This is a genomic window from Mesosutterella multiformis (genome assembly GCF_003402575.1).
Lineage (GTDB): Bacteria > Pseudomonadota > Gammaproteobacteria > Burkholderiales > Burkholderiaceae_F > Mesosutterella > Mesosutterella multiformis.
This window is the reverse complement of the sequence record NZ_BGZJ01000002.1, coordinates 345,629-403,299: the sequence shown is the minus strand read 5'-3', so window position 1 is coordinate 403,299 and position 57,671 is coordinate 345,629. Positions and strand designations below refer to the sequence as shown.

General features: G+C 52.5%; 48 protein-coding genes and 2 pseudogenes (2 of these 50 running past the window's edge). 23 read left to right on the top strand and 27 right to left on the bottom strand.

Translation table 11 applies throughout. The features are described from left to right. A protein-coding gene (locus M4NBBH2_RS10415) for an MFS transporter (RefSeq protein ID WP_170135158.1) crosses the window boundary here: on the top strand, positions 1-770 show its 3' portion. Its footprint begins 40 nt before the window's first position; the window shows 770 of its 810 coding nt (coding positions 41-810); the start codon falls outside the window, past its left edge; it ends in the stop codon at positions 768-770. 117 nt (positions 771-887) lie between these two features. Here M4NBBH2_RS10415 and M4NBBH2_RS10410 read toward each other — a convergent pair whose 3' ends face one another. Both M4NBBH2_RS10410 and M4NBBH2_RS10405 read right to left on the bottom strand, forming a co-directional pair. Further along, on the bottom strand, positions 888-1,967 hold the full coding sequence (locus tag M4NBBH2_RS10410) for a hypothetical protein (RefSeq protein WP_116270905.1): 1,080 nt from the start codon (positions 1,965-1,967) through the stop codon (positions 888-890). 512 nt (positions 1,968-2,479) lie between these two features. Then, complete coding sequence (locus M4NBBH2_RS10405) at positions 2,480-4,018, bottom strand: flavocytochrome c (protein ID WP_116270904.1); 1,539 nt, start codon at positions 4,016-4,018, stop codon at positions 2,480-2,482. 152 nt (positions 4,019-4,170) lie between these two features. Here M4NBBH2_RS10405 and M4NBBH2_RS10400 point away from each other — a divergent pair, with 152 nt between their 5' ends. The 4 genes from M4NBBH2_RS10400 (at position 4,171) to modA (M4NBBH2_RS10385) (ending at position 8,265) form a co-directional block, all read left to right on the top strand. After that, on the top strand, positions 4,171-5,121 hold the full coding sequence (locus M4NBBH2_RS10400) for a LysR family transcriptional regulator (RefSeq protein ID WP_116270903.1): 951 nt from the start codon (positions 4,171-4,173) through the stop codon (positions 5,119-5,121). 221 nt (positions 5,122-5,342) lie between these two features. Beyond that, positions 5,343-6,098 (top strand): molybdate ABC transporter substrate-binding protein, encoded by a 756-nt coding sequence (gene modA / locus M4NBBH2_RS10395; RefSeq protein ID WP_116270902.1) that lies wholly within the window; start codon positions 5,343-5,345, stop codon positions 6,096-6,098. Between the two features lie 91 nt (positions 6,099-6,189). Continuing rightward, positions 6,190-7,026, top strand: a complete 837-nt coding sequence (gene modD, locus M4NBBH2_RS10390; RefSeq protein WP_116270901.1) for a ModD protein — start codon at positions 6,190-6,192, stop codon at positions 7,024-7,026. Positions 7,027-7,503: 477 nt separating this feature from the next. Beyond that, on the top strand, positions 7,504-8,265 hold the full coding sequence (gene modA, locus M4NBBH2_RS10385; RefSeq protein ID WP_116270900.1) for a molybdate ABC transporter substrate-binding protein: 762 nt from the start codon (positions 7,504-7,506) through the stop codon (positions 8,263-8,265). Between the two features lie 101 nt (positions 8,266-8,366). Here modA (M4NBBH2_RS10385) and M4NBBH2_RS12235 read toward each other — a convergent pair whose 3' ends face one another. Then, the gene (locus tag M4NBBH2_RS12235) at positions 8,367-8,498 is read right to left on the bottom strand and encodes a hypothetical protein (RefSeq protein WP_269148220.1); all 132 of its coding nucleotides are present in this window, start codon (positions 8,496-8,498) and stop codon (positions 8,367-8,369) included. A gap of 54 nt (positions 8,499-8,552) precedes the next feature. Here M4NBBH2_RS12235 and M4NBBH2_RS10380 point away from each other — a divergent pair, with 54 nt between their 5' ends. The 4 genes from M4NBBH2_RS10380 to M4NBBH2_RS10365 all read left to right on the top strand — a co-directional run bounded on the left by M4NBBH2_RS10380 (position 8,553) and on the right by M4NBBH2_RS10365 (position 11,891). Then, entirely contained in the window at positions 8,553-9,245 is a 693-nt protein-coding gene (locus tag M4NBBH2_RS10380) for an ATP-binding cassette domain-containing protein (protein ID WP_170135157.1), read from the top strand. Then, positions 9,238-9,945 carry a molybdate ABC transporter permease subunit gene (locus M4NBBH2_RS10375; RefSeq protein WP_116270898.1) on the top strand — a complete coding sequence of 236 codons (708 nt, stop codon included), beginning with the start codon at positions 9,238-9,240 and terminating at the stop codon, positions 9,943-9,945. The genes M4NBBH2_RS10380 and M4NBBH2_RS10375 overlap by 8 nt, the downstream gene beginning before the upstream one ends. A 64-nt stretch (positions 9,946-10,009) precedes the next feature. Beyond that, complete coding sequence (locus M4NBBH2_RS10370; RefSeq protein WP_116270897.1) at positions 10,010-10,354, top strand: nitroreductase family protein; 345 nt, start codon at positions 10,010-10,012, stop codon at positions 10,352-10,354. A 163-nt stretch (positions 10,355-10,517) separates the two neighbouring features. Beyond that, positions 10,518-11,891 (top strand): hypothetical protein, encoded by a 1,374-nt coding sequence (locus tag M4NBBH2_RS10365; RefSeq protein ID WP_116270896.1) that lies wholly within the window; start codon positions 10,518-10,520, stop codon positions 11,889-11,891. Between the two features lie 834 nt (positions 11,892-12,725). On the opposite strand, the gene M4NBBH2_RS10360 is transcribed toward M4NBBH2_RS10365, so the two are convergent. Next, on the bottom strand, positions 12,726-13,697 hold the full coding sequence (locus tag M4NBBH2_RS10360; protein ID WP_116270895.1) for a tyrosine-type recombinase/integrase: 972 nt from the start codon (positions 13,695-13,697) through the stop codon (positions 12,726-12,728). Positions 13,698-14,602: 905 nt separating this feature from the next. Here M4NBBH2_RS10360 and M4NBBH2_RS10355 point away from each other — a divergent pair. After that, positions 14,603-15,058: a hypothetical protein gene (locus M4NBBH2_RS10355; RefSeq protein WP_116270894.1), complete on the top strand. Its 456-nt coding sequence runs from the start codon at positions 14,603-14,605 to the stop codon at positions 15,056-15,058. 214 nt (positions 15,059-15,272) lie between these two features. Here M4NBBH2_RS10355 and M4NBBH2_RS10350 read toward each other — a convergent pair whose 3' ends face one another. Next, positions 15,273-15,617, bottom strand: a complete 345-nt coding sequence (locus M4NBBH2_RS10350; protein ID WP_116270893.1) for a nucleotide pyrophosphohydrolase — start codon at positions 15,615-15,617, stop codon at positions 15,273-15,275. Between the two features lie 257 nt (positions 15,618-15,874). Between M4NBBH2_RS10350 and M4NBBH2_RS11715 the strand changes: the two genes are divergently transcribed. Both M4NBBH2_RS11715 and M4NBBH2_RS10345 read left to right on the top strand, forming a co-directional pair. Then, positions 15,875-16,465 carry a restriction endonuclease subunit S domain-containing protein gene (locus tag M4NBBH2_RS11715; protein ID WP_170135156.1) on the top strand — a complete coding sequence of 197 codons (591 nt, stop codon included), beginning with the start codon at positions 15,875-15,877 and terminating at the stop codon, positions 16,463-16,465. Then, complete coding sequence (locus M4NBBH2_RS10345) at positions 16,369-17,298, top strand: site-specific integrase (RefSeq protein WP_116270892.1); 930 nt, start codon at positions 16,369-16,371, stop codon at positions 17,296-17,298. The genes M4NBBH2_RS11715 and M4NBBH2_RS10345 overlap by 97 nt, the downstream gene beginning before the upstream one ends. Positions 17,299-17,361: 63 nt before the next feature. Here M4NBBH2_RS10345 and M4NBBH2_RS10340 read toward each other — a convergent pair whose 3' ends face one another. Genes M4NBBH2_RS10340 through M4NBBH2_RS11830 form a run of 3 tightly spaced genes read right to left on the bottom strand, consistent with a single transcriptional unit; the run spans position 17,362 to position 21,653 of the window. Next, positions 17,362-20,373 (bottom strand): type I restriction endonuclease subunit R, encoded by a 3,012-nt coding sequence (locus M4NBBH2_RS10340; RefSeq protein WP_202973753.1) that lies wholly within the window; start codon positions 20,371-20,373, stop codon positions 17,362-17,364. Between the two features lie 50 nt (positions 20,374-20,423). Further along, positions 20,424-21,425 (bottom strand): IS30 family transposase, encoded by a 1,002-nt coding sequence (locus M4NBBH2_RS10335; RefSeq protein ID WP_116269326.1) that lies wholly within the window; start codon positions 21,423-21,425, stop codon positions 20,424-20,426. Positions 21,426-21,479: 54 nt separating this feature from the next. Continuing rightward, positions 21,480-21,653: a hypothetical protein gene (locus tag M4NBBH2_RS11830; RefSeq protein ID WP_170135155.1), complete on the bottom strand. Its 174-nt coding sequence runs from the start codon at positions 21,651-21,653 to the stop codon at positions 21,480-21,482. Between the two features lie 355 nt (positions 21,654-22,008). Between M4NBBH2_RS11830 and M4NBBH2_RS10325 the strand changes: the two genes are divergently transcribed. The 3 genes from M4NBBH2_RS10325 (at position 22,009) to M4NBBH2_RS10310 (ending at position 24,774) form a co-directional block, all read left to right on the top strand. Then, positions 22,009-23,010, top strand: a complete 1,002-nt coding sequence (locus M4NBBH2_RS10325; protein WP_116269340.1) for an IS30 family transposase — start codon at positions 22,009-22,011, stop codon at positions 23,008-23,010. A 172-nt stretch (positions 23,011-23,182) separates the two neighbouring features. After that, complete coding sequence (locus M4NBBH2_RS10315) at positions 23,183-23,704, top strand: hypothetical protein (RefSeq protein ID WP_116269329.1); 522 nt, start codon at positions 23,183-23,185, stop codon at positions 23,702-23,704. Further along, positions 23,683-24,774 carry an IS3 family transposase gene (locus M4NBBH2_RS10310; RefSeq protein WP_116269330.1) on the top strand — a complete coding sequence of 364 codons (1,092 nt, stop codon included), beginning with the start codon at positions 23,683-23,685 and terminating at the stop codon, positions 24,772-24,774. Before M4NBBH2_RS10315 ends, M4NBBH2_RS10310 begins: the two co-directional genes overlap by 22 nt. Before the next feature lie 45 nt (positions 24,775-24,819). Here M4NBBH2_RS10310 and M4NBBH2_RS10305 read toward each other — a convergent pair whose 3' ends face one another. The 4 genes from M4NBBH2_RS10305 to M4NBBH2_RS10285 all read right to left on the bottom strand — a co-directional run bounded on the left by M4NBBH2_RS10305 (position 24,820) and on the right by M4NBBH2_RS10285 (position 29,929). After that, positions 24,820-25,512 carry a restriction endonuclease subunit S gene (locus M4NBBH2_RS10305; protein ID WP_116270889.1) on the bottom strand — a complete coding sequence of 231 codons (693 nt, stop codon included), beginning with the start codon at positions 25,510-25,512 and terminating at the stop codon, positions 24,820-24,822. Positions 25,513-25,589: 77 nt separating this feature from the next. Continuing rightward, positions 25,590-26,660 (bottom strand): IS3 family transposase, encoded by a 1,071-nt coding sequence (locus M4NBBH2_RS10300; protein WP_238691418.1) that lies wholly within the window; start codon positions 26,658-26,660, stop codon positions 25,590-25,592. Further along, positions 26,660-27,181: a hypothetical protein gene (locus M4NBBH2_RS10295; protein ID WP_116269329.1), complete on the bottom strand. Its 522-nt coding sequence runs from the start codon at positions 27,179-27,181 to the stop codon at positions 26,660-26,662. The genes M4NBBH2_RS10300 and M4NBBH2_RS10295 overlap by 1 nt, the downstream gene beginning before the upstream one ends. A 192-nt stretch (positions 27,182-27,373) precedes the next feature. Beyond that, positions 27,374-29,929, bottom strand: a complete 2,556-nt coding sequence (locus tag M4NBBH2_RS10285; RefSeq protein WP_116270886.1) for a type I restriction-modification system subunit M — start codon at positions 29,927-29,929, stop codon at positions 27,374-27,376. Positions 29,930-30,544: 615 nt separating this feature from the next. On the opposite strand from M4NBBH2_RS10285, the gene M4NBBH2_RS10280 reads away from it, so the two are divergent. Continuing rightward, the gene (locus M4NBBH2_RS10280) at positions 30,545-31,546 is read left to right on the top strand and encodes an IS30 family transposase (protein WP_116269340.1); all 1,002 of its coding nucleotides are present in this window, start codon (positions 30,545-30,547) and stop codon (positions 31,544-31,546) included. Positions 31,547-31,550: 4 nt separating this feature from the next. On the opposite strand, the gene M4NBBH2_RS10275 is transcribed toward M4NBBH2_RS10280, so the two are convergent. Together M4NBBH2_RS10275 and M4NBBH2_RS10270 are read right to left on the bottom strand one after the other, a co-directional pair. Beyond that, positions 31,551-32,105, bottom strand: coding sequence for a restriction endonuclease subunit S (locus tag M4NBBH2_RS10275; protein WP_116270885.1), 555 nt, complete (start codon positions 32,103-32,105; stop codon positions 31,551-31,553). A gap of 2 nt (positions 32,106-32,107) precedes the next feature. Then, positions 32,108-34,657 (bottom strand): type I restriction-modification system subunit M, encoded by a 2,550-nt coding sequence (locus M4NBBH2_RS10270; protein ID WP_116270884.1) that lies wholly within the window; start codon positions 34,655-34,657, stop codon positions 32,108-32,110. A 435-nt stretch (positions 34,658-35,092) separates the two neighbouring features. Here M4NBBH2_RS10270 and M4NBBH2_RS10265 point away from each other — a divergent pair, with 435 nt between their 5' ends. The 3 genes from M4NBBH2_RS10265 (at position 35,093) to M4NBBH2_RS11825 (ending at position 37,967) form a co-directional block, all read left to right on the top strand. Then, entirely contained in the window at positions 35,093-36,745 is a 1,653-nt protein-coding gene (locus M4NBBH2_RS10265; RefSeq protein WP_116270883.1) for an IS1634 family transposase, read from the top strand. Positions 36,746-36,982: 237 nt separating this feature from the next. Continuing rightward, entirely contained in the window at positions 36,983-37,531 is a 549-nt protein-coding gene (locus M4NBBH2_RS10260) for a restriction endonuclease subunit S (RefSeq protein ID WP_116270882.1), read from the top strand. A 259-nt stretch (positions 37,532-37,790) separates the two neighbouring features. Continuing rightward, positions 37,791-37,967, top strand: a complete 177-nt coding sequence (locus tag M4NBBH2_RS11825; protein ID WP_160117780.1) for a hypothetical protein — start codon at positions 37,791-37,793, stop codon at positions 37,965-37,967. A gap of 414 nt (positions 37,968-38,381) precedes the next feature. On the opposite strand, the gene recD2 is transcribed toward M4NBBH2_RS11825, so the two are convergent. From recD2 to M4NBBH2_RS10225, 6 genes are all read right to left on the bottom strand, one after another. Next, on the bottom strand, positions 38,382-40,583 hold the full coding sequence (gene recD2 / locus M4NBBH2_RS10250) for an SF1B family DNA helicase RecD2 (protein ID WP_116270880.1): 2,202 nt from the start codon (positions 40,581-40,583) through the stop codon (positions 38,382-38,384). A 174-nt stretch (positions 40,584-40,757) separates the two neighbouring features. Then, the gene (locus M4NBBH2_RS10245) at positions 40,758-43,418 is read right to left on the bottom strand and encodes a hypothetical protein (protein WP_116270879.1); all 2,661 of its coding nucleotides are present in this window, start codon (positions 43,416-43,418) and stop codon (positions 40,758-40,760) included. 25 nt (positions 43,419-43,443) lie between these two features. Further along, entirely contained in the window at positions 43,444-43,986 is a 543-nt protein-coding gene (locus M4NBBH2_RS10240; RefSeq protein ID WP_116270878.1) for a hypothetical protein, read from the bottom strand. A 46-nt stretch (positions 43,987-44,032) separates the two neighbouring features. After that, complete coding sequence (locus tag M4NBBH2_RS10235; RefSeq protein ID WP_116270877.1) at positions 44,033-44,515, bottom strand: hypothetical protein; 483 nt, start codon at positions 44,513-44,515, stop codon at positions 44,033-44,035. A gap of 402 nt (positions 44,516-44,917) precedes the next feature. Further along, positions 44,918-46,198: an RNA-guided endonuclease InsQ/TnpB family protein gene (locus tag M4NBBH2_RS10230; RefSeq protein WP_269148225.1), complete on the bottom strand. Its 1,281-nt coding sequence runs from the start codon at positions 46,196-46,198 to the stop codon at positions 44,918-44,920. Positions 46,199-46,223: 25 nt separating this feature from the next. Next, a complete protein-coding gene (locus M4NBBH2_RS10225) occupies positions 46,224-47,225 on the bottom strand; it encodes an IS30 family transposase (protein WP_116270875.1) in 1,002 nt (333 codons plus the stop codon). Between the two features lie 177 nt (positions 47,226-47,402). Here M4NBBH2_RS10225 and M4NBBH2_RS10220 point away from each other — a divergent pair, with 177 nt between their 5' ends. Both M4NBBH2_RS10220 and M4NBBH2_RS10215 read left to right on the top strand, forming a co-directional pair. Further along, on the top strand, positions 47,403-47,924 hold the full coding sequence (locus tag M4NBBH2_RS10220; RefSeq protein WP_116269329.1) for a hypothetical protein: 522 nt from the start codon (positions 47,403-47,405) through the stop codon (positions 47,922-47,924). Then, positions 47,903-48,994 (top strand): IS3 family transposase, encoded by a 1,092-nt coding sequence (locus M4NBBH2_RS10215; protein ID WP_116269330.1) that lies wholly within the window; start codon positions 47,903-47,905, stop codon positions 48,992-48,994. Before M4NBBH2_RS10220 ends, M4NBBH2_RS10215 begins: the two co-directional genes overlap by 22 nt. 22 nt (positions 48,995-49,016) lie before the next feature. Here the strand turns inward: M4NBBH2_RS10215 and M4NBBH2_RS12395 are convergent, their stop codons facing one another. Next, positions 49,017-49,226, bottom strand: a complete 210-nt coding sequence (locus M4NBBH2_RS12395; protein ID WP_116270874.1) for a helix-turn-helix domain-containing protein — start codon at positions 49,224-49,226, stop codon at positions 49,017-49,019. A 103-nt stretch (positions 49,227-49,329) separates the two neighbouring features. Further along, positions 49,330-49,647: pseudogene (locus M4NBBH2_RS12390) on the bottom strand (recombinase family protein); the annotation flags it as partial. Positions 49,648-49,667: 20 nt separating this feature from the next. On the opposite strand from M4NBBH2_RS12390, the pseudogene M4NBBH2_RS10200 reads away from it, so the two are divergent. Continuing rightward, positions 49,668-50,087: pseudogene (locus M4NBBH2_RS10200) on the top strand (transposase); the annotation flags it as partial. A 25-nt stretch (positions 50,088-50,112) separates the two neighbouring features. Here M4NBBH2_RS10200 and M4NBBH2_RS10195 read toward each other — a convergent pair. The 3 genes from M4NBBH2_RS10195 to M4NBBH2_RS10185 form a co-directional block, all read right to left on the bottom strand. Further along, entirely contained in the window at positions 50,113-51,360 is a 1,248-nt protein-coding gene (locus M4NBBH2_RS10195; RefSeq protein WP_116269216.1) for an IS256 family transposase, read from the bottom strand. Positions 51,361-51,922: 562 nt separating this feature from the next. Then, a complete protein-coding gene (locus tag M4NBBH2_RS10190; protein ID WP_116270871.1) occupies positions 51,923-53,041 on the bottom strand; it encodes a porin in 1,119 nt (372 codons plus the stop codon). 106 nt (positions 53,042-53,147) lie between these two features. Then, a complete protein-coding gene (locus M4NBBH2_RS10185; protein ID WP_116270870.1) occupies positions 53,148-55,106 on the bottom strand; it encodes an FAD-binding protein in 1,959 nt (652 codons plus the stop codon). 470 nt (positions 55,107-55,576) lie between these two features. On the opposite strand from M4NBBH2_RS10185, the gene M4NBBH2_RS10180 reads away from it, so the two are divergent. Next, complete coding sequence (locus M4NBBH2_RS10180) at positions 55,577-56,398, top strand: MerR family transcriptional regulator (RefSeq protein WP_116270869.1); 822 nt, start codon at positions 55,577-55,579, stop codon at positions 56,396-56,398. A 229-nt stretch (positions 56,399-56,627) separates the two neighbouring features. Here M4NBBH2_RS10180 and M4NBBH2_RS10175 read toward each other — a convergent pair whose 3' ends face one another. Together M4NBBH2_RS10175 and M4NBBH2_RS10170 are read right to left on the bottom strand one after the other, a co-directional pair. Then, a complete protein-coding gene (locus tag M4NBBH2_RS10175; RefSeq protein ID WP_116270868.1) occupies positions 56,628-57,185 on the bottom strand; it encodes a cyclase family protein in 558 nt (185 codons plus the stop codon). Positions 57,186-57,561: 376 nt separating this feature from the next. Continuing rightward, a protein-coding gene (locus tag M4NBBH2_RS10170) for a porin (protein WP_170135154.1) crosses the window boundary here: on the bottom strand, positions 57,562-57,671 show its 3' portion. It continues 1,000 nt past the right edge of the window; the window shows 110 of its 1,110 coding nt (coding positions 1,001-1,110); its start codon lies off the right edge, out of view — the gene reads right to left on this strand; its stop codon occupies positions 57,562-57,564.

Here is a 57,671-nt window from a genome sequence, read left to right as displayed (position 1 = left end):
TCACACTCGGGCTCATCGGCTCAAGCTACATTTCGTTTGGCCTCGACCTCGGCTGGCGCGTGACGTTTCTCTTCTACGCCATTCCGACCATCATCGTCGGCATTCTGATTTATCTCTTCGTGAAGACCGGGACGCACGCGAAGAAGGTGGAGCACGCGAAGACAAAAGCCGGGTCTGTCGCGAGTATCGGGGAGATCCTCGGGAACCGGCAGCTCGCGACGATCTTCTTTATCGCGTTCTGCAATGTCTACGGGTTCTTTGTGATGGTGACCTGGCTCCCGCTGTATCTCGCGGACGTGCGGCACATACCGCTCTCGGAAACCGGCATGATCGCGTCGCTTGTGGCGTGGACGAGTGTCCCGGCCGCGCTCCTGATCGGCAGGCTCTCAGACAAAATCGGAAAGCGGAAGCCCTTCCTCCTCATCCTCATCCCGGTCGCGATCGCGTCGATTGTCTCGCTCGTTCACGTCCAGGAATGGGATCTCCTGATCGCGGCGCTCGTCGCCTACGGGCTCTTCGGGAAACTCGCCTGCGACCCGATTATCCTGACATTGATTTCCGACGCGGCCCCGAAGGACAAACTCTCTTCGGTCTACGGTATCTATAACTGCATCGAGATGCTGGGTGCGATTCTTTCGCCCTATATCACCGGGTGGCTGCGGGACAGCACGAACACCTGGAACAGCGGCTTCTATTTCGCCGCTGGGATGCTCGCCGTAGGGTGGCTCGCCGCCTGGACCCTCAGGAAGGAAACTCCGGTACCAGCGTAAAGCGTTTTACGAGATTCCGGAAACACCAAGGGCCGCGGGGGAATGTCTCCGGCGGCCCTTGTGATTGGCTTGATCGGTAAGGAGGGAACTCAGCGGTCCGCCTCCTTTTTTTAAGCGTCAGTTCTGCGCGTGCGAGTTCAGATGCACCGGAGCCGCAACGGTCTGCGTGCGGGTGGTAGACGCGACCTGCGGAGTATCGGCTTTGAGTGACGCGCGGATAGACGCCCGGGCGCTCTTTGAGACCGGGACGTAACGGGTCGGTTTCAGACCGAGCGCCGTTTCCATCATCGCGACCTCATTCTGCGGCATCTGGAAGTTAGAGGCCTTGACGCGGGCAGCCGCGCGGCGCACAAACCAAGCGGCCGTTGACTGCGGCGCGGTCCTCATGAACGACTGATAGGACGCGAGGTACTGATTCCGGAGCGTCGGATTCTGCTGCATCCGGGGGTCATGCAGATAGAAGTGGAGGAGCGAGAAATACACCGACTGGACCTGGAACGCGTAGGGGAAGTCCGGGTACGCCTTCACGAATGAATCGCAGTTCGCGATCACGTGCGAGAGTTCCGCGGGTGACGGGATATTGCGGTTTTTGTTATCCGCGCTGACTCGCCCGTTCCCCAGCGCCATCACGTCAAAGTACTGCTTCCACATCGGCGGGAGATTCGGGAGCTTAGCGAAGAACGAGTAGAGCGGTGTCACCTCAAACTTTGACCCCGAAATCGAATACGTTCCCCAGTCGAGGATATTCTCATGCAGCTCATGCTCGATATCGCCGAATTCCGGTTTTCCGACGAGATCCGATACCTTAAACTGCGACGCCTCACGGCTATTAAATGCCACGAGGTTATTGAGGTACATCTTGTAGAACTCAGGGAAAGGTTTCTTTGCGGCGTAGAGCGACGCGTTGGCCTTCGCGAGGCTGATCACGCTGTCGTGAAACGCCTTCAGTTTCGCGTCCGTCGGTGTCGCGATCGGCTTCGCCGTAAAGGGGTTCCAGAAGGTATTCAGAGTGCCGCCCGCGGCGAGCGAGTTCGCCGCGGCAGACGCTACCGCGGATGACGCCGGGTCCGCGGGGTGCAGCGTATTCTGACCCCAGTTGATGATCTTCCCAAGGGCATCGCCGATGGGATTGGCTGAGGCAGAAAGCGACGCGAAGCACGTAAGCAGTACGGCGATTTTTATAGTTTTTGTATGCATGGGGAAATCAATGAAGAGTCGCTTTTTAGACCGATTTATTTTAAGTCGAAACCCCGTTTTTTCCGGCAGATTCTGTCATCAATCTGTAATCATTTGATTTATCTCTAAATCTGATCTGCGAATGATTATCAGATCACGGGAATTCCGGCGCTTTCGGTTATGTGTTTGTCTGCCGGAGGAGGAGAAAACCGATACCAGAGCGACTGGGAACTGCCCCCAGGAAGCGAAAAAAGACAGACCGCTGAGGACGAGGGAAGAGGGAGCAGAGTCAGAAATACCTGGAACGGACCGATGAGTCGTTCAGTTTTCAGTCTGTCGTTTTTATTATTAAATACTATTTAAAAACAAATAATTAAATAAACAAACTTAAAGCGCCGATTAAATTTTAGTGGCTTCAGTTTTGAGAGCTGCGCGGGGGCTATTCCCCGCGCCAGACAGAAAGGGCGGGAACCGAAGTCCCCGCCCATTGAGACACATGCTCTGACTCCTCTGAGAGTCAGGTGTTGATCCGCTTAGCCCCAGGCTTTTTCAGCCGCGGCAGCCTTACCGGCAATACGGCCGTTCACAAGGCAGTCAAGCGTCGCGCAGGATCCGAGACGAACCGCGCCATGCACGCCGCCTGTGGATTCGCCTGCGGCATAAAGTCCCGGAATCGGCTGATCATCGACAATCCCGATCACGCGCCCCTGGATATCGGTCTGCAGTCCGCCCATGCAGTGATGGACCTTCGGGGAGAGGTATGAGAAGTACCAAGGGCCCTTCGCCATGGGTTGCGCTTTCGGGAAGAAAGTGCGTCCCATTTCGTCACCTGACTTAGCGGCAAGCGCCTTGTTGTAGTCATCAACCGACTTCTTAAGCGCTGCCAGCGGAATGTTATTCATTTTCGCCACGTCTTCAAGGGTGTCAGCCTTATGAACAACGCCGGCCGTGAGTTCTTTTTCAAGCATTCCCGGGCGGGCCACCTTCCAGGCATCGGTCGCTGAGGTATCGGCGAGCGCGATGCACTTGTGCCCTTCGTTATTCAGGTTGATTACGGCATCGGCACGGACCTTGCGATTCGCGAGCTCATTCACGAAGCGTTTGCCGGTCGCGCAGTCAACCCAGAGTCCTCGGGTAGCTGCCGCTCCTTGAGCGAAGTAGAGAGCGATGCCCATTCCTTTTTCCTCAGGCGAATTCCAGGGGCCGCACTGAATCCAGTCCTGCTGGATCTGCGTGCAGCCGATACGGGCGGTTTCTCGCCAGAGTTCGCTTGTCGCGCCGGGCTGATTCGTCGTATCGAATTTCGCCGTGAGCTTCGGGTCATACTTTGTCCGGAACTTCACATCCGCACCGAAACCGCCGTAGCAAAGCACCACAGCCTTCGACGCCTTGATGTATTTCACCTTTCCGGAATCGGCTTTCGGGAAGCGGTAGCCATCCCGCACCTTGAGTCCCTTTACGCGACCGTCCGCGTCGCGGATGATCGTCTCCACGTAGCAGCGGGTACGGACTTTGACACCCTGTTTCGCTAGGTAATCCACTTCCTTCTGCACAACAGCGGAACCGGAGCCGTTCTTTGTATAGAGGAACCGGGGGACGGAGTGACCGCCTTCCTGCCCGACTTTATCCATGTATTCAACACCGAGCGTTTTGACAGTCCACTCCCAGGTCGGGTAGGCCTCACGGGCCATGAGCTTCACTTTTTCGGGGTAATTGAGACCCTGACCTTCACGGATGATGTCTTCCGCGAGAAGCTGCGGTGAATCCTTGACGCCAAGCGCCTTCTGAGGGGCGTTTCCCGGAACTGAGAGAATGCCGCCATTGATGATCGAGTTGCCGCCGTAGGTCGGCATCTTCTCAAGAACCGCGACCGTCGAGCCGGCAGCCTTCGCTTCAATTGCGGCGGCAAGCCCGGCGAACCCGGAGCCGATTACCACCACGTCGTACGTCTCATCCCACTTCGCGGGCATCGGATCCTTCGGGGCAGCCGCCTGAGCGGGGCCTGAAAGCATTGCTCCGGCAGTCGCCGCGGCACCCGCGGCAAGGAAATGACGGCGATTAAGATCAGTCATAGCACTCTCCTCTGTTTACTGGTCAGAAAGCCTAATTACAAAGAACTATCTATTCCTATTAAACATTGAAGATTCTGTTATAGAAAGAGTACTATTGAAATCAACTTGTGAAATTCACAATTTAACGTTTATTGACGGGGAGATACTCCTCCATGAAAGCGGTGAGCAATATCGATGCCTGGCGGGTTCTTGCCGCGATCGCGGAGGGAAACGGGATTACCGGCGCATCGGAATCCACTGGGATTGACCTCCCGGCCTGTACGCGGCTTATTAAGAAGCTTGAGGAAGAGCTTGGCTACGCGCTGGTTGAGCATCAGGTGCGGCCGGCGCGGCTCACCGATTTCGGTCTTTCGGTGCTTCCCGCCGCGCGGGAAATCGCGGCTGAGCAGTCGAGGATTCTGTCCGCCGCGGCATCTTTCACTCGGATGCCGCTCGTTATCCGGCTAAGCGTTCCGGTCAATAACCCAAGAAAGAGCGTGAATGAGCACATCAGAACTTATAGGGAATTTGATCCCTCGCTTTCCGTTCAGGTGATTTCCGATATGGATCATCAGGATGTGCTTGAGGGGCGGGCGGATCTTGCCTACATTCCGTACGACCCGCCGGCCTCAGGTCTTGTGATTCTGCCGATTGGGCGGGCGATGAATGTCCCAGTGGTGTCTCCCGGGTATCTGGAGACGCATCCCTTTCCTCACACGCCTGAGGATCTCATTCATCACAAGGTGATTCTCAGGGAGTCCCGCCACTATCCGGTGACGGATCATCTGGAGAAAAACAGCGAGAATCGGCCGCTTCGATGCGCGGGAATCGCTTTCTCTGGTGATGTGCTTTCGGGGCGTGAATGTGTGCTGAATGGGGAAGGAGTCGCGCTTGATCTCTCCTTCTCCCGGTGCCTCACGGAGATCAAAGAGGGGAAATTGATCCCCGTGCTTGATGGCTGGCATCGTCCTGAGTGGCATCTCAATATCGTTATCGCGAAAGAAAACGAAAGCAACGCGCGTCTCATGAAATTCGCTCGGTGGTTCGCGAGCGCCGAGGCTTTTGCTCTGAATAAACGATCCGAAAAGCGTGAGTCTATGATGAAAGACCTGTTCAGGGCGTAGAGAAAGCATCTCCGCGGATCGGTTCACGCCTTTCATCTGTACCGCCTTTGCCCTATCCAAAGAGTGTCTCAATATCCTCTGAAACTCCCTCTTCATGCCGATATTACTAAATAGAATATCGTATGTAGAATAGCGTTACACCGAAGCGAGAACCGGATACAAAAGAACCGATTTTTGTCTTCCCTTCGGTACTGACCACAACGCTTCTGGAGAGAAAAGATATGAAAAATACCGCCATCTTTGCCGCGCTCTGCGGCGCTGCTTTCGCGATGTCAGGCAAGGCCTTCGCCGCTCCGTCGGTGCTAGGGGTAACGACGGGCGCGGGCTATATCCCGATGGTGAAGGCCGTGAATGAAGTCTGCAAAGCGCCTGACGTGAAGATTGAAGGGCATTTCGGCGGCAATATCGGTCAGGAACTCGCTCAGATTGAGGCGGGGAATGACGTGTCAGTCGTGGTGTCAGACGCGTCGACCTTGAAGAAGATCAAGTCGAAAGTCACCTACACGAAGACCGTGACGCTTGGCGACACCCCGATGATGATGGTGTGGAAGAAGGGCCTGAACCTTAAGAGCCCGGCGGACCTCACGAACGCCTCCGTCACCCGTATCGCCGCTCCGGATCCGAAGGCCGCGATTTACGGCCGCACCGCGACCCAGTGGCTCTCGGGTCAGAAGCCTGAAGTGAAGAAGGCTCTTGAAGCGAAGTGGCTCACGGTCGGAAACGTCCCGCAGGCGATTTCGTATGTCGTCCGGGGAGAGGCGGATGTCGCCTTCGTGAACGTGGTCGCGGCGAAGAAGAATCACGAGAAACTCGGCGGCATGATGCCGGTGAAGACGGGTTACGAACCGATCACGATGACGGCGTCGATCGTGAAGGGCGCGCCGAACGAAAAGGCCGCGGAACAGTATCTCAGCTGCCTCACGACCCCGAAAGCGAAGGCCGTGCTTCAGAAGTTCGGCGTGGGCGACGTGAAGTAAGAGCGGGTCTGGGTGTGTTATGGACGGGGCGGTACTGAGTACTGGCCCCGTTTCATCCTGATGGCTTCAAAACTTGAAGAGGAAATTTCTGATGGTCTACTTTCCGGATTCTTATTTGGATGATCTGATCCGCGAGGACGCACCGTACGGCGACGAAACCTCCACGCTTCTCGGGATCGAGGATCAGCCGGGTATGGTGGTTGGGGCTCCGAAGGTGACGGGCGTGGTGTCGGGTGTCTCCGTTGCCGCGAAACTCTGCCGCCGGGAGGGTCTCAAAGCAACGGAACATGTGAAGGATGGCGATCGGGTGGAAGCGGGGACGCCCGTTCTGACGCTTGAAGGCACCGCGTCGCAGCTTCACCTGGTTTATAAGACCGCGCAGCGGCTTATGGAAACGTGCTCCGGGATCGCCGGTCGGACGCGTCAGATGGTGGACGCGGCGCAGTCCGTGAACCCGAACTGCCAGGTGGCGCTCACCCGCAAACACTTCCCGGGCGCGAAACTCCTCTCGCTCTACGCGATTCTGACTGGCGGCGGTGTCTTCCACCGAGCGGGGCTCTCGGAATCCATTCTCGTTTTTGATCAGCATCGGGTGTTTTTATCGGACCCCTTTAAGGCCGTGCACGACGCGAAACTGAAGTCCCCTGAACGCCGCATCACGGTTGAAGTGGCGACGGGAGAGGAAGGGCTCGCGTACTTTGAAGCCGGGGCGGACGTGATCCAGTGCGAGAAGTTTTCGACGGATGACCTCAAAGCCTTTGTGGACGCGGTGCGTGCCAAGTACCCCGCGGGGAAGATCCTTGCGGCCGGCGGTATCAATGGCTCGAACGCGTCGGAATTTGCCGCGACCGGCGTGGACGCGATTGTGACCACGTGGCCTTACTTCGCACAGCCCTTTGATATCAAGATGCGCTTCAAGGCCCTTTGATTTTCAGATGATGAATCGGGGATCCTAGGTGAGTCAATCGTCCCGCGGGGGCTCACTTGTTGCTTATCCCCCTCCTGGATCCGTTAAAAAAAGAGTCGCCGCTTTTCATTTTTGGGGAAAACCTTGATTTTGGTTTTGACTACATATTACGAATGAGAATCAAAATCATCTACGGAATAAGACAACGACCTCCGGAATCGTCGGGGGGAAAAGCCTTTATGTCCGTGAGGGGTCAGAAAAAATTGGAAATGGGAGGCGGGGCTTATTTAGCTTCGGAATGAAGTTTCTATCGGGTTTCAGTCCGTCATTCGGCGTAGGGAAATACCGCTCAGTATCTTTTAAAACCACGTCAGAAAGAGGGTTTTAAGATCGAAATTTCCCTTTGTAGAATGCCGGGATACCTTACGTTCTTAGGCCTGTAAACCGGGCTTCAAGGACGTATTAAACGACAGGAACCTTCTATTGGAAGTTAAAACTATGATGACTAAGCCTCTCCTTCTTGCGGCGGCAATTGGTGCTGTAACCCTTGCGATCTCAGGCACAGCTTCGGCGGCTTCTTCTGTTCTCGGTGTTACGACGCCCGCGGGCTACATCCCGATGGTGAAAGCATTGAATCAAGTCTGCGAAGCGCCTGGCGTCAAAATTGAAGGGCATTTCGGCGGCAATACCGGGCAGCAGATCGCTCAGATTGAGGCGGGAAGCGGGGTCTCGGTTGTGGTGACAGACGCCGCGACGCTGAAGAGCATCAAGTCGAAAGTGACCTACACGAAGACGATGACGCTCGGCGGCACGCCGATGATGCTTGTGTGGAAGAAAGGACTGAACCTCAAGGGGCCAGAGGATCTCACCGACGCCTCTGTGACCCGCATCGCAGTCGCGGATCCGAAGGCCGCGATTTATGGCCGCACCGCGGCTCAGTGGCTTTCCGGGCAGAAGCCTGAGGTGAAAAAGGCGCTCGAACCGAAGTGGCTTGCCGTCCGGAACCTCCCTCAGGCGATGTCCTATGTGGTCCGGGGAGAAGCCGATGCCGCGTTCGTGAATGTTCTCGCCGCGAAGAAGAACGAGCGAAAGCTCGGCGGCTCGGTAAAGGTGACGTCGGGGTACGAGCCGATCACGATGACCGCTTCGATCGTGAAAGGGTCGCCTAATGAAAAGGCGGCAGAGCAGTACCTCAATTGCCTCGGGACCCCGAAAGCGAAAGCGGTTCTGAAGCAGTTCGGTGTAGGGAACGACGTCTGAAGCGATTTTTAAATAAGGAAGAGGGGGGCAGCAACCCTTACCCCTCCTCTGATTTTCAGGACTAAAGGAAGAGAGAAGAGCAGATGGTCTACTTTCCGGATTCAACGTTGAATGACCGGTTCCGCGGGGGCGAGACTTCCCGCGGCAGAGGGTCTGCGGCCCCCGAGCCACTCCTCTCTCTCCTGGAGGGCAACGCTGGAGATCAGCGGGCGGATGACGATTCGGCGTTTCATAGGGACAGCGCGACTGAAGACCGCTCGGATCCCCGTGGCTCTGAGTCTCTCGTCATGGATCTTTCCTGTGTCCGGGGAAAGAGCCGCTTTCACTTCGTTCTCAATATGCCCCTCTCAGGTGTCACCGCTGTCATGGGGGAGAGCGGCCCGGGGAAGACCACGTTTTCGCAGCTGATTGCCGGTCTGATCCGACCGACGGAAGGGTTTCTGAGACTCGGAAACCGCCTGTTCGCGGATACCCATCGACACTTTTTTCTCCCGCCGCATAAGCGCGGCATTTCCATGGTGTTCCAGGATCATCGTCTGTTCCCGCACCTTACGGTCCGCGGGAATCTGACGCTCGCGGAAAAGTGGGGCGGCAGGAAAGCGCGCGTGGCGCTGGAGGATGTCGCCCGCTTCTTTGAAATCACGCCGTTTCTTGACCGGAAGCCGGGGACGCTCTCCGGCGGCGAATCCCAGCGCGTTTCACTCGCGCGTGGCGTGATGGCGGCGGACTCCCTTTTGATTCTGGATGAGGCGCTCGCGTCGCTTGATCCTCCTCGGAAGGCGAGGCTCCTCGAACAAATCGCGGCGCTTCCGACGCTGATTGATGTTCCGGTCCTCATGATCACGCATTCCCCCGCGGAAGCCCTTCGGGTGTCCGAAAAAGCGATTGGGCTATCGAAGGGACAAATTGCCGCGACCGGGGACACTCGCTCGGTGCTGGAGTCCTGCGGATTCCTGAAGGAGGAGGGGAACCATGCCTGAGTGGCTTTCGATCTTCTTATCCCCCGACCTCTGGGAGTCGCTCACCGGTCCCTTGTGGCTCACCGGTAACGCGCTTTTCTGGAGTCTCGCGCTGCATGCGCTTCTGTCGATCCCGATCGCCTTTTGGCTCGCAAGGCAGCAGAACGTTCTCACGAAACTCGTGGGATTTGTGACGACGCTTCCGCTCATCTTCCCTCCGATCGCGCTTGGGTACCTGCTTATGGTGCTTCTCGGTCAGAACGGGTGGATCGGCGGATGGCTCAAAACCGAGTGGGGGATCCGGGTGCTCTTTACACCGGAAGCGGTGATCCTCGCGGCCTTTGTGGCCGGCATTCCGCTCGTCGTTCGGCCGCTTAAAGCCGCGTTTTCAGACGCGAAGCTGCGGGACCTCGAGGCAGCCGCATCGCTCTGCGGCCTTTCGCCCCTGAAGCGCTTTCTCTTAATCACTGTGCCGCTCGTTCGTAAGCCGCTCGCCGCCGCCTTTATTCTCGCAGCCGGCCGAGCGATCGGGGAAGTCGGAATCACGATGATGCTCGGCGGCAATATCGAGGACCGCACGGCGACCGTATCGCTTGAGATCTTCAATGCGGTGGGCCGAGGTGACTTTGATGAAGCCACCGCGCTCTGCGGGGTGCTCGCCGCGATTTCGCTTTGCTTCTATGTGCTTCTCGACCGTCTGGGGGCGAGCGATAAGGCCTGAGGTTCTTCAATCCTCAGGCGTATCCGCCGAGTCTCTCGGTCTCGGGACGGTTTATATCGGAGCGTTGCGGGATGAGGAAACCGCGCTTGGCGAACGGCTTCATTTTCCGGAACAAAGCTTTGTGGTGGCGGGGCTCCTCGTCGAGTGGACGGCGGAGGGCGTACAGACCCTCGTCCGTCCCCGCCTCCCGCAGAACGCCGTGGCGTTTAAGAATGGCTATGGGCCGGTCGATCTGAAAGAGGCGGTTGCAACCTACGAGCGGAACTTCCGCGCGTACCGTGAGGCGAACGGGATGAAACTGAAGTCCTGGACCTTTGAAGTCGTGAACGGCGCGACGAGTATTGACTATATGGATGGCCGCGAAAACATGACCGATATGCTCAAGGGGCGCGGTTTCCCGCTGAAGTAAAACGCATCCGTGAAAGCGTGAAGACCGTTTTTCCAATTCACGCCTACACTTCGGGGCAGTCTGAAGGGGACCGCAACGATCTCTTCTTTGCTTTAAAAAATAGCCCGCCGAAACGGAGAACTCACAGACTGGGCTCTCCGTTTTTTACGGACGAAAGGAAAAAATGATCAGCCGCCGAATGCTGTTCGCCTGTGCCGCCGGGATCGTGGCGGGCACCGACGCCCGCGCCGAAACGACGCCGGGGAGTGACATCAACGCCGTCAAAACTCCCGTCACCGATGGCTCCCGGGATGTGACCGCCGCGTTTCTCGATGCGCTCAAAACCCACGATCGGGTCTATGTACCGGAAGGGACGTTCCGGATAGATAGCCGCGTGGACCTTTCGCGTCTCTATGGACCGGGGATTCTCACCTTTGACAACGGACACGAGATCGCGCTCACGACGCCCGCGGATTCGGAGACGCTCGATCAGATGTTCTTTGCCGACCTGAAGTACGCGGTGGAGAAGGTGGGCGTGCAGGATATGTCGGTCTGCGGGGGCGCTGTCTTCCTCTCTCAAAATGTCCGGAACCCGGGCTGGAGCGATAAATCGGTTGTCCGGGTGTCGGAATACGCGTTTCCAGGATTCGCTGATAAACGGCCGGCGTTCCGGATTGAGACGGACGCGGATCAGACGGCTCCGGTGTCGACCGTCGCTTTCCTCGGTCTCGGGCACGGGCAGGGCTGCCAGGCCGTCCGGGAAGAGGGGCGAACCGTGATCTACACGACGAAAGGCCCCTCAGCCGATTCTCCCGCGGGGAACGGCGTCACCCGGATCACGTGGCGGGGAGATGCTACCCGGGAGTCGAACTTCCGGGTGACCCGGACCCCGAAGAGCGACTTCCACCAGGTGGGATTGTCACCGGATGGGGAATATCTTCTTGGGTTCGTCCAGGGGCGGATCACTGTCTTTAAGCGGCTAGAGCTTCTAGCTCACCCCGACAGCGCGAAACCCGTTCTCACGATTCCGTTCCGCGATGAACGCCCGAGGCGCTTTGTGTCGGGTCTCACGACTGACGGCCGCTTTATCTATGTGCTGCAAAGCTCCACGGCAGACCTCTGGATGAAACAGCGGATCGATGTCTTCACGAGGGAAGGGCGGCACCGGAAGACGATAGAGACGGATTCGTTCCTTGCGTTTCTCCCTGAAGCTGCGAAAGAGGGGACAGCGAAGGGCTTCTTTCCGATCAATAAGGAAGTGGAGGGGCTCTGCGTCTGGCGGAACGCGCTTCTTATGGTCTGCAAGCTCAATTTCGCCATTCCCCGCGACACAGTGACGCATGAGGGGCGGTTCTATATCGCCGCGCATGACTCAAAGGGCGTCCCTCCGCCCAATCTCCAATACTGGCGCGAGGCAAAAAAGGCTTTTCCAACCGCTAACCCATGGAATCCAGACCAAAACTACCGTGGATTCCGGGGTCAGGTCACGCATCGGTTCTTAATTGGGATCGTTCCGCGCGGTTTTCTTCGATCGGATGCTCCCTTGAACATAAAATAGAATCCTATAATACAAATCGCGTCCGCCCGGAATCGAAAAAAATCGATTTCCGGGCTTATTTTTTGGGATTTTTCGGATCCTCATTTTCTTAAAAGTGATACATAAATTTATCTCTGTAATGTCGTTTTCTATCTCTTTTTACTGGCTATTTATCAGGGACAAATTAATGTCGTTAAAATTTTTTAAAGTTATCTTTAAAGATCAAGAATTTTTTGTTATTTACCGTTTATATCAATGCTGTAAATACGGTTATTCAGTACGGTAAACAGTCTGACAGGTCAGAGTGAGTCAGGGAGTGAAGTTGGAACTTCTGGACGCTGATGAGCGGGGAGGAAGGATGGCTTTGAGGATCGTCGATCTCGTTATGGTTTCAGAGGGGAAAGCACTCTGAAAACGGTCCCTGAAATTTTGATTTTTAACTTAAGGAGATAAAAAACAGCAAGTTTTATCAAGAAAGACAAAGCACTCTAGAGAAACAAAAAACCATAAAAATAGATAATTACAGGATTACCTGTAGCAGATTCGATCTTGCTGGAACCATTGTGTTTTGTGCTTAGACTGAGTGTGAAGATCAACACTCATTTTTGCAAGACCACCCCGAGTTTCGGTCTTTCCAGGGAGCGACATCGGTTATAAAACAAAAAGGTAAGGCTGATTTTTAGAGCCGTGATTCGGTTGGAGTCGGTTGCGATCGATCCAAATGGGGGGTGCACCGACACAAGGGCACGAGGGAAAAGCTGAAAGCCCGCGGCCAGGATTACGAGCCCTTATAGTGCCTGTTTTAGCTGGCTTTCCTATATCTTCTGCTGAATGCGGATCCCAGAGACCGGCAGGTCAGAGCTTCACCTTCTTCGCCGCCTCCCGCTGAGCCTTGCGGCCGCGGCGGTCATAAAGCGCGGTGGTGGTGATGCTCGCGTGCCCCATCATATCTTTCACGGTCGAGATATCGACATTCTTGTCAAGAAGCCGGGTCGCGAAGGTACGGCGGAGGTCATGCGTCGTGATGTCCTCAAGCCCCGCCCGGATCCGGTACTCCTGAACCACGTGCCCCACGGCGTGAGGGGTGAGCGGCGCGGTCGGGTCAAATTTCCACCCTTTGAAGAACTTCCCAAACACAAATTCCCCTTCTTTTCCGCGGACATCAAGCCACCGGGCAAGGGCATCCTTCACTTCCGGAATCATGAACACCTCTCGCTCCTTATCGCCTTTGCCGATAAAGCGGATAGAACTTTCCGCGAAGTTCACGCCCTTCAGTTTGATCGCGGACACCTCGGCCCGGCGCATCCCGCAGCCAAGAAGCAGACAGAGAATCGCGTGATCCCGGATCGTGATCGGGTTCATCTCAATCTGGGTGGCATCAAGCAGCGCCTCAGACTCATCCTCGGTGATCGCGCGGCCGGCCGCAAGACGGAGAAACCGTATGGATTTCACAAGCTTAATCCTAGCGAGCGTCTCCGCGTCCATCTGTTTCAGAAGGAACGCCTGGTTCGCGACGCCTTTGAAAGCTGAGAGGTAGCAGTTGATCGACCGGGGGCTCATCCGGGGCTTCCCGTTTTCGTCTGGCTGCTGCATCGCGGTGATAAAGGCGAGCACGTGCTCGTATCGCATCGCGGACCAGTTGAGAAAGCGGAGGTCTGTCGCTCCAGCCCAGTGAGCGATTACATTCAGTTTGCTTGTCATCGTGTAGCGGGAAGTACCACTATGAAGAGTGGCGATAAACGCCATTGCAGGGTTCACTTCCGGGGCGTCAGAATTATGGCGAATTATGAGCTCATTCTGAACCGGATCGAGGACTTCATTTTCCATAATTTTGTGTACCTTAATTCAGAAAAACGGGATGACAGACATCGCAAGAAGGATTCTATTTTTGAATTATAGGAAAAATAGGATCCGTTTTTGGGGTGCTGGAGACTCCAGAGGACGTGAGAAGAGGCTGAAAACGGACTCTTTATTAACCGCCCTCACGGATTGAATCATATAATCGACATTATATTATCCTATTTTTGGCGAAAAAAGGGCGGAAAAATGACCCTGAGAGCCATCAAATTGAATCCGATTTGGTGATCAAGTGCTCGTTCCTCAAAATTTGAGCCGTTTTAAATCAATCTCTGTTTTCTATGCAAAGCTAAATTTACAGATTTATATCTGCATAAAATCTGAGAACCTTGAAATATCCTGAAATCTGGATCTCGGAACGGAACGCTAAAAGTCAGGTTTGGGAATCCGGGCAGTCTGGGAAGCATCCAGAGATTTTCCTCATGACAGACGTTTGAGAATGCGGGCGAAGAGGCTGTGTGACGCCCAGAACCGATCGAAACAGGACTTTGGGCAGGAAGGGTCACGCATTAAGGAATTGGGTCAGCCAGGTGTTGCATCCTTCAGTATGGTCTTTTCGATTTATTTCCCTCCTCAGCGCTTAAATTCACAGCGTGGAAGTGCAGTCAGAAGCCGTTCGTATCAGTGGCACCGCAGAGCCAGCCTCTGGCGTCACGAGAAAATAGTCCACCCTGCTCCTTCCTTTGCAACGTGACGGTTCTTAATGGACATTACAAATTGCGCCTCTATGCGTAATGAAATCTATATATCTGAAAACTTAAAGTAATGAAATGAATCCATTTATTTCACGACTCTTTTTTAAACATGTTCGAAGGCTATACTTTTAAAAGTAACAAAAATGATTTCCAGATATAGCTCGATAGGGAGACCTTCAAATGGATAAATTTGTGTTGGTTTTAGCTGCGGCACTCTGTTTCAGCACAAGTGCTATCGCGGAAGTTACCTGTCATACTGATGCGTTTGGCGACGTAAACTGTACCGGATATGACAAGGATGGTCATTATGTCAACACCACCTCTCACAAAGATGCCTTTGGAGATGTCACCACAACTGGACATATTGGGAATAGTAAAGTAAACACCACAGCTCACACAGATGCCTTCGGTGATGTCAATACAACCGGGCATATCGGGAATAGTCAGGTAAATACCACCGCCCACACAGATGCTTTCGGTGATGTCAACACAACCGGGCATATCGGGAATAGCCAGGTAAATACCACCGCCCATAAAGATGCCTTTGGAGATGTCAGCACAACCGGGCATATTGGGAAGAAAAAATTAAACAGTACCGCCCACACAGATGCCTTTGGAGACACGTCCTACAGGTAGTTATAACTGATTGTTCCTGACCCCCAATTTAAAGCCGCTCCACATTCGAGAAGCGGCTTTTTATTGTGCTGTGCGCTCTTTTACCTCACCTTGATCGAGAAAACTTCTTTAAGTGCCTTTCCACTCGAACGCCTGCAGCCCTGCTCCCACTACCGGCGTGCGGCTCACCAGAAGGGAATTCAGAGACGTTATGAAGGGTGATTGAAAATCGGATTTAGAGTTCCGTGTACTTCTTTGATTTGCCCTTTGCCTTTTCGACCGGGTATTTCGCCGCGTTCTTATCAATCTTGTTCCGGATCGCTTCCGGAATGTCGATATTGAGGGCGTTAGCCATATAGATGCAGTAGATCATGACGTCTGCGAGCTCTTCCGTCATTTCAGGCTTCTTACGGGCGGCCTCGAGATCAGCGCCGGACCACTGAAAGAGCTCAAGGAGTTCCGAAGCTTCAAGAGAAACCGAGATCGCGAGATCCTTGGGATTATGAAACTGCTTCCAGTCACGGTCGTTCCGGAACTCGATCGCCTTCGCTGCCGCTTCTTCAAATGTGATTTTGCTCATAATCGTCTTCTTATTCCGATCTGTCGAGGTTATCAGATAAGGTGAGGAAAGTATCAAGACTAGTGGCGTTTGTGCTGCTTATCCCATCGGCTCGTAGAAAAACGCAATGGAATCTGTACCTCACGAGGCGCAATGAAATCTGTACCCCCTTGAACCGACCGGATTTTTCACCCAACCTTTCTGGGAAAAGGGGAAAAGCGTTTAGATTTACAAACGCTTGGGAACAGCGTGTATTAGGAGATTTCCTCGAGGTTTCTATGGAAACCAATTCTTCTGCAAAATTTGATAAAAACGACGTTTTATCCATCTCTGGAGACTATGGGGTTGTGAATCAGATAGCATTTCAGGGACGATCTTTTGCAAGCAATTCTGTCGTCAAATATGGTGTATTGCATAACGAAGACATCGTCTATACAAAATCACCTCTAAAAGCAAATCCTTATGGGATTATAAAAACCAATAAAGGCAAGGCGGGTATAGTCTCCCCGCTTTATGCTATCTATCATCCAAAAAATAACTTGGTTCCTTCTTTTGTCCAAAGCTATTTTGAACAAAATGAGCGTTTAAATAACTACCTGCGACCTTTAGTAAATAAGGGAGCAAAAAATAATATGCTCATTTCAAACGAAAAGGCTATTTCTGGCAAAGTGATTTTCCCTTCAAGGAAGGAACAAGAAAAAATTTCAGCCCTTTTAGAAAGAGTTGATTCCCTTCTTACCCTTCATCAGCGTCAGCAAAATGGAGGCTATTTATGGTTAGAGAACTCAGCAAAACAAGTCTGTTTTGCGATTATTACAGCCAGTGGATACAGGTCTACAAAGAAGGCGCTGTCAGACCAGTTACGCTGAATAAATACAAAATGACGCTGTCCTGGCTTAAGAAACTTGCTCCCGGCCTAAAGCTCTGCGACGTTTCCCGCGTAGAGTACCAGCAGATCCTGAATGCCTATGCGGTTTATCACGAACGGCAGACAACGATGGACTTCCATCATCAGCTTAAAGGTGCCGTTATTGATGCGGTTGATGAGGGATACATTCCCCGTGATCCCACAAGAAAAACTATCATCAAGGGCAGAACGCCCTCTTCCAAGAAGATCAAATACCTCAATCAATATGAGCTTCACACGCTGCTTTCCAGCCTGGATTTAAGCGGCAAGATCAATTGGGATTGGCTGATCCTTCTGGTCGCCAAAACCGGAATGCGATTTTCTGAGGCTTTGGCGGTCACGCCAAGCGACTTTGATTTTGCCCACCAGATGCTCTCTATTTCGAAGACCTGGGACTATAAAGGCGAAGGCGGGTTTCTGCCAACCAAGAATAAATCTTCGGTCAGAAAGATCCAGCTAGACTGGCAGACTGTGATCCAGTTTGCCGAGTTGGTTAAGAACTTGGTTCCAGATAAACCCATCTTTGTCACCAAGGCCCACGTCTATAACTCCACGGTCAATAACAGGCTGGCCCGGTATTGCAAAAGAGTCCATGTACCGATTATCTCGATCCATGGACTCCGTCACACTCATGCTTCTCTGCTGCTGTTTGCAGGAGTGTCAATCGCGAGCGTCGCGAGACGCCTGGGGCACTCCAATATCACAACCACGCAGAAAACCTACCTGCATATCATTCAGGAATTGGAAAATCAGGATGTTGACCTGATTATGCGAGCCCTTTCGGGGCTGAGTTAATGGTTTGTTTTTATGTGAATTCCTTTAAAAGCTGACGCTGATGAAGCGGTTCTCACGTTCACCCTATTCTTCAGGTTCTTCAATGTCAGGATCGCATTTATCGTCAAGGATAAAGTCCCGCAGCGCGGAGTCGATTTTGATCGTGACCTTAGGCGGCGGGAGTCTCCGGCCCTCGTGTTTCTCGAAATAGGCTTTGGCTTTCCCCTTATCGACGGTCTCCTTCAGAGCATCGAATCGCCGATATTCATTGATGTTCCCCTCCGTGAGCGTCATTTCCTTGAGGCCGCGAAGTTTCTCTTCATCAAGTCCGAAAGTTTCGGAGAATCGGTGGATTCTGTCGCTGTCGGCGCGGGCCATATACTCCGTAATGTAATCACGAAGCGATTTCCCAGGTTCGACTTTGACGTCGCCGCGCTGAATGTCATGAAGGAAAATGTTGGCGTACTTCTGTTCATCCTGAGTGAGAGAGGCGAAGGAGCTGTGAAGCTCAGCTTCAGCTCTCTTGGTAATCTCCGCGTTAGGACCGCTGAGGTTCAGCTCCTTGATCCATTTCTCAAAACGGGAATTCATGTACTCAGAATCGATCATCTCGGTATCGATCGTCGTGAGATACCCATCAATCTCGTATGGCAGGTCTGATCCAGCCGCTTCGGTTTCTTCTTTTGTGGGCGCCAGTTCCTTATAGCGCTGGGCCATCGTTTTGAAGTCCCGCTCATCCAGCTGGACATCGATCACAGTTTCTTCGCCAGTGTCGCCCTCCGCCTCATCACCCGCTTCGGGTTCAATCAGGTAGCTGCGCTTATCCCACGTAAAGCCCTGAAGCTCAGCCGCTTCAATGTACTCATTCATCTGCTTGAAGAGTTTCGCGAACTTCTGCTTCACCGGAATTTCGTCCGGGAGATGGGAAAAGTCCGGAATATCAGCATTGATAAAGAGCTGCTGAATGTCCTGATAGGTGTTGTTCAGGTTCCGAAGGTTGTCTTTCAGCTTGTCGACAAAGAGGCCGAACGGCCGGTCGCCCGAGTAGAGTTTGACGGCGTCCTCGACGTTCTTCCGCTGAGTGTTCGGATAGCGGTAGTACCGGATGGTGCCAAAGGGCTTATCCGGTCCAAAGAGCCGATTCGTTCGGGAGAACGCCTGAATCACACGTTCGTATTCGAGCAATTTGTCGAGATACAGCGTGTTGATCCACTTGGAGTCAAAGCCCGTCAGCATCTGATCGACGACGATCAGAAGATCCAGCTGCTCTTTTTTATCAAGATCGATTCGGGTGTAGGGCTGCTTATGAGCGAGCCGGGCCGCGATGTCCTTCTTCATCAGACTGAAGGTCGGGATTGTGAAGTCCTGGTGATAGCGCTCGTTGTAGTCCCGGACGATCTCCTCAAGACCATCTTCCTTGTAATTCGCGCCAGCGTTGTTATCGATGTTGGAATCAAAGAGTGCCGTGATTTTCAATTCAGGCAGCTCTTTCTTCATCAGGCGGTAGTACTCAATCGCCTCATTGATGCTCGAAGTGGCAAACAGCGCGTGGAACTTGCTGTTGTGACTCAGAATCGGCCAGTGCTCGCGGATATCCTGAACCACCATCATCTGATGCGCCTGGCGCCGGTACTGATCGGCGGGGAGATAGTCTTCTATCCCCTTCTCGAACTTCCCTGAAATGGGATCTTTTGTTCCTGCCATCGGGAGCTGCATAAAGGCGTAGTACTTCTCCTTTTGCACATCCGTCATGTTCTTCACGTCTTCATGGCGAACATGAGCCTTTTCTTCGGCCACTGCCTGGCGGAGGTCCGATTCCTTATAGGTGAGCACCATATAGGGATCGAATCCGAGCACGTTCTTATCCCGGATGCCGTCCGCGATGCTGTAGCGGTGCAGCTCGTCCCCGAAGATCGACGTAGTGGTGTTCTGCTTCTTCTGGTTCTCTTCCTGAATCGGCGTTCCAGTGAAACCAAAGAAAATGGCCCGCGGGAAAGTCTGCCGGATTGTCAGCATCATCTCGCCGAATGTCGACCGGTGGCACTCATCGATGATGAACACCATCCGTTTCGTATTGATGTGGTCAATTGCGTCAGACATGGCGCCGCCGCGGGCATCCTTGCTGATACGGCTCATCTTCTGGATCGAAGTGACAATCAGAGTGTCATTCGCGCTGTCGCTTCGCAGTTTGTGCAGCAGATCGGTGGTGTTTTCTGTTGCCTGGATCGACTCATCATCGGCCGCGAACCCCTGATACTCGCGAAGGCTCTGCGTGCCGAGTTCGATACGGTCCATCAGGAAGATCACTTTATCGGCGTCACGTGACGCCGCGATCAGCTGGGCAGACTTGAAAGAGGTGAGCGTCTTACCGGACCCTGTCGTGTGCCAGACGTAACCGCCTCTCTGCCGGGGCTCATCCCATTTGGTTTTGGAGACACGGTCAGAAATAGCGTTCGCGGCATAGTACTGGTAGCTTCGCATTACCTTCAGGACACCATCAGTGTCATCCGCCACGGTGTAGAAACCGATCAGCTGATGCGCCATGGGGATGGAAAGGAACGACGTTGCGATTCGCTTCCAGTCATTGATCGGATTGTTATTGAAATCGGCCCAGTGGAAGTAAAAATCAGGGTTGAATTTACCTTCAGGGCCCGGGTTCGCGAAATACCGGGTCTCCTCCGGATTCATGGCGACAAAAATCTGAACGAGAGAATAGATTCCCGTGTAGATTCCCTCTCCCGCGTATTTTTGAATCTGATAGCACGCCTGACTCACCGGAACATTCGTGTTCTTCAACTCAATGTGAATAACCGGCATGCCATTGATCAGGAGAAGCAGATCCCCTCTTCTCTGACTCTTGATATCTGAGTGAACCGGGAACTGTGGCTGCTCGACGATCTGATAGCGGCTTTTACCGGCCGCGATTTCCTTTCGGTCGTAAATCTTGAGCGAAATCTCTTTCCCGAAATGTGCCTTATCGTCTTCGTTATCGCGTTTGATAAGGATGCTGCCGCCATTGATGAAGCCATTCAGCTTCACAGGGGTCCTGAGAGACTTGATCTGCTCAAGGATCTGCCCCATTTCACCCTCAGTCAAAGGGTAATCGTTCAGCCGGTCGATCTGACGGTTGTTTTGAAGGTGAATTATCAAATCAAGTGCAAAGTTACTGAATAAAAGACTTCAGCCGGACACTTCCAATTGAGACGTTTTCTGGGTCTGAAATTCAGAGCATTGAACCGTTTCTGAACTTCTGTCTGAGAAATTTTATCGATACTCATTCCTTTTGGGAAAAAGTCTCTAAGAAGTCCGTTTGTATTTTCATTACTTCCTTTCTCCCATGGATGATGAGGCAAGCAGAAATACACTTTGGTTCTGAGATCTTTCTCCAGTTTTTCAGCCCAGGAAAATTCTTTTCCGCGATCTACGGTAATCGTACGCAGATCCTTATCTGACAGAGATTTCTCAATTACGGCAGACACATCGGCCGCAGTCTTGGAAGCGGTTTTCCCGCCACAGAGAAAGCCGGACTTCCTATCGACCAGAGTCGTGAGGCAGGCTCCGCCCTTTTTTCCGATGACGGTATCGCCTTCCCAATCCCCCAGGCAAGATCTGTTCTGAGCTTCCAGGGGTCGCTCTTCAATGCTGTGAGTGATCTGGATCTTTCCTCGCCTCTCGGTCATGCCTTTACGGTGACGCGTTTTACCGTGGTGTCGCAGGTGTCGGGACATCTTTCGGCCATCCACAAAGCGATCCAGAAAGCCAGAATTGATTCCTCGGTAGATTGTCGTGGCGCTGATCCTTAGATTCGGCAGCTCCTTTCTGAGACGGTATTGAATCTGCTCCGGAGACCAGAATTTCTTAACCAGCAGATTTGAGACAATCCTTGTCAGCAACGAGTCAGACTTCAGAATGTTTCTCTTTCCGCAATGCTTTCTCTGTCTCTGATATCGGGCCTGCGCGGCACAGGGATCATAGGCAGCTGAAGCCCCATCCTGGGCCGATACAGCCTTGTTTCGCTTCAGTTCGCGGGAGATCGTAGAAACATTTTTCCCAATCGCACATGCAATTTCAGACAGGGATTTGCCTGAAATCGTTAAAGCCGAAATAAATACTCTGTCCCGAAGAGTAAGATGATGATAGTGGCTCATGAGCTCCCTCTATAGTTATCTTGACAATCTCTATTATGGAAGCTTTATGGGCCACTATTCTTTTCTCAGGCTTTGCACTTGAAGTGATAATTCGCCAAAAAGAATGTCGGCCCAGTTTTTGATCAGATCCTTTTCTGAATAATTGCGCAGGATTTTCTTATCCCAGCCGCATTCATCCGTCAGCTTCTTGATCAGGGCCGCTTCGAATTCTGCTTCTGAATTAAACACGGATATTTCTCCTACGCATTAAACGAACATTTTTTCCAGGAAAGCCTGCTTCACGTTTTTAAGCATTTCCAGCTTTCGCTGATGAAGGGTAAGAAGGGAATCTATATCCTTGAAGAATTTCCCAATTAGTCTTTGCTCGTTAAAAGATGCTGGATTTAGAAACGTAGCTTTTGACACAAGTTTCCAATCTGCTCTGGGCATCTTTGTGCCTACGGATTGATTCGCTATTTCATCAAATTGCTTGGTCTGAATGATTCTAGGCGAATTATCACTTCAAGTGCAAAGCCTGAGAAAAGAATAGTGGCCCATAAAGCTTCCATAATAGAGATTGTCAAGATAACTATAGAGGGAGCTCATGAGCCACTATCATCATCTTACTCTTCGGGACAGAGTATTTATTTCGGCTTTAACGATTTCAGGCAAATCCCTGTCTGAAATTGCATGTGCGATTGGGAAAAATGTTTCTACGATCTCCCGCGAACTGAAGCGAAACAAGGCTGTATCGGCCCAGGATGGGGCTTCAGCTGCCTATGATCCCTGTGCCGCGCAGGCCCGATATCAGAGACAGAGAAAGCATTGCGGAAAGAGAAACATTCTGAAGTCTGACTCGTTGCTGACAAGGATTGTCTCAAATCTGCTGGTTAAGAAATTCTGGTCTCCGGAGCAGATTCAATACCGTCTCAGAAAGGAGCTGCCGAATCTAAGGATCAGCGCCACGACAATCTACCGAGGAATCAATTCTGGCTTTCTGGATCGCTTTGTGGATGGCCGAAAGATGTCCCGACACCTGCGACACCACGGTAAAACGCGTCACCGTAAAGGCATGACCGAGAGGCGAGGAAAGATCCAGATCACTCACAGCATTGAAGAGCGACCCCTGGAAGCTCAGAACAGATCTCGCCTGGGGGATTGGGAAGGCGATACCGTCATCGGAAAAAAGGGCGGAGCCTGCCTCACGACTCTGGTCGATAGGAAGTCCGGCTTTCTCTGTGGCGGGAAAACCGCTTCCAAGACTGCGGCCGATGTGTCTGCCGTAATTGAGAAATCTCTGTCAGATAAGGATCTGCGTACGATTACCGTAGATCGCGGAAAAGAATTTTCCTGGGCTGAAAAACTGGAGAAAGATCTCAGAACCAAAGTGTATTTCTGCTTGCCTCATCATCCATGGGAGAAAGGAAGTAATGAAAATACAAACGGACTTCTTAGAGACTTTTTCCCAAAAGGAATGAGTATCGATAAAATTTCTCAGGCAGAAGTTCAGAAACGGTTCAATGCTCTGAATTTCAGACCCAGAAAACGTCTCAATTGGAAGTGTCCGGCTGAAGTCTTTTATTCAGTAACTTTGCACTTGATTTGATAATTCACCTATAAAGATAATTGCTATTTAATCCTTGGGGCTCAAGAACCCAAAAATCCCCCACAGCTAGACCATTAAATGAAGCTAAAAGCCAATTTTGTAGGTATGGACGCAACATTATCTGTCAAAATAACTTTCGCCACTCTTTCAGTCTTACATGGAGTGGTAAAACATGCGATATTCGCAGGAGTTTATAGATAACCTCGTGGCCCGCATTCTGAGCAAAGAGCTTCGAATCTCTGAAGCCTCCGTTCAGTACTCGATAGGCAAATCAACAATCAGGTACTGGCTCGAGAAGGCAAAAGAGAAATCAGACTGCGTCACGCTGCCTAACACAGGAATTTCCAAGCCCATGGCCGACCTTAAGCTTCCTAAGGGTGTGACCTACCTGCAAGCCCATACCGCTGTCAACGCCAAAGCATTCCTGAGCGAGACTGACTTCGGTCAATACTGCCGTAAACACGGCTATCTCGCATCCACTGTGGACGCCTGGGCCGAATGGTTCAGCAAACACCCGGATGCCGTAGACAAGAGACAGCATGAAGCCCAGGCTTCCGCTATTACCGAGCTCAAGAAGGAAAACGCAAGACAGGCTCAGGAAATTTCCAGAAAAGACAAAGCATTGGCTGATGCTGCGACGATGCTGATGCTGTCAAAAAAAGCCGAGGCGATCTGGGGGGAAAAGGAAAACTGATCAGTGCCCAGGATCGTCAGGAAATTATTTCACTGGTCGATTTCGGTCAATCGCTGGGACTGTCGCAGAGGCTGTCCTGCGAAGCAGTTGGAATTACTCCGCGTACATTGCAAAACTGGCGGCATGCCCCTGATGGCGATGGACGGCTCGACCGGAGCAATTTTACGAGCTCCCGGCAAATCCCGGAGGATTTGCGGGAGCAGATCGTGGAGCGATTCTGTCGGGAGGATGTGCGCGATCTCAGCCTGACGCAGGCTTTCTACAAGCTTCTGGATGAAAACAAGGAGTACTGGTGTTCTCTCTCTACGCTTTACCGTCTTTTCAGAGCGCGGGGATTGAACGCGCGCCGCGCTCCCACCCGGAAAGCCCGTCTCCGCAGCAGGCCGACCGCTTACAGCGCGGAGAAGCCTAATGAAGTATGGACCTGGGACATCACCTATCTTCGCTCCAGCACTTACACGGGCTGGTTCTACTACGCGTACGTCATTGTCGACGTCTATAGCCGTATGGTTGTGAGTGCCAGGGTGTTCGACGCAGACAATGCTGATTTTGCCGTGCGCTTTCTCGGAGATGCCTTCAGAAAATATGGAATCAGGCCCGGACAGCTTGTCGTGCATTCAGACAATGGCGCGAGCATGAAAGCCGCGCCCACTATGGCTTTGCTTGAGAAGAACGGAATTATCTTCTCGCACAGCCGTCCGCGAGTCAGTAACGACAACCCGTATTCTGAGTCCTTTTTCCGTACGCTTAAGTACAGCGGCGATTGCCTGTATCCCCGAGACGGCTTTAACAGCGTCGAGGAAGCTGAACAATGGGTGCAAAGTTTTGTGGAACATTACAACGAGCACCACAGACATCGCGGCATCCGAATGGTTACACCCGGACAGCGTTACCGCTGCGAAGATGCGGAGGTGCTGCGCCGACGCAGGGAAACGATGCTGGAGGCTCGCAGAAACCACCCGGAGCGCTGGATCGGCGATTCCGTGCTGAACTGCACTCCGATCGGCAGGGTATGGCTTAACCCCGAAAATGGACAGCTTGAGGAAAAGCGTTTGCCGGGGGCTGCTTGAACAAACACTGCAACCTATTTTTTTACGAACAATTTCGGCGAAAGATCATTTGACACTCACCGGCAACTTGCCATAAAGGACATCTCCCGAGTGGAAAACAATACCCTGTTTCTGACTCTGTTTTTCAAAAACATCCTTATTTAATGTTCCAGTTCCGGAAACGATATCTTCATACTCGACGCGAGGGAGGTTCCCGCTGGCAGAAACTTCTGACCGCCTGTTCGCCATTTCTCCGAATTTTCGCTGTTCCCAAGCGCCAGTAAATCCCTTGAATCGAATTTCAGGGACAACCTCACCTTCTTTCGGAAACATTTTTTCGAGCATCGATTTTTTGATGTTCAGGAGCTTCTCATACTTTCGCTGATGAAGGGTAAGAAGGGAATCTAGACGGCTTAAAAAAATGCCAATTTTATGTTGCTCATCTTCAGAAGGACAATAAAGTTCAGCAGTAGAAATGCTGTCTGAACTAAGGGATTCGAAAGTTGAGCCTGTCGATTCTGCTTTCCAGTAGCCATCAAAATCCATCTTCACTAATGATTGATAGATGAATTCATTACCTTTTAAAGAAGCGACACCTCTCCCCAACACTACATCGTAAGCTGTTTTCCCAACCGATCCTGCTGGGGCTCGGACACTCATAATCAAATCGCCAGCTGTGGCAAATTTTGTTTTTTGTGTAGTCCAAACTCTTGGACAAACCCAGCCATTTTTTAAGTCAGCGTTTCCTTGGACAAGAATATAGTCAGCAGGAGTCGGTGAGTGTCAAATGATCTTTCGCCGAAATTGTTCGTAAAAAAATAGGTTGCAGTGTTTGTTCAAGCAGCCCCCGGCAAACGCTTTTCCTCAAGCTGTCCATTTTCGGGGTTAAGCCATACCCTGCCGATCGGAGTGCAGTTCAGCACGGAATCGCCGATCCAGCGCTCCGGGTGGTTTCTGCGAGCCTCCAGCATCGTTTCCCTGCGTCGGCGCAGCACCTCCGCATCTTCGCAGCGGTAACGCTGTCTGGGTGTAACCATTCGGATGCCGCGATGTCTGTGGTGCTCGTTGTAATGTTCCACAAAACTTTGCACCCATTGTTCAGCTTCCTCGACGCTGTTAAAGCCGTCTCGGGGATACAGGCAATCGCCGCTGTACTTAAGCGTACGGAAAAAGGACTCAGAATACGGGTTGTCGTTACTGACTCGCGGACGGCTGTGCGAGAAGATAATTCCGTTCTTCTCAAGCAAAGCCATAGTGGGCGCGGCTTTCATGCTCGCGCCATTGTCTGAATGCACGACAAGCTGTCCGGGCCTGATTCCATATTTTCTGAAGGCATCTCCGAGAAAGCGCACGGCAAAATCAGCATTGTCTGCGTCGAACACCCTGGCACTCACAACCATACGGCTATAGACGTCGACAATGACGTACGCGTAGTAGAACCTGCCCGTGTAAGTGCTGGAGCGAAGATAGGTGATGTCCCAGGTCCATACTTCATTAGGCTTCTCCGCGCTGTAAGCGGTCGGCCTGCTGCGGAGACGGGCTTTCCGGGTGGGAGCGCGGCGCGCGTTCAATCCCCGCGCTCTGAAAAGACGGTAAAGCGTAGAGAGAGAACACCAGTACTCCTTGTTTTCATCCAGAAGCTTGTAGAAAGCCTGCGTCAGGCTGAGATCGCGCACATCCTCCCGACAGAATCGCTCCACGATCTGCTCCCGCAAATCCTCCGGGATTTGCCGGGAGCTCGTAAAATTGCTCCGGTCGAGCCGTCCATCGCCATCAGGGGCATGCCGCCAGTTTTGCAATGTACGCGGAGTAATTCCAACTGCTTCGCAGGACAGCCTCTGCGACAGTCCCAGCGATTGACCGAAATCGACCAGTGAAATAATTTCCTGACGATCCTGGGCACTGATCAGTTTTCCTTTTCCCCCCAGATCGCCTCGGCTTTTTTTGACAGCATCAGCATCGTCGCAGCATCAGCCAATGCTTTGTCTTTTCTGGAAATTTCCTGAGCCTGTCTTGCGTTTTCCTTCTTGAGCTCGGTAATAGCGGAAGCCTGGGCTTCATGCTGTCTCTTGTCTACGGCATCCGGGTGTTTGCTGAACCATTCGGCCCAGGCGTCCACAGTGGATGCGAGATAGCCGTGTTTACGGCAGTATTGACCGAAGTCAGTCTCGCTCAGGAATGCTTTGGCGTTGACAGCGGTATGGGCTTGCAGGTAGGTCACACCCTTAGGAAGCTTAAGGTCGGCCATGGGCTTGGAAATTCCTGTGTTAGGCAGCGTGACGCAGTCTGATTTCTCTTTTGCCTTCTCGAGCCAGTACCTGATTGTTGATTTGCCTATCGAGTACTGAACGGAGGCTTCAGAGATTCGAAGCTCTTTGCTCAGAATGCGGGCCACGAGGTTATCTATAAACTCCTGCGAATATCGCATGTTTTACCACTCCATGTAAGACTGAAAGAGTGGCGAAAGTTATTTTGACAGATAATGGAGTATCCGAATAAGTGCTCCCGTCCGGTGACTGTCCCATCGTAATTTGAACTATCGCTCCTAGCTTCCGCTGTTCCCAAGCGCCAGTAAATCCGGCAAAACGGATCTCAGGTTCTTTAGCTTTTTCCTGCATTTTTAGGCCTCTCCCAGCAGTTTCTTGAACTCAGCGATGCCCTTTTCGTCAAATTCGCTGCCAGTCAGCTCATCAAGCATTCCTTGGAGTTCTTTCTCAGTCGTCTGAATCTGCTCCCCGAGATCAGAGAGCGTGATCGAATACTTTTGGGTGAGCGCTTCAAGCTTCTTCCCAAAATCTTCGAGCTGATCAGACTGCTGCTGCGCGAGTTCCTTCAGAAGCGCGTTAACCCACTTTTGCTTTACGAGCGCCTTGGCCTCATCGTCAGAGAGATGCTCAATGACTTCCTTCGTCTTAACTTCGAGGTCTTCCTTACCCTTCTTCAGGTCTTTCTTCAGCGCCTTTTCTTCTGTGAAGAGCTTCTTCACATTTTTAAGAACGACGAGCGTTTCATCGGACGCGGCTTTGGCCTTCAAGGTCTTCTCAACTGCCGCGGGGACAAAGCTATCCTTGGCGTCATTCAGGAAGTCGGCGCCTTCCTTAACGTCCTCATCGAGATCGTCGAGGGAGGATTCAAGAGACGAACCTATTTCCTGCAGACGGTCTTCCCCTTCCTGCAGAGCCTGAACCTTATCCGTGAGAAGAGCGTTCTGCACCAGATCGAACGGCAGGACACGGCCGCCCCACTCAAAGGACGACTTGCCGCCCTTCGATTTCGTCTCTGTCAGAACATCAACCTTCCTGATGATGTCCGGACCTTCCGTCTGAATCACTTCGAGATCCTGGCTGATCTTCCTCCAGGCGGTATCGAGGTACTGATAGGACTGGTAGGGGTCGAGAATCGGGAGTCCCTTCATTGAATTGAAGAGTTCAGCGCTCAGAACGTCCTCTTCCTTCGCGAGAGGCACAGTCATCATCTGGTCAATCAGCTCTTTCGACAAGAAAGAGTCAAAAGACTTCAGAATGCCCTGATACTGCTTCTGCCAGTCTTGCACATCCGGATCCTGAAGCAGCGCGCTGTGGAGATCAGACACTGACGGCTGATAGTAGGCGCCGTTTTCTGTTGTGAAGAGTGAGGACTTCAGAGCCGGGAAGGCATCCCAGTATTTCTGGAAGGCGTTCAGTTCATTTGCCGGAATTCCGCCGAACATGGAGGCGTAGATATCCCAGTTCTCCGGTTTTTCAGACGTATCGACGTAACGCGGAATATTGAGGTTGTAGTCGTTATCGCGGATTTCCTGACGTGACACGACCTTTGAGAAGTTTTCAACCGTCTTCCGGGCAGAGACCGTATCCACAATCTTCTTGATATCGCAGGCCCGGAGCTTATTACTCTTCCCTTCTTTCTCAAAGCCCTTCGACGCGTCGATGATCAGCACGTCGTCATTAGTACGATTCTTTCTCAGAATCATGATGATCGTCGGGATGCCGGTGCCAAAGAAAATGTTGGCCGGCAGCCCAATGATCGTATCGATGTTGTTCTGGTCGATCAGATTCTTTCGGATCGTGCCCTCTTCACCGCCGCGGAACAGCACGCCGTGCGGGAGAACAATCGCCATGATGCCGTCAGACTTCAGGTGATAGAGATCGTGAAGGAGGAAGGCGTAGTCCGCCTTGCTCTTAGGCGCCAGCCCGTATGACGCGAAGCGAGGATCGGTTTCCTTCCCCGTCGGATCCCAGACCTGGGAGTACGGAGGGTTCGACACGACCGCGTCGACATACAGACGCTTATAAGTGGCGTCAGGATCCTCATCCTCAAAGTACGGCCAGTCGTCTTCCAGCGTGTCGCCGTTTCGCGTCACGATGTTCGCCGCGAGGATCCCACGCATGATGAGGTTCATACGCGTGAGGTTATACGTGTTCTGCTTCAGTTCCTGGGCGTAGTACTTCACGCAGTTTTCCTTACCGATATATTTCGTGGCGCAGTGGCCGATATTGATAAGGAGAGAGCCAGAGCCGCTCGTCGGGTCATAGATCTCAATGTGATCACGATCTTTCAGATGACGGGCGATGATTTCCGACATCAGAAGCGACACTTCGTGCGGCGTATAGAATTCGCCGGCCTTCTTGCCCGCGTTCGCGGCGAAGTTGCTGATCAGGTATTCATAAATAAAGCCGAGGACGTCGTAATCCTGCTTCCCGTCCATCGGGATATCTTTGATCAGGTCGATAAGCTCACGAATGGCCTTGGTTTGGGATGCGGCGCCTTTGCCATCGCCGAGCTTTGAGATCCCTGTCTCCAGCGTATTGAAAATCTTGTCGTAAACGCGCTTATGGTACGGGTTGATCAGGCGGTTAAAAGCGCCAAGAGCGTCCGTCACGTCGCTTACCGTGAAATCGGCGCCCTTCTTCAGCCAGGTCGAGAAGAGATTGTTGTAGCTGATGAAGTAGCCGAGATTCTGCTGGACATTCTTGACCGTTTCTTTGTCATCTTCGGTCACCTCAGGCAGGAACTCATCCGTCCAGTCGATCGACTTCAGGTACCGGACTTCATTGTCTGACAGGAACTTATAGAAGATGAAGCCAAGGATGTAGTCCTTGTATTCGTTCGCTTCGATCTTCGACCGCATACGGTTAGCGAATTCCCAGATTTTTGCTGCCAGTGCCTGCTTATTCATGCTGCTCTTGCTCCGATTGATGAATCTTGTCTGAGAGGCTGAGAAAAACAAGAGCCAAATCAGGCTCCTGGCCGATCTTTTCAGCCTCTGCCCTGCGCTGTCGCTGACCCCGAGAAAGCGTATTTCTGGAGGGGTATTTCAAGCGCGTTTACGCGATATGTTATTACATACCTGGTGAAACTAGAAATCTTTTTTAATCGCAGTACCAACGGGAGATTGATCGTTATTTCGAAATGATGTTGGCTTCGTTTTTGTGCCATCAGATCCGGTTCCTGACCATCTGCCTGACTTACGACGCTCACACTGAGCGGAAGCATCTCTTCGGCGCTGCGAACAAGTGCTTATCTTAATGGGTCGGAGGGGATTTTTTGCGTTTTTTACGGAGCGAAAGTGACCCAGCATAGGATGCTGGCGGAAATTATGCGGAGGGATGCTGTTTTTAGCCTCTCTCCTGTTTCGGATTTCAAGACCCTGCCGTCAATCTTTTTGTTTTCTGAACCCTGAGCGGATTCTTTTTCTGGCGAATTATCACTTCAAGTGCAAAGCCTGAGAAAAGAATAGTGGCCCATAAAGCTTCCATAATAGAGATTGTCAAGATAACTATAGAGGGAGCTCATGAGCCACTATCATCATCTTACTCTTCGGGACAGAGTATTTATTTCGGCTTTAACGATTTCAGGCAAATCCCTGTCTGAAATTGCATGTGCGATTGGGAAAAATGTTTCTACGATCTCCCGCGAACTGAAGCGAAACAAGGCTGTATCGGCCCAGGATGGGGCTTCAGCTGCCTATGATCCCTGTGCCGCGCAGGCCCGATATCAGAGACAGAGAAAGCATTGCGGAAAGAGAAACATTCTGAAGTCTGACTCGTTGCTGACAAGGATTGTCTCAAATCTGCTGGTTAAGAAATTCTGGTCTCCGGAGCAGATTCAATACCGTCTCAGAAAGGAGCTGCCGAATCTAAGGATCAGCGCCACGACAATCTACCGAGGAATCAATTCTGGCTTTCTGGATCGCTTTGTGGATGGCCGAAAGATGTCCCGACACCTGCGACACCACGGTAAAACGCGTCACCGTAAAGGCATGACCGAGAGGCGAGGAAAGATCCAGATCACTCACAGCATTGAAGAGCGACCCCTGGAAGCTCAGAACAGATCTCGCCTGGGGGATTGGGAAGGCGATACCGTCATCGGAAAAAAGGGCGGAGCCTGCCTCACGACTCTGGTCGATAGGAAGTCCGGCTTTCTCTGTGGCGGGAAAACCGCTTCCAAGACTGCGGCCGATGTGTCTGCCGTAATTGAGAAATCTCTGTCAGATAAGGATCTGCGTACGATTACCGTAGATCGCGGAAAAGAATTTTCCTGGGCTGAAAAACTGGAGAAAGATCTCAGAACCAAAGTGTATTTCTGCTTGCCTCATCATCCATGGGAGAAAGGAAGTAATGAAAATACAAACGGACTTCTTAGAGACTTTTTCCCAAAAGGAATGAGTATCGATAAAATTTCTCAGGCAGAAGTTCAGAAACGGTTCAATGCTCTGAATTTCAGACCCAGAAAACGTCTCAATTGGAAGTGTCCGGCTGAAGTCTTTTATTCAGTAACTTTGCACTTGATTTGATAATTCACCCTTTAAAAAAGTTCCCAATACGTTGTTGTTCTCGCTTCGATGACGGTATTGTTAATTCTGTAGCACTGAGGATTTGTGTGTTGATCGACGGCATTGTCTGACCTACCGCTCGATTCCTTATGTCATTTCGTACATCGTCAGTTTCTAATAAATTGTGAAGAAAACCACTATCGTATTTTTCACTACTTCTAACTCGTAAAACACGACCAGAAAAAAGCCATCCATCGCTTTCTGGTTCAACCAACGCATTGATATCCACAGAACCCACGCGTGAAAAAACTATATCTCCAGTTTTCAGTGAATAGGCGATGAGCCTTGAGTGATCAGTATCGGAAACCATCGGTATCAAATACTTGTTTTTTTCAATACTGCCAAACTTGAAATGCTCAGTCGTGATGATGGGAACACCATCAGCAACATAATCGCTTGCATGCAATGAACTGCCAAAGGGACCTGTTTTAATTTCAGAAATTTCTCCAAGTTCCCGCTGTTCCCAAGCGCCAGTAAATCCAGCAAAACGGATCTCAGGTTCTTTTGCTTTTTCCTGCATTTTTAAGCCTCTCCCAGCAGTTTCTTGAACTCAGCGATGCCCTTTTCATCAAATTCGCTGCCAGTCAGGTCGTCCAGCATTCCCTGCAGCTCTTTTTCGGTCTGCTGAATCTCCTCTCCGAGATCCGAAAGCGTGATGGAGTACTTCTCGGTGAGAGCTTCGAGCTTCTTTCCAAAATCTTCGAGCTGATCGGTCTGCTGTTGAGCGAGTTCCTTAAGAAGCGCGTCAACCCACTTCTGCTTAACGAGTGCTTTGGCCTCATCTTCAGAAAGATGCTCGATCACTTCCTTCGTCTTGGCTTCGAGGTCTTCCTTCCCCTTCTTCAGGTCTTTCTTCAGCGCCTTTTCTTCCGTGAAGAGTTTCTTCACGTTCTTGAGAATAGAGAGCGTTTCGTCCGAAGCCGCTTTTGCCTTCAGCGTCTTATCAACCGCGGGGGCGACAAAGCTATCCTTGGCGTCATTCAGAAAGTCGGCGCCTTCCTTGACGTCTTCATCGAGATCATCAAGAAGGGATTCGAGCGATGAACCGATTTCCTGCAGCCGGTCTTCCCCTTCCTGCAGTGCCTTCACCTCGTCTGTAAGGAGCGCGTTCTGCACCAGATCGAACGGCAGGACACGGCCGCCCCACTCAAAGGACGACTTGCCGCCCTTCGATTTCGTTTCCGTCAGAACATCAACCTGCCTGATGATGTCCTGACCTTCCGTCTGGATCACTTCAAGATCCTGGCTGATCTTTCTCCAGGCGGTATCGAGATACTGATAGGACTGGTAGGGGTCGAGAATCGGAAGTCCCTTCATGGAATGAAAGAGTTCAGCGCTGAGGACATCCTCTTCCTTCGCGAGAGGAACCGACATCATCTGGTCAATCAGCTCTTTTGAGAGGAAAGAGTCAAAAGACTGCAGAATCCCCTGATACTGTTTCTGCCAGTCCTGCACATCGGGGTCTTTCAGCAGCGCGCTGTGGAGGTCAGACGCGGACGGCTGATAGTAGGCGCCGTTTTCAGTCGTGAAGAGCGAGGTCTTCAGAGCCGGGAAAGCGTCCCAGTACTTCTGGAACGCGTTCAGTTCATCCGCCGGAATGCCGCCGAACATAGAGGCGTAGATATCCCAGTTCTCAGGCTTCTCAGATGTATCGACGTAACGCGGAATATTGAGGTTGTAGTCGTTATCGCGGATTTCCTGACGGGACACCACCTTCGAGAAGTTATCAACCGTCTGCCGGGCAGCGACCGTATCCACGATCTTCTTGATATCGCAGGCCCGGAGCTTGTTGCTTTTACCCTCTTTCTCGAAGCCCTTTGAGGCGTCGATGATCAGCACGTCATCGTTCACGCGATTCTTTCGGAGAATCATGATGATCGTCGGAATGCCGGTGCCAAAGAAAATGTTGGCCGGCAGTCCAATGATCGTATCGATGTTGTTCTGGTCAATCAGGTTCTTACGAATGGTGCCCTCTTCACCGCCGCGGAACAGCACGCCGTGCGGGAGAACGATCGCCATGATGCCGTCAGACTTCAGGTGATAGAGGTCATGAAGGAGGAACGCGTAGTCCGCCTTGCTCTTCGGAGCGAGACCGTAGCCCGCAAATCGGGTATCGGTTTCCTTTCCCGTGGGATCCCAGACCTGAGAGTACGGGGGATTTGACACGACTGCGTCGACATAAAGCCGCTTATAAGTAGCATCGTGATCCTCATCCTCGAAGTACGGCCAGTCTTCTTCCAGCGTGTCGCCGTTTCGCGTTACGATGTTCGCCGCAAGAATCCCTCGCATGATGAGGTTCATTCGCGTGAGGTTATACGTGTTCTGCTTCAGTTCCTGAGCGTAGTACTTAACGCAGTTATCTTTACCGATATATTTGGACGCGCAGTGACCGATATTGATGAGAAGTGAGCCGGAGCCGCTCGTCGGGTCATAGATCTCAATGTGATCACGATCTTTCAGATGGCGGGCAATGATTTCTGACATCAGAAGCGACACTTCATGCGGCGTATAGAATTCGCCGGCCTTCTTGCCAGCGTTCGCCGCGAAGTTGCTGATCAGGTATTCATAAATGAAGCCGAGGACGTCGTAGTCCTGCTTCCCGTCCATCGGAATATCTTTGATCAGATCGATGAGGCTTCTGATCGCCTTAGACTGGGCACCAGTGTTTTCGCCGAGTTTCGAGAGGCCTGTTTCCAGCGTGTTGAAAATCTTGTCGTAAACGCGCTTATGGTACGGGTTGATCAGACGGTTAAACGCAGCCAGAGCGTCTGTCACGTTGCTCACCGAGAAATCGGCGCCCTTCTTCAGCCAGGTCGAGAAGAGGTTGTCGTAGCTGATGAAGTAGCCGAGATTCTGCTGGACGTTCGTGACCGTTTCTTTGTCTTCTTCGGTCACCTCAGGCAGAAACTCATCCGTCCAGTCGATGGACTTCAGGTACCGGACTTCGTTGTCTGACAGGAACTTATAGAAGATGAAGCCAAGGATGTAGTCCTTGTATTCGTTTGCTTCGATCTTCGACCGCATGCGGTTAGCGGATTCCCAGATTTTTGCTGCCAGTGCCTGCTTATTCATGCTGCTCTTGCTCCGATTGCTGAATCTTGTCTGAGAGGCCGAAAAAACCGAGAGCCGGTTCAGACTCTTGGCTTCTCTTTTCAGCCCCTGCCCTGCGCTGTCGCTTGCCCCGAGAAAACGTTTTTCCTGAGGGATATTCCAAGCGCGTTACGCGATATGTTATTACATACCTGGTGAAACTAAAAATCTTTTTAATCGCAGTACCAACGGGAGATAGATCGTTATTTCGAAATGCTGCCGGCTTCTTTTTTGTGCCGTCAGATGCGGTTACAGAACATCTGCCTGACTTTTAACCTAAATTCCCGCTCTGTTAGCTGTATTTTTTAACAAAAGTCTATTGATTTTCCAAATAGAAAATTTAAAAAAAGGGTTGATTTATAGGTAAAACATACGTATAATATAGACATATATAATCTCTTTTGCAGCCCTTGCGATATGACTGATCACAATCCGATCCTTCCCGAAGATGCGCGTATTGTCCGAATCAAAGACACAGAGTACGTTGCAATCCATAAGTATTGGTGGGATAAAGAAAAAAAGCGGGGCCAACAAAAAAGGCGATATATTGGCAAGCTTGTTGATGGAAAATTTGTTCCGAACGCAGCTTATGCGGCAGAGCTGAAGCTGACCCGTGTCAAAAAGACCACTGATAAGCGTCAGAAATTTGATCATGACAAAACGTTCGGAACAACCGCACTCCTTACTCAAGCAGCAGAAACCTCGGGTTTAACTGATGATTTGAAGAAAGTTTATGGTGAGGGGAAGGCCGCCATGATGGTAAGCCTGGCGGCATATCAAATCATCAAAAACACTACTTCACAGCATAGATTCAAGATTTTTTCTGATACTAACGCCTTGCCAGCCGGTCTTCCAGACAATATCGAGTCTCAAAGACTAAGTGAGTTATCGCAGGATATTGGCTCAGATACAGCTTCATTAAATCGGCTCTTTGCTCTTCGGGCCAAGCGTCTTCCTGAAACAGAATATTTATCATTCGACAGCACACGAATCGCGTCTGAAAGCCGATCTCTGACAGATGTACGAAAAGGAATTAGTAAACGCGGAGGCTACGAAAACCAGATTGGTTTGGCGCTCCTCTACGGTCATAATTCTGGTGTTCCCCTGATGTTCAGGCGATTCGCCGGAAACGTGCCAGATATAGTCACTATGCATGACCTTCTGACTCGATGGGAAAACATCGGAGTCAGTAAAAAAATTATCTCAATTTTTGATCGGGGCTATTGCAGCCGTGAGAATCTTCGGCTGCTCTGCAAGAACAAGCATCACTTCATCATGGCTGCCAAAACTGATCACTCCTTCATCAGGGACGCCATCGAAGATAATCTTCCCGCTTTCTGGGATATGACGAACAACGTTCGCGGTCACAACCTGACCGCTGTTCAAACCCAGGTCACAATACCAGGCACGAAAGAGGACCCAAAATCATGTAGTGTTTGGGTGTACATCTATTACAGTCTTGCAGTTGCAAATAATGAGCAGGATAAATTTTTATCTGATTTGGTAACCTTTGAAGAAGACTGGATTAACGGGTTAGCCAGCCCTGATTCCAAACTTTTGAGATTCTATGAAACACCTGATAGTGAACCCGGTAAAAAGCCTCTGATCAGAAACAATGATGCTGTCAATGAAAAGGTCAGATACATGGGATTCTTTTCAATGATCAGCGATCGAAAACTTGAGTCGAAAGAAATCCTGGAGATCTACAGAACGCGCGACTGCATCGAGAAATGCTTTGGGGTTATCAAGACTGATGTTGGTTTTACAACTACAAGGGGACACTCCGACGTTTCTGTTAATGGACGTCTCTTGTTAGCCTTCATCGCTGCCACAATTGTTTCCTGGCTCATCAAAGCCATGAGTGTTGAAGTGAAAATAGGGAAGAAATCCTATGCACCTCTGCTTGACGAATATTCTCTCATGGAGCTGCTGGAAGATGTGGGGCAGATCCGTTTCTATAGCTCATCAATAGGAAAAGTTTGGCTCGGGGAAATTTTAGGTCGCCACAGACTCGTTTTTGAGCGACTCGGACTGGAAAACTGCCTCCTGAATCCCGCTATGTATAAGTAAATCGGGAATTCAGGTTTTAACGCTCACTCTGAGCGGAAGCATCTCATCGGCGCTGCGAGCAAGTGCTTATCTTAATGGGTCAGAGGAGACTTTTTGCGTTTTTTACGGAGCGAAAGTGACCCAGATCGAGTGCATGGAGGATAGCGTGCCAGTGACAGAGGGATAATTTTTGTGATTTTTGCTCGTTTCTTTCATCAATCCCCTGCACTTTGCCTGGTTCCTGGAGGGAACAAGCGCATGAAATCACACGCTTGGGAACAGCGAAAAGTCAAAGATTTAGCCGCGAATACATATGGCGGTGGCACGCCCTTGACGTCTAACCCTGAATTTTGGGAAGGTTCAATCCCTTGGATTCAGTCGTCTGATTTGTCAGAACATAACCTTTTTAGGGTGCACCCAAGAAAGTTTATTTCGCATGCGGCAGTAGCGAATTCCTCGGTAAAAATAATTCCTGAAAACTCCATTGCTGTTATCACGCGAGTCGGGGTTGGAAAGCTTGCAGTGATGAGCTTTCCATACACTACGAGTCAGGATTTTCTTTCCTTAAGCAATCTAAACACTGACGTTAAATTCACATCTTATCAGTTGTATAGAAGATTACAGAAAGATCTAAATGCTGTTCAGGGTACTTCAATTAAGGGAATTACTAAAGAAGAGCTTCTTGGGAAAAATATTTATATTCCTGGATGTCAGGAACAGGAGGCTATTGGAAAGTTCTTCAGCAAAATTGATTCTCTTCTTACCCTTCATCAGCGTCAGTCAGCGGGGTCAAATCTTCCCGGGTAAATCTTCATCTTCGACCGATCCACGCATCACGTGGCTAACCAGAGCCGAGTCGCGCGGACCAGCTCCCTTTTAAACAATCAAAGAGATACCGAAACGTCCGGGAAAAAATGGATAAGCCGGTTTTCCTATGTCTAGGTTTTCATAACTCATAAAGTGGTATCCCTTGACGATTTCGTTCCCACTTGCCAGAATGGCTGTGCGGTTTTACAGCGATATTGAAATCCTTACGTTCCCTTGATAAGGGATTGGGAGAACAGGTATGGCAACAAGAAAGGCAACCCCTGAAGAACTTGAAGAACTGCAGAAAAGCATGATGGCCTGGGGCGGCAGCGCCTGGGGTCTTGGCGCGCATCGACCTCGCCCCGCCTCCGACGACTCTGCCAAGAAGAGCGCCAAGACGGAGGAGAAGGCAAAGCCTGTAAAAACTGACGATTAAATCAGCCTCAAGACTCACTGAAATACTGACGAGCCGCTGAAAAGCGGCTCTTTGTTTATCTTTGCCATACCCCCGCTGGAATTTACTGAAGCGATTAACGATACCGCTTCAATTGGCGTCTGTCATTCTGTCAAGGCGATTCATTTCGCGGAAGCAATGCTCTTCCGAAAGCGTCAACTCAAAACCGTCAATCAGGAAGCCTCGATTCCGTCATTAAGAGGCTTTGAGATCAGGATTGCGCGGAGATTCCATCGCTGATCCCGAAGGCTTAAACGGGAAGTCCGTTTCCCTCAGGATCTCCCACTGCCGGCCTTTTCCGGTCTTTCATGAGACAAAGCGGTCTGCGGGGCGGGTTTCAGGATTGATTACGGACGAGATCCTAGCGTCTTATGCAAACCGAAAGAAAAGGAAGCCTCAGGGCTGATCCGCCATCTGAAGCCAGTACTTGAGCCCGGTATGCCGCCTGAGTGTCTGTTTACCGCGGACCGCCATCGCGAGCGCCTTCTTCTGCCCCACCATTACGACGAGCCTCTTCCCGCGCGTCACCCCGGTATAGATCAGATTCCGCTTCAGCATCACGTAGTGCTGCATCGTGATCGGGAGCACCACAATCGGGTACTCACTCCCCTGGGACTTATGAATCGTGGTCGCGTAGCAGAGCACGAGTTCGTCGAGTTCCCCGTAGGGATAGATGACGTCACGCCCGTCAAAATTCACGGTCAGTTCTTCCTCTTCGGGGTCAAAGCGCGTCACAAACCCGATGTCGCCATTAAACACATCGCGGTCATAGTTATTCTCGATCTGCATCACTTTGTCGCCAACGGAAAAGGTCGTCCCGAACTTCTCGATCGACACTTCCCCAGGCGGGTTGAGCGCGAGCTGCAGCACTTCGTTCAGCGCCCGGGCGCCGGCGTTCCCGCGGTTCATCGGGCAGAGTACCTGAATATCCTGGATGGGGTTCACGCCATAGGCCTTCGGGAGACGGTTCTTCACGAGGTCTGTGAGCACCGCGGGCATCCGGTCAGTTTCCTCAACGGTCACAAAGTAGCAGTCGCCTTTCACGCCTTTCGTGGGGAATTCCGGCATCAGTCCCGCGTTGATCCGGTGCGCTGCCTTGATGATCCAGGATTCGGCCGCCTGCCGGAAGACTTCAGTCAGCCGGATCACCGGAACCGTTCCGGAGCCGATCAGGTCAGCGAGAAACGCCCCGGGGCCGACTGACGGCAGCTGATCCACGTCCCCCACGAAAATCACGGCGGTCCGGGGTGAGATAGCCTTGATGAGATTATTCGCGAGCGGAATATCAATCATCGAGCATTCGTCCGCGACGAGGAGATCGCATTCAAGCGGATTCTCCTCATTTCTCTTAAATTCCATCGAGGCGGGATCGATTTCAAGGAGCCGGTGGATTGTTTTAGCTTCCATTCCGGACGTCTCCGCGAGACGCTTCGCCGCGCGGCCGGTCGGCGCGCAGAGCGCGATGCGGACCCCTTTCGCGCGGAGGATCGTGAGAATCGCCTTTACGATTGTCGTTTTTCCGACACCGGGGCCGCCTGTGATCACCATCACTTTGGAGGTGAGCGCGGAGGCGACCGCGGTCCGCTGGCTTTCGGCAAGCGTGAGCCCGAGTTTCTTTTCGGCCCAGGGAGCCGCTTTTCCCGGATCAATCGCGGGCCACGGGGGAAGCGTGCGTGACAGCGTGATCAGCCGCTCACCGATACTTTTTTCCGAGAGATAGAGCGGCGTGAGGTAGACGCTTTGAGGCTCAGGGAAGTCCGCTTCAGTCAGTTCCCCCGCTTCGATCTCGTGCGTGATCGCGTCAGTAATGATGGTGGCCGGGATCTCTAATAATTCAGAAGCGGTTCTGATCAGCTCAGAACGGGTGAGCGCGCAGTGCCCCTGATTTCCGGACGCTTCGGAGAGCGTATAGGACACCCCCGCGCGGGCTCGGATCGGGGACGTCTTCTCGATTCCGACATGCTGCGCGATCGTGTCCGCGGACTTGAACCCGACACCCCGGATATCTTTCGCGAGACGGTACGGGTTCTCGGTCACGATTTTCACCGCGTCCTTCCCGTACTTCTTATAGATGCGGACGGATTTTGACGTGCTGACCCCGTGGCTATGAAGAAAGACCATGATTTCGCGGATTACTTTCTGGTCTGCCCAGCCGGACGTGATTTTCCGGATCCGCTTGGGGCCGATCCCGCGGATCTCTTTCATCCGCTCGGGCTCTTCCTCAATGACTTTAAAGACATCCATACCGAAGGCGCCGACGAGACTCTTCGCGCACCAGGGGCCGATCCCCTTCACCATGCCGGAGCCAAGGTATTTCTCAATCCCCTGAAGCGTGGTGGGCGGATGGATACTCAGAAACTCCGCCCGAAACTGCCGCCCGTACTCCTTATCCATGATCCAGCGGCCAAGCGAGGACGCGTATTCGCCGGGGGTGACTGACGGAGTGTGGCCGATGACGGTAACGAGATCCCGCTCACCCCGAACCTTGAGGCGAAGCACCGCATAGCCATTCGTTTCACTGTGAAATGTCACCCGCTCAACGAGGCCGCTCAGTTTATCAAGCGGCTGTTTGTTCTCTATTGTTTCAGGGGCAGGCATAGGAGGCAGTCAGTTTTTGAGATCCCTGGCGGGCCGGCGGGGGCGGGCGCGCGGGGTCTCTTAATGAAGTGATTTTCAGGATCCGTTTCCATTGTGGCACAGACAGTACCGGGTGGCCCTGATCTTTGATCGCGGTTTGTCCTCGAAGGAATCGCCAGAACCCCTATAACGACGTTATTCAGGATCCTTCTGAGACTCGGATTCAGGCTGATTCTCGGGATCTGCCGTACTGAGAACCCGGATCGCCTCATGCGCCCAGGTTTGGAATTCTGCGGCTTCTTTCGGGTCAGGATTTGCCGGGTGGTCGCTTAGATCTTCGAGGTACCGGACCGCTCCCCGAAGTCTCAGAAACATGGTTCCCATGACACAGAGAATGTCACCGTTTTTCAGATGCGTGTCAGCCCGGAGATGGAACCCGGGATTGCCGGAACCTTCCGCGCCGCTGAGAAAGAACTCAAAGTCTGAGAGCTTGATGTACCACGGACCATCGATACTCGTTCTCACCATCTTAAGCGCGGCGTCTCCGACAGTGACCCGCTTTGATCTCGGGAAATAGGACGAGATCGGCATGGGCATTGGGCCGGCATGACGGTAAATCGCTTTATACGGAATACGGCCGTTCGGGAACCGTTCGAGGATCCCTTCCTGAGTGAGATCGATCACCGAGTGAATCCACTTCAGACTGTCAGGCGTTCTGGAGTTGCTGCACCACCTCCAGTACACGTCATAAAACGACTTATGCGCCTGTTCAGAAAAAACCGCTTTCTGCTTCTCCGTTTTTTCGTCCGTCGGCATCTGCGCGGCTTTAATGAGAAAGATGATCGCGCGCAGGATCTGAGCCGCGACCGAATTCGGGGAGCGCGTCTTCAGTTTCATGCTGTCCGCGAAGACCTCAAAGGCGAGCGACTGACGTTCAGCCTCGAGAGTCTCGGACAGTGTTTTCAGCGCGGCTTCAAGCGCCTGGTGCTCTTCTGATGCCACAGGCGGAATGACACCGGAGAGACGGAGCTTTGAGCGCTCAAGACGCGCGAGATCCTCTTTCGCCTGCTCGAGCTCTTCCCGCGGATCCGCGAGATACGGAACCCGGCTGAGGCAGCGGATCACGTTTCCAGTCGCGCGGTCCAGTGTGAAGAGAAGATCCTCTATCGAAATCCCCGGGAAAGCGTCAGCCCACCGTTCCGGATGATCTTCCTTCAGTTCTTTAGCTGATTCCCGGTTGAAATCCGGAATTCCGGGGCGCGATTTCCAAAGCTCGGCCGTAATGTCCGTTGGATTTTCGATTTCCTTATCGTCCTCACACACCGCGTGTTCGAAGGCCTGATGAATAAAGAGAACTTCCTTTCGGATACGTTCCAGAGACGCTTTTGGCGGCTCGCTCCAATCGGATCTGTGGGTTTGCTTCCCCAGAATCATCAGTTCCCGGATGACTTCAAACGTTTTTTCCGTCACTTCTGCTGGGAAGTCTGTCTGGGGCTGAAGCGCGCCGCGGAGCCGGGTGAAGAGGCGCGAAGACGCGCCCTTCTCTATCGCCTTGAGGAGCGGCTTTTCTATCCCCTCCAGAGCCTCATTTCCGGATGAACAGAAGAGCCGCGGTATCCGGCCGGTGTATTCCTGCCAGCCGCGTCGAATCGGGTAATCTTTCATGTGCCACTCAATTGACCCGATCATCTGCCGAAGTCCGAAGAGGATCGCGCGCGTCTCTCGGGCGGGGGATCCGGAGAGCGGGAGTGAAAGAATAGAACGGATGAACTTACCCGAGGCATAGTCAAAAAACTCCGGCAGCCGGTCGATCCCAGCGTCAGTCAGCGCGAGGCTGTATGCCCGGGCAGCCGGGGAAAGCGGGTCGGAGTCTTCCGCCGTCGGTGTGTCCGCGGGCATTGGATTCTTTTCAATATGTCCTTCCCAAGCCTCTCTCAGAAGCGCCCCCGCGGCTTCGCATTTCTCGAGCGCCCCCTCGAGCCTCGGGTTCCAGTTCACGTAATCCGGATCGTTTCGGATCGAGAAGTAAACATCCGCCATCGCGGAAAAAACCTTTTCCGCCGCTGCGGCCGGGTCCTTTGCCTGAGGCCCGATCGCATCCAGATAGAGATCAAAGGGGGACATCGTCTCGCCTTTCTCGGTGACGGTTGAACAGCGGGCTCCGCGGGCAATCCCGCTGAAAAACGCCTCCCGCTCATTAAATGCCCTTTCCGCGGCGTCCGTCCAATCGGACCATGCCGCGGTGTCGGCGACCCTGAAGAGACGGAGTCCCTTTCTGAAGTCTGTCGGCATGTCGCGGAAAAAAGGCGAACGAAGGAAGAGTTCAAAAATCGTGTTAAAGGGCGCAGGGAACGCGGCCCACAGATGCTCGATCGCGGCCGGCACCTCAAGCGGCCGTTCGGCAAACGGGACACGGAGAGGGGCCACGAAGCGGATGATCCGCCTGCATAGCTGCTTTGCTTCGGCTGCGTCTTTTTGGGTGAGCCCCGGGCTCGCGAGCCGGGTTATCGCGGCGATCAGGTCTTCGGTCACCCGGGGCGACTCCGCTGTGACCCGGCTGAAGGCGGCCTTTACCCGGCTTTTCGCGTCTTCAGTGAGGGAAACCGCTGAAGGTTCCCGATCGGAATCTCTCAGCTCAACCCCCTTCTTCTCGAGCGACTGAAGCCGCTCGAGATCCCGAATGGCGTTTTCTATTTTCTCCGCGGGGGATGGGGAGAGAGGCGCCTGGAAGAGATGCTGGACGGCTCGCCCCGCGAGGTACCCAAGGGGGCCTGCTGCCTCCTCCGGATCCAACCCCCAAAGCGAACGGATCTCAGACTCCTTTATCGACTCCATCCCGATTTCATCTTTTTTCATCGCGGGGCTCCTCGCTGTCTCTCTTTCAGAATGTGTATTTCTCAGTCAGCCGGTCGCATTTCACTTCGACCCCGCCTGCGATCCACCAGGAGCGGACCGTATGGCCCGTGTACTTCGGGAAGTCCCGGATTTCCCGGGCGACAAGCGCGTAGTCCACATCCCAGGTGCCAGTTTCGCACCCACCCTCGGTGTAGGCGAGACCGAGGCTTTCACCCAGTTTGAAACCGTCATCGAAAGACATCGAACTCTCCCATTCGCAGCCATTCAGGTCATCCACGAGCGCCCCGATCAGTTCTGTCGTGTCTTCCGGATACTCGTAGGGATTCATGGCGAAGGGGCAGTTGGAGATCTCTTTCTCACAAAACGCGAGGAACGCCTCCCGCTCCTCTTCACTCACGAATTTGAGGGGCTTCTTTTTATAAGCCCTGAGAACCGACTGATACCGGCCGGACTCGTTCCAGGCTTTGCAGATACATTGCCTCAGGTACGGAACATGATCTTTGATAGCGTCTTCGATCCAGAATCTGACGTTACTTGCGTCTGACGCGCAGGGAGAAAAATCCACCATAGTGACCTCCGGAGAGTGCGGTGTTTATTGAGTTAAGACTGAAGGCTCAGTTCTGTTCCGGGAAAATTTCAGGCAGCAGGTCGCGGAGCGCGTCCGGGTACCGCGGGAAACGGTTTGTCGGTGCCGCGCTCTCTTTAGCGCGGACTGTCCAGAAAAGCGTGTCCGGCTTCTCCCCGAAATAGATCCAGTCGCTTCGTCCTCTCCTCCGGAACCCTTCGAACCCCTTCCGGCAGAACACCTCGTTCAGGTGATCGATCACGGTTGGAATGAGCGCTGTCCGGACCCATTTGGAAGAGAAATCCCTGAACTGACCAAGATCCTTCAGTTCTTCCTCATCCGGGTCGTCCCCCAGTTCAAAAAGCGTTTCGGCGTCCTCAACACTTTTCAGAAATTTGGCGTTCGTCGCGTCGTCCAGCAGTTCCTGTCGGAAGGTACTGAGGTTTCCGCAGAAATACGCGTGGATTTCAGCCGCGGCTTCCGCATGTATCTCGGGAGTGATCCGGGAATTTGTTCTCAGGGTTCGCTGCATCGTGGTTTCTCCAACTTTCAGGACCTTAAGGAGGGAGAGAAGCGGCAGGAGTTAGGACTCCTTCTGCCTGCTAGCTCCGCTTCAGGCTTCCAACTACTGGCTACGGGAATTTCGGCTCGCTTTTGCCTGAAAACGACTCGCGTCCCGGCGCTTCTTCCCCCCTTTCCCTCATTCGCAGTTATTGGCGAATTAAGGAGTTTTGTCACAGTTAAGACTAGGCCGCTCTTCAATTAAAAAAGTATCAGATTTGAATCGTAAAATCGACTGGATTCTGAATTATTGTGATCAATACTGTCCTTCGATCACAATACCGGGCCGGACGCGGGACGAAAAAAACGGATCCCCGCTCTCGATGGGGGGATTTTTCATTACGTCAGAGTCAGGTAAAATCACCCCTTTCCGTTACTGAGCCTCTGAACAAACCTGTACATTAACAGTTTGCTTAGAGACTACCTCTGCGCCGAAACTGCCGGGCAGAGAATTCCGTTGGCTTCCCCAGTCATCACTGCCGACACCATAGTAAAACGCCTTACTGTTTTCTCCAGGGTCGGCAGCATCATTTCCGGCCAATGTCTTCCGACATGTCTGCATCGTGGATTGGCATCCCTGCCTCTCCGCAGCGGCCTTCAGCCGGGACGGGTCCTCACCGGCGGGGCACACGTCCGGGTAACTCTCGGACGAGACAGCATTCCCTTTCTGACTGCTGGCCGCAGCGCGGCCGCTGTCAGAACAGCTGTCCGATTTATCAACTCTATCTATGTAATTACAAAGATTAATAGCGGCATTCACATCCCGGTCAACGATAATCCTGCCGCAATGCGGGCAGACCCAAAGCCGATGTTTGAGTTTCAGAGCTTTATTCGTTAATCCGCAGAATCTGCACATCTTTGAGCTTGGGAACCAGCGGCTCGCGATGATAAGCCTCCCGCCCCGCTGCTTCATTTTGTATTCCATCTGACGCCTGAATTCACGGAATCCCATATCGGAAATGGCGCGCGCAAGGTGATGATTCCTCATCATGCCTTTAACGCTCAGATCCTCAATGCAGACCTCTGAATAGTTGGCTGTCAGAAATGCCGTGAGTTTATGAATGGCATCAAGTCGGATATTGCTGATTTTCTCATACAGCCGGGCAATCTTAATTCGAAGCTTCGCGCGATTATGGCTGTTTTTTTCCGTACGGGAAAATTTTCGCTGAAGTTTGGCTAGCTTCTCACTGTATTTTTTCAGCGGCTTCGGGCCTTCGAAGACGAGACCGTTTGAGAGCGTGGCAAAATTCAGAACTCCCAGATCCACCCCAATGCGGCCTTGGTTTTTAGCCGGACTGAGATGATCGAGATCATGGAGTTCAAGCTGAATGCTCACGTACCAACCGTCCGCCTGTCGCGAGATAGTCGCCCAAAGCAGTTTAGCGCCCCGGAACCGCAGACGCTCATGCATCCGGACCCAACCGACATGGGGAACGCGGATGCGATTGTTCTCAACTTTAAATTGACAGTTATCCAGGCGAAAGCTGTCTCGCTTGGACCCTTTCTTTTTGAAATTCGGATATTTGAAGTCGCCAGGATTGTCGAAAAGGTGCTCAAAAGCCATCCCAAGATCAGTCAGCGCGTACTGCGGAGCGCACTTGGTCACCTTCTTCATCCAGAAGAACTTCTCTCCCTCCTTTTTCAGCTGTGTCAGCTGTTTCTTTATATCTGGTGAATTATCAAATCAAGTGCAAAGTTACTGAATAAAAGACTTCAGCCGGACACTTCCAATTGAGACGTTTTCTGGGTCTGAAATTCAGAGCATTGAACCGTTTCTGAACTTCTGCCTGAGAAATTTTATCGATACTCATTCCTTTTGGGAAAAAGTCTCTAAGAAGTCCGTTTGTATTTTCATTACTTCCTTTCTCCCATGGATGATGAGGCAAGCAGAAATACACTTTGGTTCTGAGATCTTTCTCCAGTTTTTCAGCCCAGGAAAATTCTTTTCCGCGATCTACGGTAATCGTACGCAGATCCTTATCTGACAGAGATTTCTCAATTACGGCAGACACATCGGCCGCAGTCTTGGAAGCGGTTTTCCCGCCACAGAGAAAGCCGGACTTCCTATCGACCAGAGTCGTGAGGCAGGCTCCGCTCTTTTTTCCGATGACGGTATCGCCTTCCCAATCCCCCAGGCGAGATCTGTTCTGAGCTTCCAGGGGTCGCTCTTCAATGCTGTGAGTGATCTGGATCTTTCCTCGCCTCTCGGTCATGCCTTTACGGTGACGCGTTTTACCGTGGTGTCGCAGGTGTCGGGACATCTTTCGGCCATCCACAAAGCGATCCAGAAAGCCAGAATTGATTCCTCGGTAGATTGTCGTGGCGCTGATCCTTAGATTCGGCAGCTCCTTTCTGAGACGGTATTGAATCTGCTCCGGAGACCAGAATTTCTTAACCAGCAGATTTGAGACAATCCTTGTCAGCAACGAGTCAGACTTCAGAATGTTTCTCTTTCCGCAATGCTTTCTCTGTCTCTGATATCGGGCCTGCGCGGCACAGGGATCATAGGCAGCTGAAGCCCCATCCTGGGCCGATACAGCCTTGTTTCGCTTCAGTTCGCGGGAGATCGTAGAAACATTTTTCCCAATCGCACATGCAATTTCAGACAGGGATTTGCCTGAAATCGTTAAAGCCGAAATAAATACTCTGTCCCGAAGAGTAAGATGATGATAGTGGCTCATGAGCTCCCTCTATAGTTATCTTGACAATCTCTATTATGGAAGCTTTATGGGCCACTATTCTTTTCTCAGGCTTTGCACTTGAAGTGATAATTCGCCCTTTGATATTCGGAGGGCTGGAACCATTATCTGTCAAAATAACTTTCGCCACTCTTTCAGTCTTACATGGAGTGGTAAAACATGCGATATTCGCAGGAGTTTATAGATAACCTCGTGGCCCGCATTCTGAGCAAAGAGCTTCGAATCTCTGAAGCCTCCGTTCAGTACTCGATAGGCAAATCAACAATCAGGTACTGGCTCGAGAAGGCAAAAGAGAAATCAGACTGCGTCACGCTGCCTAACACAGGAATTTCCAAGCCCATGGCCGACCTTAAGCTTCCTAAGGGTGTGACCTACCTGCAAGCCCATACCGCTGTCAACGCCAAAGCATTCCTGAGCGAGACTGACTTCGGTCAATACTGCCGTAAACACGGCTATCTCGCATCCACTGTGGACGCCTGGGCCGAATGGTTCAGCAAACACCCGGATGCCGTAGACAAGAGACAGCATGAAGCCCAGGCTTCCGCTATTACCGAGCTCAAGAAGGAAAACGCAAGACAGGCTCAGGAAATTTCCAGAAAAGACAAAGCATTGGCTGATGCTGCGACGATGCTGATGCTGTCAAAAAAAGCCGAGGCGATCTGGGGGGAAAAGGAAAACTGATCAGTGCCCAGGATCGTCAGGAAATTATTTCACTGGTCGATTTCGGTCAATCGCTGGGACTGTCGCAGAGGCTGTCCTGCGAAGCAGTTGGAATTACTCCGCGTACATTGCAAAACTGGCGGCATGCCCCTGATGGCGATGGACGGCTCGACCGGAGCAATTTTACGAGCTCCCGGCAAATCCCGGAGGATTTGCGGGAGCAGATCGTGGAGCGATTCTGTCGGGAGGATGTGCGCGATCTCAGCCTGACGCAGGCTTTCTACAAGCTTCTGGATGAAAACAAGGAGTACTGGTGTTCTCTCTCTACGCTTTACCGTCTTTTCAGAGCGCGGGGATTGAACGCGCGCCGCGCTCCCACCCGGAAAGCCCGTCTCCGCAGCAGGCCGACCGCTTACAGCGCGGAGAAGCCTAATGAAGTATGGACCTGGGACATCACCTATCTTCGCTCCAGCACTTACACGGGCTGGTTCTACTACGCGTACGTCATTGTCGACGTCTATAGCCGTATGGTTGTGAGTGCCAGGGTGTTCGACGCAGACAATGCTGATTTTGCCGTGCGCTTTCTCGGAGATGCCTTCAGAAAATATGGAATCAGGCCCGGACAGCTTGTCGTGCATTCAGACAATGGCGCGAGCATGAAAGCCGCGCCCACTATGGCTTTGCTTGAGAAGAACGGAATTATCTTCTCGCACAGCCGTCCGCGAGTCAGTAACGACAACCCGTATTCTGAGTCCTTTTTCCGTACGCTTAAGTACAGCGGCGATTGCCTGTATCCCCGAGACGGCTTTAACAGCGTCGAGGAAGCTGAACAATGGGTGCAAAGTTTTGTGGAACATTACAACGAGCACCACAGACATCGCGGCATCCGAATGGTTACACCCGGACAGCGTTACCGCTGCGAAGATGCGGAGGTGCTGCGCCGACGCAGGGAAACGATGCTGGAGGCTCGCAGAAACCACCCGGAGCGCTGGATCGGCGATTCCGTGCTGAACTGCACTCCGATCGGCAGGGTATGGCTTAACCCCGAAAATGGACAGCTTGAGGAAAAGCGTTTGCCGGGGGCTGCTTGAACAAACACTGCAACCTATTTTTTTACGAACAATTTCGGCGAAAGATCATTTGACACTCACCGGAACGCAGCCCGTTTTTGTACTCCTCATACTGTTTTATCCATTGCCCCAGTCCCCAGTTGAAGACAAGACGAGCGGTTCCGCTGGCACGGGAGAAATATTCCGCCTGCTCCTTCGTAGGATCCAGTTTTGTTCTGAATCCGAGGTACCAGCAAAGCTCGCTTTCTGACATAGAAAAAGTAACTGTAAATGGGTTATTAAAATAATACTTATATGCGGCTAAAAAAACAAGCCCCGCTGCACAGTCACATTTTCTGCCGGTCTATAAGTGAGTTTCAGGCGGATAATATTCTGTTACATTTAAGCGGAAGCTCAACGCTTTTTCGATTCTTCCAGCTCCGTTTCCCATAGAGACGGGCGGAGAACACAGTCATCAGTGTTATCACGTCTTTGACGAGTTCAGTCTCAAAAGGTTCTTTCGCTGAATCATCCAGAACGACAACAGAGGTTTTCACCCAACGGCAGAGGATATAGATCAGTTCCGTGCCAAACCGAAGCAGCCTGTCGTCATGGGTCAGCACCAATGTCCGGATTTGCCCGCCAAGAAGCAGTCTCATCAGCTTCCTGAGTCCGGGCTTTTTGCAATTAAGCCCGCTTCCAAGATCCCTGGGGTAAGGCGTATCTGGCTATGGTCTACGACTTTGCGACAAAGGAAATCGTGGCCTGGGCTATCTCCCGCTCTCCAAATATGGAGCAGCAGAAGAAAATGCTCAGGATGATGCTTAGGACGATGCCCAAGGGCGTGCACCCAATCCTTCACTCGGATATGGGCTGGCAGTACCAGCATTGGTATTGGGTACGGACCCTGAAGAGCGCAGGAATCCGGCAAAGCATGTCAAGAAAAAGTAACTGCCTTGATAATGCCGCGACCGAACAGGTTTTTGGGCATCTGAAGGACGAATTCTTTCTTGATCAGACATGGGACTGCTATGAAGATTTTGAAAGAGACCTGGATCGTTACATTCAGCACTGGAACAACAGAAGAAGGCAGATGAAATTAAAGGGACTGACCCCGGTAGAAGAGGGTGTGTAATTTTTTGTGGGCGGCTCGTTCAAGGTTAATCGATGTAGGGGGTGATTCGGTCACCAAATAGCACAACCAATTCTCTCATAGCGGCACTCCAGTATGGAGAAGGCCGCACCCATCTTTTCTCTACTTTCCGGATTGCCAGAAAGAGAAGTTTCAAAGCAGCCGTTTCAGTAGGGAAAGCAGCTCGGGTCTTAATTACTTTTCTTAGATCCCGATTAAGGCTCTCTATGGCATTGGTTGTATAAATAAGTCTGCGGATATTTGGGGAAAAATCAAAGAAGGGGATCACCTTATCCCAGGAATCGATCCACTGTTTGGCGATGTAAGGGTATCTGAGCCCCAGTTCCGACTGTGCAAAAGCGTCCAGTTCCTTCCGCGCATCAGCCGCGTTTACGGCCCGGTAAATGGGCTTCAGCGCGCCGGCTACGGCCTTGTAATCCTTATATCCGACGAATTTCAGACTGTTCCTGATCAGGTGAACAATGCAGGTCTGCAGCAGAGTGTTGGGAAAGGCAGCTTCAAGCGCCTCCTTCATTCCCTTGAGTCCGTCTGTGACAGCAATCAGAATATCAGACACCCCCCTGTTTTTGAGTTCAGTGAAGACCTTAAGCCAATATTTTGCGCTTTCGTTATCAGCGACCCACATCCCCAAAACTTCCTTGCGGCCCTGGGCGTTTACGCCCAAGGCAAGATGGACCGCTTTCGGGGTAACAATGCCATTATCACCTCGGATTTTGACTCGAATAGAGTCAAAGAAAACAGTTGTATAAAACGGATCCAGAGGACGGTTCTGCCATTTTTCAACCTCAGGAAGGATGGCGTCCGTAACATCGCTGATAAATTCGGCACTGGTCTCCATACCGTATTCATCATAGAGAAAGCCTTGAATTTCCCGGGTTGAGAGCCCTCTGGCGTACAAGGCCAGAACCTTGTCCTCAAACCCCGCCAGCTGGCGTTTATGCTTAGGAACGACCCTCGGCTCAAACTCTCCCTTGCGGTCTCTGGGTACGTCAATACGGATATTTCCAAGGCTGGACGATTTGAGGGTTTTCGAACTATGCCCGTTACGCTCATTTTCGGTGACACGTTTACCGCCTCTTTCGTAACCGAGATGATTGGTCATTTCACCGTCAAGCATTTGAGTCAGCAGCCGACCGAGCATATGGGCCATAAGATTTTCCGCATCCTCTGCGGTATTAATCTCAAGCCCGGATTTCTTGGCGTTTTCTAAAATCTGTCCTGCAACACTATCCAAGGGGTCTGTCTTTCGTTTCATTTGAGGCTCCTCCAAGAGCAATTATCTCAGAGTCACCCACAAAATTTTCCTCACCCTCCGGTAGAATACCGAAATCAATCCCTTTCTATCGCCCCTTAGGATTTTTATTTAACAAGTCCTAAATTTGGGGAGCAGTTCATCTCGGGTAACCGGGGGCCTTTCTTTTTGAAGAGGTGCCTGAGTCTCTCTATCTATATTAGAGGCACGGAAAATTGAGCCGTTTTTCCGATTCTGAGAAACCGGTTTTAAAGAGATCGGAATTCCGGGCGGAAAAGCGCGGCAGAGAATGGGATCGGTGCCCTCTTCCCGATATCGGTGTTCCGAAATCGCGGGAGAACGGACATTGATGAGAAATGGGGAACCCCTTTCGGGGTCCAGCCGGGAGGGATACCCGGCCGGAGGAGAGCTGCTGCTTCGAAACCGAAACCGTGGAGGAGAGAGTTGGGTTCCGGTTCCGTAGGACACTCTTAGGAGAGATGGAAAGAGATACCGCTCTTCCCCCAGGGCGAACTGGGTGTCGGGCGGCATCCCCTTCTCAGGTTGATCTTTCAGGGGTGAAAGATCAGAACTTGTGCATGAGGCCGGCGATCACGTCGATCACCTGCTTGCCAGCCTTCGGATTCGCGGCTTCCTGCGCGTCAGAGTAACGGCTGTTGATGTAGTTCGCGGCCGTGTAGAGGGACGTGCGCTTCGAGAGCGGGAGGAGGTAGCCGACAGCAGCCTGCCAGGTCTTCATCGTGCGGTCAGAATCCTTGCTTCCCTTGAAGTCACCGTAGCCGAGGCCAGCCTTGATGAAACCGTGGGACACCGGGACATCCACGCCGACATTCGCGCCCCAGCCGTCAACACCGGAGGGAAGTGCGAAGGTCGTCGTACGGGCGGCCGCCGTGTAGTTCTGGAAGTACTGGCCGTAGGCGTAGAACTTCGCCCAGCCAGCCTGGTAAGAACCGCCGAGGTTATAGCTGATCGCGTCCTTGCGGCCGAGGTCATTCGCGCTCGGCTGCGCGTAGTTGATACGCTCGATACCGCCGATCATCATGAGGTCATTATGGGTGTAGCGGAGAGCGCCGGCGTACATACGTTCAACAGAGGACTTGCCTTCAACACCGGTGCCGAAATTCTTCGCGTCCGTGCCGTTCGAGTACTGGAGGGTGGCATCAAACCCGGCGAACTTGGGGGAAGCCCAGGCGAGAGCGTTATCCACGTATTCGTAGCCAAGCGCCATCACCTGGAGGTGACCGCCGACGTTGCCCCAGCCGCAGGAGAACGGGGAGAGGATGTGACCGAAACGGGCGTACGGGCCGTTGCCGCCCACCATCGCGCCCATACGGCCAGCGGAGAAGAGACCGTACTGGTTATCGACGTAGAGACGGGCGTCGCGGCCAAAGAGCCGGCCGCTCTGGCCGGACATGCCGGAGTCGGTGGAGAGACCGCCTTCGAGCTGAACGCCGACCGTGGTGCCGTTATCAAAACGTTCTTCAGACTTGAGGCCGAAGCGGGAGCCGATGTACTGACCGGACACCATGGAGAGGGAGTCGGTTTTCGACCCGCCAACCGTCTTCACGTGCTGGTAATCGAGACCCTGGTCAATCACGCCATAGATCTGGGTGCCGGAAGCGAAAGCGGTGGAGGCGAAAGCGCCGGCCGTCGCGAGGACGAGTGCAGAGAGCTTGAGATTCATGATGTTTGAACTGTGTTTTTAGTGTGGTGGGGTGGGAATCTTTCCCGCCGGAAAGAGTGAGAGGTTTCTCCCCTCTTCTCTTTCCAGCAGCCGGGAAACAGGTCGGTTACGCCTTCTTCGCGAGAGCGCGGCCGATCACACGGCCGAACGTCACGGTGCGGCCGCAGGCCATACCGGTCGCGAGGTTCGGGTACTCGTTCGCGAAGTAGGAGCCCGAGTCGTTGCCGATCACGTAGAGCCCGGGGATCGCGTCGCCGTTTTCGTCACAGGCGTTGAGATCCTTGTTGATCACAATGCCGTCGAGCGTGCAAAGCAGCCAGCCGGAATTCTTCGCGCCGTAGTACGGGGGCTTATTCACCGGAGACAGGCGATGCTTCTCTTTCCCGAACTCGGGGTCGACGCCGTTCTTCCAGTTCTCGTTATTCTTTTCCACGGTCTTCTTCACCGCTTCAACCGGGAGACCGAGTTTCTTCGCGAGTTCCTCGATCGTGTCCGCCTGCTGCACGAAGCCGCTCTTGATCAGCCCCGGGAGCATCTTGTCCTTCACGACAAACCACGGAATGTTGGGCTCAGCGCCGTTCGCGAAGGGCCAGAGGCGGGAGCAGCCGTGCATCTTGAACTGCTTTGCGTATTCAGGCCAGTTGCTGTCAAAGATCGTGTAGTGAGCGTGATCCTTGTTGTATTCGTCCGCGTGGAGCGGATTCTCGTACGTGCCGGATTCGTTGATGAAGCGTTCACCAAACGAATTCACCTTCAGCCACGGCTGCGATCCCATCCAGAACCAGGCGTTGTCGCCCGACTTCAGGGTCTCGAGACCCGCCTTCTGATTCGGGCGGATCGCGGCGCGGTCAAACTTCATTGCGCAGTGCGTCTCGTCCATCTTGGCACCGACCCAGAGGCAGGCCTTGATGCCGTCGCCGAGCGCGCCCGGCATCGCGCCGGTGCGGGAGACGACGCGGAGGTTCCAGGGCTGGAGCGCTTCCATCATCTTGTAGTTACGGGCGTAGCCGCCGGTCGCAACCACCGTGCCCTTCTTCGCGATGTAGCGGACGTACTTCCCGTCACCGTTCTGAGCGATACAGCCAGTCACGCGGCCGTCCTTCTTCTCGAGCTTCACCATCTTCATCGAGTAGTCGAAGCGGGCACCCTTGCTGATCGCATACTTGTAGAGGAAGGAATTGAACTTCTGGCCTTCGTTCGCGCCGACTTTCTGGCCGGAGTGGCCGGTGGCGTAGCCAACGTAGCGGGCGGGATCGTTCTTGTCACCCACTTCGTTCATCATCTCGATGCCGTTTTCTTTCAGCCGGTCACCGAACCAGTCGATCGTTTCGCCGGAGTTATCCGCCCAGACGTTGTAGAGCTCCTGCTTCACGTGGCCGCCCGCGTAACGGGTCGCCCAGGCGGTGAACTCGAACTTGTCGATCTTCGTCCCTTCTTTCTTCTGATAGCGGGAGTTGATCGCGCCGAGGTCACCACGGATGCCGGTGCCGGTGGGGAAGCGGTCAATACCAATGACCTTGCCGCCGTTCTCAGCAGCGGCGCACACAGCGAACATGCCGCCGGTACCGCAGCCGATCACGAGGATGTCGGTGGTCACGGTGTTCACGATGTCCTTCTCAGCGATCTCGGGGGCCTTCCCGAGCCAGTCGCCGGAATCCTCTTCCTTCGCGGTTTCCTTCGTGATCACTTCAACCGGGATCTCGCCCTTCGCCTGCGCGATGCACTTCGCGGCGGCCTTCCGGACAGCGGACGACGTGATTGAGGCGCCGGACACCGTGTCCACCTTGGCGCCCTGACCGAGCAGCAGCTGCTTCTTCAGTTCAACGGCCGCCTTCTGGCCGATCCCGGGGGTCTCGTGCGACGCGTCGATCACAACGCCCGTGATCTTATTCGTGTCAAACGTCATCGTGACGATGACGTCGCCGCCGATACCGGCAGCCTTGGAGGAGTAAGTACCGGCCTTATAGATGCCGGCAGGAGCCGCGTGAGCCAGAGCCGCGGTGGTGATAGAGGCACCGCCGACAATGCTGGTACGCAGGAACTTACGACGAGAGAACTGAGTCATGAGAGTTTTTCTTCCTTTGAACCAAAAAGGTGAAGCCGAAAGGCGTAAGCAATGCCGCCATTCGGCGTAACGGGAAAAAATGATATTGGTGCATCCCGGATACGGGTCAAGGGAGAAAAAAATTGCTGTGCTGTAAGTCACAGATCGAACATCTTTGAGGTAAAAACCCTAGTGATGATGTAATTTTTTGTTATTAATTACGGGAAAACCCCGAAAATGGCGTCGATAGAAAGTGGGGTAATGTCTTTCCAAAGCCGAATCTAGGATGCGACTTTTGATGTATTGCCTCCCTAAACCATTGGGGTAGTTACCCCGAATGGGTAGAAGTAGGAAAATAAGAGCCGCTTGACCTGAAAAAAGGGCCTTTCCTGCCGGGAGACGCGGGCCGCGGCCGAAAACAAAACCGAATCGCAATTAAAACAAGAAGATCCGCCCGCTTCGCGGTGACGGATCGGAGAGAGAAGAGAGAGATGACTGTATTCAAGGAATACCGGATTGGGAGTTTCGCTTATCACCTTGGGGTAACCCAGGCGTTCCTCAAACACTATGAGGAAGCGGGGCTGATTGACGCGAAACAGAACGAGAAAGGCTACCGCTACTACCAGTTTCCGCAGGCGGGGCGCGTTTTTGAATACATGCGGCTCCATAGCTTCGGGATCCAGATCAAGCAGATGAAATGCGCTCTCGCGGCAGACGAAGAGACCGCGTTTAAAACCTTTGATGACCACGCGGATGAGCTGCAGCAGAAGGCGGACCGGCTGCAGGCGATCGTGGATGAGCACCGGCGCTTTAATAAATGGCACGACGCGATGCGGGGGAACGAGACCAAGTGGGAAGTGAAAGAGATCGAGCCGATCTACTTCCTCCCCCACACCTGCGGGCAGGACTTTATCGATGACGACCGGGTGTATGAGGTGCTGCAGGCCTGGTGCGATCAGATGCCGGTGACGAAGTCCGCGCTTTACGTGAAACCGGATCCCGAGAATCCGGGGGAAAACAAGGTCTTCTGGGGGCTTTACGTCACGGAAGCGAATGTGAAGCGCTGCGGGATTCCGCTGAACGGTGCCGTCTGGGTGATCCCGAAAACGGTCGCCTTTGTGTTCCACTTCGCGGGGCTGAAGGATCCGTTCCTCATGAAGGACTCCGAAACCGGAGCGCATCCGGCGTTTCAGAAACTCCGGTCTCTAGGGCTCAAACCCTCCGGTAACGCGATCCTGATTAACGAAATGAAGCTGGAACGGGATGGCGTACAGCGGGGATACGGCCGCTTTGTGATACCGATTTCGGAGTGACCGCTTCATTCTTATATAGAAGAGCCGTGAAAAGACACCGGTCGGACACGGGGTACTGAAGGGGGGAGAAGCTTCGGACTGCTCTCCCCTCTTCTTTTCCGGAGACAGAAATGGATTCCGAAAGCGGACTGTCCGGTTGTAAACCGAGCGCTGTCAAAAGCGGGTGCAAGAAACCCGGCACCCCGCACGGAGGCGGTAACCGCTTAACCGCCTCCCCTCTTTTGATTTTTTAATCCACGGCGACCCGGCAGGGGAGCCCGGTCATGCCGGTGAAATTCATCGGGTACGTGTGGACATGACAGCGGGCGAAGGGACGGCCCTGAAGCACGTCGCCCAGGTGACAGAGATTCTCCACGATGAAGACATCGTGATCCGCGCAGTGCTGATCCATCGGGGGATGTTCCGCGCCCCGCCTCACCCCGGCGCAGTCGACACCGATGATCGAGATGTGACGGAGAAGCAGCGCGTCGATCAGTTCAGGCGATAAGGTGGGGTGCTCCTTGAAGTAGGTCGGGTTCCCGTATCCCACTTTCTCAATAAAACCGGTCGCGAAAATGACCGCCATATCGGCTTTAACGAGCGTGAGGTCGATGTCGCTGATCTGCACCTCCCCATCCCCTACACGGCTGACGTCGAAGATAATGCCTTCGCGCTCCGCGTATTCCATCGGAAAAACCTTGTCCATCACATCGAAGTGAGTGCCAAGATGCCCCGTGAAGGCTTTCCATTGATTCTGCCCCATACTCTCGCGCACCTTCGGCGTGACGCATAAAGTGATATCGGTCATAGGAGTTCCTTTATGGTGTTTACTGCAGGTGTGTAGTAGAACGCTTTGATTAATATAGCAAAGGTTTAAATTTCAGATAGGAGACGCTATCTATTTAAAGTGTTACAGGATTTATGAGAAACTGAACGAGAAGAACTTTATTCGAGCTACGAACGATTTGTGATTCCGGAGATCCCGATCGAAAAAAAAGCGAGCCAATCCCCTTCACCGCCCCGCTTCAATGCTTTCAGTGTCGCTAAAAAATCCTGACTCCTCACCCGAGGTGGAGAGAAAGCCTCCGGCAGGAGTCAGGAAAGTCTGCCGCTCTGTTTTTAAATTACCGATTAATAACAATCAGTTAATTGATGGTTCTTCAAGTGACGCTGAGATTTATTTTTCAGAAGAAATGCGTCACGCCGAGGCTGACAAGAGACCGATTCGCTTCAGCGCGCTCTTCGGTGCTCGCCATCGTGTAACCGGATTTCGAGTTCCGGTTAAGAGACTTGG

Coding starts and splice junctions, on each gene's coding strand:
- M4NBBH2_RS10410 (WP_116270905.1), bottom strand. CDS start 1,967: ATGCATACAAAAACTATAAAAATCGCCGTACTGCTTACGTGCTTCGCG.
- M4NBBH2_RS10405 (WP_116270904.1), bottom strand. CDS start 4,018: ATGACTGATCTTAATCGCCGTCATTTCCTTGCCGCGGGTGCCGCGGCG.
- M4NBBH2_RS10400 (WP_116270903.1), top strand. CDS start 4,171: ATGAAAGCGGTGAGCAATATCGATGCCTGGCGGGTTCTTGCCGCGATC.
- modA (WP_116270902.1), top strand. CDS start 5,343: ATGAAAAATACCGCCATCTTTGCCGCGCTCTGCGGCGCTGCTTTCGCG.
- modD (WP_116270901.1), top strand. CDS start 6,190: ATGGTCTACTTTCCGGATTCTTATTTGGATGATCTGATCCGCGAGGAC.
- modA (WP_116270900.1), top strand. CDS start 7,504: ATGATGACTAAGCCTCTCCTTCTTGCGGCGGCAATTGGTGCTGTAACC.
- M4NBBH2_RS12235 (WP_269148220.1), bottom strand. CDS start 8,498: ATGAAACGCCGAATCGTCATCCGCCCGCTGATCTCCAGCGTTGCCCTC.
- M4NBBH2_RS10380 (WP_170135157.1), top strand. CDS start 8,553: ATGGATCTTTCCTGTGTCCGGGGAAAGAGCCGCTTTCACTTCGTTCTC.
- M4NBBH2_RS10375 (WP_116270898.1), top strand. CDS start 9,238: ATGCCTGAGTGGCTTTCGATCTTCTTATCCCCCGACCTCTGGGAGTCG.
- M4NBBH2_RS10365 (WP_116270896.1), top strand. CDS start 10,518: ATGATCAGCCGCCGAATGCTGTTCGCCTGTGCCGCCGGGATCGTGGCG.
- M4NBBH2_RS10360 (WP_116270895.1), bottom strand. CDS start 13,697: ATGGAAAATGAAGTCCTCGATCCGGTTCAGAATGAGCTCATAATTCGC.
- M4NBBH2_RS10355 (WP_116270894.1), top strand. CDS start 14,603: ATGGATAAATTTGTGTTGGTTTTAGCTGCGGCACTCTGTTTCAGCACA.
- M4NBBH2_RS10350 (WP_116270893.1), bottom strand. CDS start 15,617: ATGAGCAAAATCACATTTGAAGAAGCGGCAGCGAAGGCGATCGAGTTC.
- M4NBBH2_RS11715 (WP_170135156.1), top strand. CDS start 15,875: ATGGAAACCAATTCTTCTGCAAAATTTGATAAAAACGACGTTTTATCC.
- M4NBBH2_RS10345 (WP_116270892.1), top strand. CDS start 16,369: ATGGTTAGAGAACTCAGCAAAACAAGTCTGTTTTGCGATTATTACAGC.
- M4NBBH2_RS10335 (WP_116269326.1), bottom strand. CDS start 21,425: ATGAGCCACTATCATCATCTTACTCTTCGGGACAGAGTATTTATTTCG.
- M4NBBH2_RS10325 (WP_116269340.1), top strand. CDS start 22,009: ATGAGCCACTATCATCATCTTACTCTTCGGGACAGAGTATTTATTTCG.
- M4NBBH2_RS10315 (WP_116269329.1), top strand. CDS start 23,183: ATGCGATATTCGCAGGAGTTTATAGATAACCTCGTGGCCCGCATTCTG.
- M4NBBH2_RS10295 (WP_116269329.1), bottom strand. CDS start 27,181: ATGCGATATTCGCAGGAGTTTATAGATAACCTCGTGGCCCGCATTCTG.
- M4NBBH2_RS10285 (WP_116270886.1), bottom strand. CDS start 29,929: ATGAATAAGCAGGCACTGGCAGCAAAAATCTGGGAATTCGCTAACCGT.
- M4NBBH2_RS10280 (WP_116269340.1), top strand. CDS start 30,545: ATGAGCCACTATCATCATCTTACTCTTCGGGACAGAGTATTTATTTCG.
- M4NBBH2_RS10275 (WP_116270885.1), bottom strand. CDS start 32,105: ATGCAGGAAAAAGCAAAAGAACCTGAGATCCGTTTTGCTGGATTTACT.
- M4NBBH2_RS10270 (WP_116270884.1), bottom strand. CDS start 34,657: ATGAATAAGCAGGCACTGGCAGCAAAAATCTGGGAATCCGCTAACCGC.
- M4NBBH2_RS10265 (WP_116270883.1), top strand. CDS start 35,093: ATGACTGATCACAATCCGATCCTTCCCGAAGATGCGCGTATTGTCCGA.
- M4NBBH2_RS10260 (WP_116270882.1), top strand. CDS start 36,983: ATGAAATCACACGCTTGGGAACAGCGAAAAGTCAAAGATTTAGCCGCG.
- M4NBBH2_RS11825 (WP_160117780.1), top strand. CDS start 37,791: ATGGCAACAAGAAAGGCAACCCCTGAAGAACTTGAAGAACTGCAGAAA.
- recD2 (WP_116270880.1), bottom strand. CDS start 40,583: ATGCCTGCCCCTGAAACAATAGAGAACAAACAGCCGCTTGATAAACTG.
- M4NBBH2_RS10245 (WP_116270879.1), bottom strand. CDS start 43,418: ATGAAAAAAGATGAAATCGGGATGGAGTCGATAAAGGAGTCTGAGATC.
- M4NBBH2_RS10240 (WP_116270878.1), bottom strand. CDS start 43,986: ATGGTGGATTTTTCTCCCTGCGCGTCAGACGCAAGTAACGTCAGATTC.
- M4NBBH2_RS10235 (WP_116270877.1), bottom strand. CDS start 44,515: ATGCAGCGAACCCTGAGAACAAATTCCCGGATCACTCCCGAGATACAT.
- M4NBBH2_RS10225 (WP_116270875.1), bottom strand. CDS start 47,225: ATGAGCCACTATCATCATCTTACTCTTCGGGACAGAGTATTTATTTCG.
- M4NBBH2_RS10220 (WP_116269329.1), top strand. CDS start 47,403: ATGCGATATTCGCAGGAGTTTATAGATAACCTCGTGGCCCGCATTCTG.
- M4NBBH2_RS12395 (WP_116270874.1), bottom strand. CDS start 49,226: ATGTCAGAAAGCGAGCTTTGCTGGTACCTCGGATTCAGAACAAAACTG.
- M4NBBH2_RS10195 (WP_116269216.1), bottom strand. CDS start 51,360: ATGAAACGAAAGACAGACCCCTTGGATAGTGTTGCAGGACAGATTTTA.
- M4NBBH2_RS10190 (WP_116270871.1), bottom strand. CDS start 53,041: ATGAATCTCAAGCTCTCTGCACTCGTCCTCGCGACGGCCGGCGCTTTC.
- M4NBBH2_RS10185 (WP_116270870.1), bottom strand. CDS start 55,106: ATGACTCAGTTCTCTCGTCGTAAGTTCCTGCGTACCAGCATTGTCGGC.
- M4NBBH2_RS10180 (WP_116270869.1), top strand. CDS start 55,577: ATGACTGTATTCAAGGAATACCGGATTGGGAGTTTCGCTTATCACCTT.
- M4NBBH2_RS10175 (WP_116270868.1), bottom strand. CDS start 57,185: ATGACCGATATCACTTTATGCGTCACGCCGAAGGTGCGCGAGAGTATG.